The 57,671-nt window shown below is 67.2% G+C and carries 50 protein-coding genes and 1 pseudogene (1 of these 51 running past the window's edge); 20 read left to right on the plus strand and 31 right to left on the minus strand.

The genetic code is table 11. From position 1 onward, the window contains the following. From ACVBEQ_RS09520 to ACVBEQ_RS09530, 3 genes are all read left to right on the plus strand, one after another. Positions 1-960: hypothetical protein (locus tag ACVBEQ_RS09520; protein WP_447152895.1), on the plus strand; the 960-nt coding region annotated here is incomplete at its 5' end. A gap of 314 nt (positions 961-1,274) precedes the next feature. Further along, positions 1,275-1,982, plus strand: coding sequence for a response regulator (locus ACVBEQ_RS09525; protein WP_447152896.1), 708 nt, complete (start codon positions 1,275-1,277; stop codon positions 1,980-1,982). After that, the gene (locus ACVBEQ_RS09530) at positions 1,979-3,322 is read left to right on the plus strand and encodes a sensor histidine kinase (RefSeq protein ID WP_447152897.1); all 1,344 of its coding nucleotides are present in this window, start codon (positions 1,979-1,981) and stop codon (positions 3,320-3,322) included. The genes ACVBEQ_RS09525 and ACVBEQ_RS09530 overlap by 4 nt, the downstream gene beginning before the upstream one ends. A 41-nt stretch (positions 3,323-3,363) precedes the next feature. Here ACVBEQ_RS09530 and ACVBEQ_RS09535 read toward each other — a convergent pair whose 3' ends face one another. The 6 genes from ACVBEQ_RS09535 to ACVBEQ_RS09560 all read right to left on the minus strand — a co-directional run bounded on the left by ACVBEQ_RS09535 (position 3,364) and on the right by ACVBEQ_RS09560 (position 8,984). Then, entirely contained in the window at positions 3,364-4,386 is a 1,023-nt protein-coding gene (locus ACVBEQ_RS09535) for a copper resistance D family protein (RefSeq protein WP_447152898.1), read from the minus strand. Between the two features lie 38 nt (positions 4,387-4,424). Next, entirely contained in the window at positions 4,425-4,916 is a 492-nt protein-coding gene (gene lepB / locus ACVBEQ_RS09540) for a signal peptidase I (RefSeq protein ID WP_447152899.1), read from the minus strand. Positions 4,917-4,921: 5 nt separating this feature from the next. Next, positions 4,922-6,535, minus strand: coding sequence for a multicopper oxidase family protein (locus ACVBEQ_RS09545; protein WP_447152900.1), 1,614 nt, complete (start codon positions 6,533-6,535; stop codon positions 4,922-4,924). Between the two features lie 335 nt (positions 6,536-6,870). Further along, positions 6,871-7,074, minus strand: coding sequence for a cold-shock protein (locus tag ACVBEQ_RS09550; RefSeq protein ID WP_447152901.1), 204 nt, complete (start codon positions 7,072-7,074; stop codon positions 6,871-6,873). Positions 7,075-7,291: 217 nt separating this feature from the next. After that, a complete protein-coding gene (locus ACVBEQ_RS09555) occupies positions 7,292-8,323 on the minus strand; it encodes a LacI family DNA-binding transcriptional regulator (protein WP_447152902.1) in 1,032 nt (343 codons plus the stop codon). 97 nt (positions 8,324-8,420) lie between these two features. Continuing rightward, positions 8,421-8,984: an alpha/beta hydrolase family protein gene (locus ACVBEQ_RS09560; protein WP_447152903.1), complete on the minus strand. Its 564-nt coding sequence runs from the start codon at positions 8,982-8,984 to the stop codon at positions 8,421-8,423. Positions 8,985-9,234: 250 nt separating this feature from the next. Between ACVBEQ_RS09560 and ACVBEQ_RS09565 the strand changes: the two are divergent. The 6 genes and pseudogenes from ACVBEQ_RS09565 to ACVBEQ_RS09590 all read left to right on the plus strand — a co-directional run bounded on the left by ACVBEQ_RS09565 (position 9,235) and on the right by ACVBEQ_RS09590 (position 15,807). Next, positions 9,235-10,036, plus strand: a pseudogene (locus tag ACVBEQ_RS09565) (SDR family NAD(P)-dependent oxidoreductase). Then, a complete protein-coding gene (locus ACVBEQ_RS09570; RefSeq protein ID WP_447152904.1) occupies positions 10,011-11,879 on the plus strand; it encodes a glycoside hydrolase family 15 protein in 1,869 nt (622 codons plus the stop codon). Before ACVBEQ_RS09565 ends, ACVBEQ_RS09570 begins: the two are co-directional and overlap by 26 nt. 58 nt (positions 11,880-11,937) lie before the next feature. Next, positions 11,938-12,234 carry a hypothetical protein gene (locus ACVBEQ_RS09575; RefSeq protein WP_447152905.1) on the plus strand — a complete coding sequence of 99 codons (297 nt, stop codon included), beginning with the start codon at positions 11,938-11,940 and terminating at the stop codon, positions 12,232-12,234. Next, entirely contained in the window at positions 12,231-13,016 is a 786-nt protein-coding gene (locus ACVBEQ_RS09580) for a hypothetical protein (RefSeq protein ID WP_447152906.1), read from the plus strand. Before ACVBEQ_RS09575 ends, ACVBEQ_RS09580 begins: the two co-directional genes overlap by 4 nt. Positions 13,017-13,090: 74 nt before the next feature. Then, on the plus strand, positions 13,091-15,052 hold the full coding sequence (locus ACVBEQ_RS09585) for a fumarate reductase/succinate dehydrogenase flavoprotein subunit (RefSeq protein ID WP_447152907.1): 1,962 nt from the start codon (positions 13,091-13,093) through the stop codon (positions 15,050-15,052). After that, positions 15,049-15,807 (plus strand): succinate dehydrogenase/fumarate reductase iron-sulfur subunit, encoded by a 759-nt coding sequence (locus tag ACVBEQ_RS09590; protein ID WP_447152908.1) that lies wholly within the window; start codon positions 15,049-15,051, stop codon positions 15,805-15,807. Before ACVBEQ_RS09585 ends, ACVBEQ_RS09590 begins: the two co-directional genes overlap by 4 nt. 40 nt (positions 15,808-15,847) lie before the next feature. Here the strand turns inward: ACVBEQ_RS09590 and ACVBEQ_RS09595 are convergent, their stop codons facing one another. Next, positions 15,848-16,273: a hypothetical protein gene (locus ACVBEQ_RS09595; RefSeq protein ID WP_447152909.1), complete on the minus strand. Its 426-nt coding sequence runs from the start codon at positions 16,271-16,273 to the stop codon at positions 15,848-15,850. 33 nt (positions 16,274-16,306) lie between these two features. Beyond that, positions 16,307-16,981, minus strand: coding sequence for a hypothetical protein (locus ACVBEQ_RS09600; protein WP_447152910.1), 675 nt, complete (start codon positions 16,979-16,981; stop codon positions 16,307-16,309). 413 nt (positions 16,982-17,394) lie between these two features. On the opposite strand from ACVBEQ_RS09600, the gene ACVBEQ_RS09605 reads away from it, so the two are divergent. The 4 genes from ACVBEQ_RS09605 to ACVBEQ_RS09620 all read left to right on the plus strand — a co-directional run bounded on the left by ACVBEQ_RS09605 (position 17,395) and on the right by ACVBEQ_RS09620 (position 21,548). After that, a complete protein-coding gene (locus tag ACVBEQ_RS09605; RefSeq protein ID WP_447153082.1) occupies positions 17,395-17,700 on the plus strand; it encodes a type II toxin-antitoxin system Phd/YefM family antitoxin in 306 nt (101 codons plus the stop codon). A 362-nt stretch (positions 17,701-18,062) separates the two neighbouring features. Beyond that, on the plus strand, positions 18,063-18,893 hold the full coding sequence (locus ACVBEQ_RS09610; RefSeq protein ID WP_447152911.1) for a hypothetical protein: 831 nt from the start codon (positions 18,063-18,065) through the stop codon (positions 18,891-18,893). Between the two features lie 124 nt (positions 18,894-19,017). Next, positions 19,018-19,803 carry a hypothetical protein gene (locus ACVBEQ_RS09615; RefSeq protein WP_447152912.1) on the plus strand — a complete coding sequence of 262 codons (786 nt, stop codon included), beginning with the start codon at positions 19,018-19,020 and terminating at the stop codon, positions 19,801-19,803. Between the two features lie 893 nt (positions 19,804-20,696). Then, positions 20,697-21,548: a trypsin-like peptidase domain-containing protein gene (locus tag ACVBEQ_RS09620; RefSeq protein WP_447152913.1), complete on the plus strand. Its 852-nt coding sequence runs from the start codon at positions 20,697-20,699 to the stop codon at positions 21,546-21,548. A gap of 101 nt (positions 21,549-21,649) precedes the next feature. On the opposite strand, the gene ACVBEQ_RS09625 is transcribed toward ACVBEQ_RS09620, so the two are convergent. Next, a complete protein-coding gene (locus tag ACVBEQ_RS09625) occupies positions 21,650-22,231 on the minus strand; it encodes a hypothetical protein (RefSeq protein WP_447152914.1) in 582 nt (193 codons plus the stop codon). Between the two features lie 871 nt (positions 22,232-23,102). On the opposite strand from ACVBEQ_RS09625, the gene ACVBEQ_RS09630 reads away from it, so the two are divergent. Next, positions 23,103-25,262, plus strand: coding sequence for a hypothetical protein (locus tag ACVBEQ_RS09630; protein WP_447152915.1), 2,160 nt, complete (start codon positions 23,103-23,105; stop codon positions 25,260-25,262). A 711-nt stretch (positions 25,263-25,973) separates the two neighbouring features. Here the strand turns inward: ACVBEQ_RS09630 and mobF are convergent. Then, entirely contained in the window at positions 25,974-33,098 is a 7,125-nt protein-coding gene (gene mobF, locus ACVBEQ_RS09635; RefSeq protein ID WP_447153083.1) for a MobF family relaxase, read from the minus strand. 143 nt (positions 33,099-33,241) lie between these two features. Between mobF and ACVBEQ_RS09640 the strand changes: the two genes are divergently transcribed. Continuing rightward, positions 33,242-33,616, plus strand: a complete 375-nt coding sequence (locus tag ACVBEQ_RS09640) for a hypothetical protein (RefSeq protein WP_447152916.1) — start codon at positions 33,242-33,244, stop codon at positions 33,614-33,616. A 34-nt stretch (positions 33,617-33,650) separates the two neighbouring features. Here ACVBEQ_RS09640 and ACVBEQ_RS09645 read toward each other — a convergent pair whose 3' ends face one another. The 5 genes from ACVBEQ_RS09645 to ACVBEQ_RS09665 all read right to left on the minus strand — a co-directional run bounded on the left by ACVBEQ_RS09645 (position 33,651) and on the right by ACVBEQ_RS09665 (position 37,271). Next, complete coding sequence (locus ACVBEQ_RS09645; protein ID WP_447152917.1) at positions 33,651-33,926, minus strand: hypothetical protein; 276 nt, start codon at positions 33,924-33,926, stop codon at positions 33,651-33,653. 186 nt (positions 33,927-34,112) lie between these two features. Further along, on the minus strand, positions 34,113-34,628 hold the full coding sequence (locus tag ACVBEQ_RS09650; protein ID WP_447152918.1) for a hypothetical protein: 516 nt from the start codon (positions 34,626-34,628) through the stop codon (positions 34,113-34,115). Between the two features lie 472 nt (positions 34,629-35,100). Then, positions 35,101-35,853, minus strand: a complete 753-nt coding sequence (locus ACVBEQ_RS09655) for a hypothetical protein (RefSeq protein WP_447152919.1) — start codon at positions 35,851-35,853, stop codon at positions 35,101-35,103. A 66-nt stretch (positions 35,854-35,919) separates the two neighbouring features. After that, positions 35,920-36,180, minus strand: a complete 261-nt coding sequence (locus ACVBEQ_RS09660; RefSeq protein WP_447152920.1) for a hypothetical protein — start codon at positions 36,178-36,180, stop codon at positions 35,920-35,922. Positions 36,181-36,263: 83 nt separating this feature from the next. Next, positions 36,264-37,271, minus strand: coding sequence for a DUF932 domain-containing protein (locus tag ACVBEQ_RS09665; RefSeq protein ID WP_447152921.1), 1,008 nt, complete (start codon positions 37,269-37,271; stop codon positions 36,264-36,266). 119 nt (positions 37,272-37,390) lie between these two features. Here ACVBEQ_RS09665 and ACVBEQ_RS09670 point away from each other — a divergent pair, with 119 nt between their 5' ends. Beyond that, positions 37,391-37,648 carry a DNA-binding protein gene (locus ACVBEQ_RS09670; protein ID WP_447152922.1) on the plus strand — a complete coding sequence of 86 codons (258 nt, stop codon included), beginning with the start codon at positions 37,391-37,393 and terminating at the stop codon, positions 37,646-37,648. Between the two features lie 87 nt (positions 37,649-37,735). Here ACVBEQ_RS09670 and ACVBEQ_RS09675 read toward each other — a convergent pair whose 3' ends face one another. Further along, positions 37,736-38,656, minus strand: a complete 921-nt coding sequence (locus tag ACVBEQ_RS09675; protein WP_447152923.1) for a hypothetical protein — start codon at positions 38,654-38,656, stop codon at positions 37,736-37,738. Between the two features lie 456 nt (positions 38,657-39,112). Here ACVBEQ_RS09675 and ACVBEQ_RS09680 point away from each other — a divergent pair, with 456 nt between their 5' ends. Then, positions 39,113-39,796 carry an AbiV family abortive infection protein gene (locus ACVBEQ_RS09680; RefSeq protein ID WP_447152924.1) on the plus strand — a complete coding sequence of 228 codons (684 nt, stop codon included), beginning with the start codon at positions 39,113-39,115 and terminating at the stop codon, positions 39,794-39,796. A gap of 385 nt (positions 39,797-40,181) precedes the next feature. Here ACVBEQ_RS09680 and ACVBEQ_RS09685 read toward each other — a convergent pair whose 3' ends face one another. The 15 genes from ACVBEQ_RS09685 to ACVBEQ_RS09755 form a co-directional block, all read right to left on the minus strand. Beyond that, positions 40,182-40,979: a hypothetical protein gene (locus tag ACVBEQ_RS09685; RefSeq protein ID WP_447152925.1), complete on the minus strand. Its 798-nt coding sequence runs from the start codon at positions 40,977-40,979 to the stop codon at positions 40,182-40,184. A 105-nt stretch (positions 40,980-41,084) separates the two neighbouring features. Then, the gene (locus tag ACVBEQ_RS09690; RefSeq protein WP_447152926.1) at positions 41,085-41,726 is read right to left on the minus strand and encodes a prepilin peptidase; all 642 of its coding nucleotides are present in this window, start codon (positions 41,724-41,726) and stop codon (positions 41,085-41,087) included. Between the two features lie 28 nt (positions 41,727-41,754). After that, positions 41,755-45,294 carry a LysM peptidoglycan-binding domain-containing protein gene (locus ACVBEQ_RS09695; RefSeq protein ID WP_447152927.1) on the minus strand — a complete coding sequence of 1,180 codons (3,540 nt, stop codon included), beginning with the start codon at positions 45,292-45,294 and terminating at the stop codon, positions 41,755-41,757. Positions 45,295-45,333: 39 nt separating this feature from the next. Next, a complete protein-coding gene (locus tag ACVBEQ_RS09700; protein WP_447152928.1) occupies positions 45,334-45,756 on the minus strand; it encodes a pilus assembly protein TadG-related protein in 423 nt (140 codons plus the stop codon). A gap of 59 nt (positions 45,757-45,815) precedes the next feature. Beyond that, the gene (locus tag ACVBEQ_RS09705) at positions 45,816-46,220 is read right to left on the minus strand and encodes a TadE family protein (protein WP_447152929.1); all 405 of its coding nucleotides are present in this window, start codon (positions 46,218-46,220) and stop codon (positions 45,816-45,818) included. A gap of 50 nt (positions 46,221-46,270) precedes the next feature. Further along, positions 46,271-46,651: a TadE/TadG family type IV pilus assembly protein gene (locus ACVBEQ_RS09710; protein WP_473163172.1), complete on the minus strand. Its 381-nt coding sequence runs from the start codon at positions 46,649-46,651 to the stop codon at positions 46,271-46,273. A 74-nt stretch (positions 46,652-46,725) separates the two neighbouring features. Next, on the minus strand, positions 46,726-46,917 hold the full coding sequence (locus ACVBEQ_RS09715; protein WP_447152931.1) for a hypothetical protein: 192 nt from the start codon (positions 46,915-46,917) through the stop codon (positions 46,726-46,728). A gap of 85 nt (positions 46,918-47,002) precedes the next feature. After that, positions 47,003-47,923: a type II secretion system protein gene (locus ACVBEQ_RS09720; protein WP_447152932.1), complete on the minus strand. Its 921-nt coding sequence runs from the start codon at positions 47,921-47,923 to the stop codon at positions 47,003-47,005. After that, a complete protein-coding gene (locus ACVBEQ_RS09725; RefSeq protein WP_447152933.1) occupies positions 47,920-48,846 on the minus strand; it encodes a type II secretion system F family protein in 927 nt (308 codons plus the stop codon). The genes ACVBEQ_RS09720 and ACVBEQ_RS09725 overlap by 4 nt, the downstream gene beginning before the upstream one ends. Then, the gene (locus tag ACVBEQ_RS09730; RefSeq protein WP_447152934.1) at positions 48,846-50,183 is read right to left on the minus strand and encodes a CpaF family protein; all 1,338 of its coding nucleotides are present in this window, start codon (positions 50,181-50,183) and stop codon (positions 48,846-48,848) included. The genes ACVBEQ_RS09725 and ACVBEQ_RS09730 overlap by 1 nt, the downstream gene beginning before the upstream one ends. Then, positions 50,180-51,073: a hypothetical protein gene (locus ACVBEQ_RS09735; RefSeq protein ID WP_447152935.1), complete on the minus strand. Its 894-nt coding sequence runs from the start codon at positions 51,071-51,073 to the stop codon at positions 50,180-50,182. Before ACVBEQ_RS09735 ends, ACVBEQ_RS09730 begins: the two co-directional genes overlap by 4 nt. Then, a complete protein-coding gene (locus tag ACVBEQ_RS09740) occupies positions 51,070-51,771 on the minus strand; it encodes an SAF domain-containing protein (protein WP_447152936.1) in 702 nt (233 codons plus the stop codon). The genes ACVBEQ_RS09735 and ACVBEQ_RS09740 overlap by 4 nt, the downstream gene beginning before the upstream one ends. Then, on the minus strand, positions 51,768-52,361 hold the full coding sequence (locus ACVBEQ_RS09745; protein ID WP_447152937.1) for a hypothetical protein: 594 nt from the start codon (positions 52,359-52,361) through the stop codon (positions 51,768-51,770). The genes ACVBEQ_RS09740 and ACVBEQ_RS09745 overlap by 4 nt, the downstream gene beginning before the upstream one ends. A gap of 416 nt (positions 52,362-52,777) precedes the next feature. Next, positions 52,778-53,434: a hypothetical protein gene (locus ACVBEQ_RS09750; protein ID WP_447152938.1), complete on the minus strand. Its 657-nt coding sequence runs from the start codon at positions 53,432-53,434 to the stop codon at positions 52,778-52,780. Between the two features lie 310 nt (positions 53,435-53,744). Next, complete coding sequence (locus tag ACVBEQ_RS09755) at positions 53,745-53,951, minus strand: DNA-binding protein (protein WP_447152939.1); 207 nt, start codon at positions 53,949-53,951, stop codon at positions 53,745-53,747. Positions 53,952-54,467: 516 nt separating this feature from the next. On the opposite strand from ACVBEQ_RS09755, the gene ACVBEQ_RS09760 reads away from it, so the two are divergent. The 3 genes from ACVBEQ_RS09760 to ACVBEQ_RS09770 all read left to right on the plus strand — a co-directional run. Next, positions 54,468-54,704, plus strand: a complete 237-nt coding sequence (locus ACVBEQ_RS09760; protein WP_447152940.1) for a hypothetical protein — start codon at positions 54,468-54,470, stop codon at positions 54,702-54,704. A gap of 1,681 nt (positions 54,705-56,385) precedes the next feature. Further along, positions 56,386-56,688 carry an FAD-dependent oxidoreductase gene (locus ACVBEQ_RS09765; protein ID WP_447152941.1) on the plus strand — a complete coding sequence of 101 codons (303 nt, stop codon included), beginning with the start codon at positions 56,386-56,388 and terminating at the stop codon, positions 56,686-56,688. Continuing rightward, on the plus strand, positions 56,685-57,671 hold the 5' portion of the coding sequence (locus ACVBEQ_RS09770) for an NAD(P)/FAD-dependent oxidoreductase (RefSeq protein WP_447152942.1). Its footprint extends 186 nt past the window's final position; the window shows 987 of its 1,173 coding nt (coding positions 1-987); the start codon lies at positions 56,685-56,687; its stop codon lies beyond the right edge, outside the window. Before ACVBEQ_RS09765 ends, ACVBEQ_RS09770 begins: the two co-directional genes overlap by 4 nt.

A 57,671-nucleotide genomic window follows, 5' to 3' on the forward strand; every position in this document is an offset into this window, starting at 1 on the left:
CAACCCCCGCTGACCCAGCCGCTGGCTTCCATCACCCGGGACGCCGGCGGCAGACTCCGCGAAGCGTTCGAGAGCTGCCTTCCCCGGCGCGAATTCGACCGGGCGCGACGGCTCGCCGATGAGGTCCTGACGATGGACCCGCCGCCGGAACTCGCAGCCAGGGCGTTGGCTGTCAGTTCGCTGCCTGACATCCTGTTCGGCGGTGCCCGGGCAGGATCGACACCACTGGCCCGCGCGTGCACGCTGGCCTCCCGATCCGGGGACGACGTCCTGTACCGCCGCTTCGAGGTATTGCAGTGCCTTGTTTCTCATGATCTCTCCGACTCGGACTTTCCCCGGCGGTGGGCTCTTGCAGCCCACCGTTGCGAGAACGAGCCTGACGTCAACTGGGCTTGGCTGATGATGCGGATCGCGATCGAGCGGGGTGACCTACCCACGGCTGAACTCGCCGGCCGGCTTCCGCTGGCCAGCGGTGCCGGGGCACTTGCGGGGCAGCTTCATCAACTCGCCACTGCGTGCCTGCTGTCCGAAATGGGCGAGCGTGATGCGGCCATCCAGTCGCTGTCGAGTCTTGTCCGAGCCCTGGACCGAGCCGGATCCATCCTTTTGGTTCCTGAGGCGCTGGCCCGGCTCGTCGCACTCCAGGCGGCAGACGATGTCGACACGGCCGAGACGAGCCTGGCGAGACTGGACCAGGAGCTCGTTGGTTCCTCCTTTCCCCGGGAGGGGTACCTGCGACTGATCGGCGTCGCCGCGATCCATGCCGCGCGCGGACGCACAGCGGCCGCGGCTGCCGCCGCAGCGGGAGCGGCGGAAATCGCTGACTCTGCGGGGTTGGTCAATCTTGCCGCCGAAGCGCACCGGATCTGCGCCGATCACACCCTTCGCGCGCAGGCGGCGGCTCGTCATCGGCGTGATGCGGCGCCGCTTCAGCTCACTCTCCGGATGGTCGCTGTCTAAAACAGGATCGAGCGATCGGCAACGCGGCGTTAGTGCATTGGCACTGCAGACTCGTCCGGCCTTCGCTCCGCCGGGGCGGCCGGTCATCCAATTGTGGTCGCATCGACAGGACGACGCCCCTCCGACGCATAATTTTCGCCGACAACTACTCCCTTCGGGCAACCTCGTGACCCGGTCCGGCACAATTTGTCACGATCGGTGCGGTTCATAGACACAAAGACCGGACATCGCGCACAATTGATCGAGATCGTCGGGGCGATCGATTACGGTGCGTGAGTTTCGCGCCGACCGCAACAGGTCAATGGGGGTCTGTCATGACGGGTCAGCTGGCAATGCGGCCAGAAATAGATGGCGTCGGCAGCGGTCCAGGGAGTGCGCCCGGCACGACGAGGATTCTGGTGGTCGACGACCATCTGTCCTTCGCCGATCTGCTGTCGGCGGCCCTCGAGTCCGTCCCTGGGATGGCCTGCGTCGGAACAGCCTCGACCGCGCAGCAAGCAATCTCGATGGCGAGCCTGTTACGACCGGACATCGTCATCATGGACATCCAGATGCCACGCGAGGACGGCTTGGTGGCCACCCGCAAGATCCGGGAGTCACTGCCGGAGATCATCATCGTCGTCGTCACCGCCTATCGGGACCAGGCGTGGATCGCCAGGGCGGCGCAGGCCGGAGCCTCCGGTTTCATTCCGAAGAACGGTTCTTTGTCGGAGATGATCAGCGTCCTGGGCCGCGTCCGACAGGGCCAGATGCTGGTGGCGCCGTCGGCGTTTCGGGGCGGCGCGGAGCTGACGCCGCGGCCTCCCAGCGAACTACGGCCCAACCTCACCGCCCGGGAACTCGAGGTGCTGTCGTATCTGGGACAGGGCATGGCGACCCAGGGCATCTCCCGGGTGATGGGGATCAGCTTGCACACCTGCCGCGGCTACATGAAGTCGTTGCACTGCAAGTTGGGGGTCAGCACCCAGCTCGAGGCCGTCATCAAGGCAAAGAGCCTCGGCCTCATCGATGCACCGGTATGACGGTTCGGCCGGATAACGCAGTGCAGCGGTGGGGTGGTGTTCGCCGTGAACTCCAGGTCTTCTACGGGGCAGCCGCCTTGGCGCTGCTCGTCGTCGCCGTGGGAGCAGTCGCGGCGAGCCGTTCGGTGGCCCGTTCGCAGGCCCTGAGCGATGCGGAGCACACGACGGTCAGGCTCGCCGCACTGGTCATTGCGCCGCTCCTGGAGGACTCGCTGAACGGCGACGTCGAGCGGCAGGGAGAGTTGTCGCGGGCGATCGACAACCGCATGCGAGATGGCTATCTCCGGCAGGTCATCGTGTGGGACGGTGAGGGCCGGATCGTCTATGCCGACGACCCGGCGGACGTCGGAAAGCAGCTGGAGCGGCCGGACGAGGTGCGGCGGGCGATAGAGCAGGGCGTCATCAGCTCCGAGTTCGAACCGGAACCGGAGGCCAGCCATCTCGCCGCGCAGGACAAGGGCGTCGGGTTCGTCGAGGTGTATGTGCCCTTCTCGTTGCCGGGTCGAGCGCCGATGGCATTCGAGGCGTATTACGACTATGCGCGGGTCGACGAGACGGCCACATCGCTGCTGTGGCAGCTGATCCCGCTGGTCCTGGTGCCCTTGGTGGTGCTGATGGCCATTCAGGTGCCGATCGCCACCTCGATGGCCCGGCGGGTGCGCCGGCACGATGCGGAGCGCTCTGAATTGGCCGAGCGCAGCCTTGCCGTCTCCGACCGTGAACGGATCAGGATTGCCGCAGACCTGCATGACGGGCCGATTCAGGACCTCGCCGGGACCGGTTACGCCCTGGGCGCCGTCGCCGGCAGCGTCCCGGAACAGCATCGGGCACTCATGGCCACGCTGCAGCGCACCGTGCAGCGCTCCATCGAGTCGTTGCGCCAATTGATGGTGGACCTGTACCCACCCGATCTCGGCCCGGCGCAGCTGCCTGACTCCCTGTCCCAGCTGGCGGAGCCGCTGCGGCGCAACGGCACTGACGTCACCGTGTCGGTCGGCGATCTCCCACCGGCCTCTGACGAGTTGTTCACGACCCTCTACCGCGTGACCCAGGAAGCGCTGGCCAACATCGCCAAACACGCTGCGGCCAGGCATGTCGCGGTCTCGCTGCAGGTGGTCCGGGACGACGATGACGAGCCGTCACTGCTGCTGCGAATCGTCGACGACGGCGTCGGTTTCAATCCGGACAGGCTCGACCGGCGCGCCGAGGGCCATCTCGGGCTTCAGTTGCTGAGGTCGCGGGTCGAGGGCCTCGGCGGCCGCTTCGCCGTCTGCGCCGCGCCCGGCGGTGGGACGTCCATCACCGCTGACGTGCCGCTACCGAGCCCCCTGCTTGTCTGAGATCTTCTGCCGCTCGGGCCTCGTCGATCTCCGTGCTGCGGCTACGCCGTTCCGGACAACACGACTGCGATCCCGACGGTCGCGCCCATCACGACGAGTTCGACGCCGGCCAGCCGGATCAACGGCCACAGCCGACCCGCTGCCGCCGCACCCATGGTGCTGCTCCGGTGCCAGTACCCGATGCAGAGCAGAACTGCGAGCGCCACCACCTTGGCGATCATCAGGTGCCCCCGGTCGCTCTCGACAAGCTGGCCCCAGGTGTCGAGCATGATCGCACTTTCCGCGACGCCCGAGACGCCGACGCCGATCGCACACAGCAGGGCCGTCGAGCTGAACCTCGGCAGGCTGTCCCGCAGTGCGTCGGGAAACGCCCGGAGGTGCAGGGTCAGGGCAAGTAGACCACCGATCCAGACCGCCGCCGCGAGGACGTGTACCGCCAGGACTGTCATGGCCATCGTGGGCGAGTTGTGGTGCCCGGCATGCCCGGCCAGGGTGGCGGGAAGCAGAGCCGCGGCGACCACCACCAGGCCCGCGCCCGTGGCGGCCCGCCCGCTGGGTCGAGCTGCGAAAAGTGCCGCGCCACAGGCAACCCACAACGTGGTCAGCTGGCCGAGCATGGACGGGGATCCCAGCAACACCGCAACAACGTCGAGCCGCCCGGAAAGTTCGAGCAGCGGTACGCCCATCGCATCCGACATCGTCAGGACGAGGACCGCGAGCGAGCTCGCTGCCCACGCGGCAGCCCAGCGCGCCGTGATCACCGCCAGTCTCCGGTGAGCCGCCTCGTGGCACCGTGGAACGAGGACGCACCTCGCGAACAGCAGTCCCACGACGGCGACCGCGGCGAGTTCCTGGGCCGCCCCGGCCACCGGTAACGCGAGCGAAGTGAACGCGCCGGAATCCGGAAGGCCCTTGGGCGGCGGCTGATAGCCGGTGCCCGTCCACCACCGGGCGATCACGACGGCGCCCGCCGAGGCGAGCGCGACCGACGCCATCACCGCGCGTACCGACCGAATCGGTCGGTCGACAGCTTGTTCTGCACCGCGGTCGTCCAGTTGCACCATCAGTTCTGTCCTGTCAGGAGGTCGACGCCGTGTGGCGGTCAAGCGGTCGGGCACTCGGACCAGAGCGTGAACAGCAGTCGCCCGTTGATCGCCTCCGTCGGTAGCGGCCCGAAAATTCTTGAGTCGATTGACGTCTCGCGATGATCGCCCAGAACGAACACGTGGCCGGGCGGGACCGTGACGGTCGGGGTGTAGACCCCGTCGATGGCTGCGTGGTCGACGTAGCTCTCGGCGATCTCGCGCCCATCGACGAACAACCCGGCATCCTTGATCGCCACCGATTGCCCGGCGACCGCGACGACGCGTTTGATGGTCGGTTGACCGTCCGCCGGGCCGGTGAACGTCACGATGTCATCGACCTCGACGTCGTTGCCGCTGCCCAGCTTGCGCACCACGATCGTGTCTCCGCCGCACACCGTCGGCGCCATGCTGTCGGAGGCGACGGTGACGGTGTCGATGAACTGGGTTCTGACCACCACCACCGCGATGACGACGGCGGCCACCGAGGCAGCAGCTGCCGCCCATCGCATCTTGCTCAGGGCTCCGGATCCGGGTAGGGCGGATCGGACCAGATGGGATCGTTGACGTCCACGTCGCCGGGCTTCAGGCCGACGCTGAACTGGTGCATCATGTCGTGGTCCTCGTGTACCAGATTGTGGCAGTGGACCATGTACTTGCCGCGGTGCGGACCGAATTTCATGATGACCCGGACCTTTTCCTTCTCGCCGACGTAGACGACATCCTTCGGCCCGAGTTCGTAGGCGAATGGCGCCCTGCCGTTCCGGCTGAGGATCTTGAAGTCGATCAGGTGGATGTGCAGCGGGTGGAACCAGCCACCCGAGCTGTTCTCGAGTTCCCAGATTTCCGTGTCGCCCAGTGCGGGATTGGCCAGCACGGAGCTGAACCCGGATGCGACCACGTCCTCCCACGTCTGGTCGTTGAGACTCCACACATTCGTCACGTCATCATGTTTCAGCCGGATGTTCCTGACCTTCAGCCTCGGGTTGGCGGTCAGCTTCATCACCTCGTTACCAGGATTCAGTTCGTTCGGGATCCGGTTCCAGGTGGGATCGTTCGTGTCGAAGGAATCGGCGACGACGTCGAAAGCCATGATCTTGTTCGTGTTGTCGAAATCGCGGTTGTTCGGATTACTCAGGTTCCGCATCTCGATGCGTTGCCCGACCGCGAACTTCGAGAAGTCGATCAGGATCTCGTAGCGCTCCGCCGAGCCGTGCCGCCAGGAAGCGACCTGCTGTGTCCTGGGCATCAGGCCGCCGTCGGTCGCGACCATGTACACCGGTGTGGCCGGCGAGAGCGTCGGCCGGTACGACCGGGACGGCGACCCGTTCAGCACCCGGAAGCGGTATACCCGCTTCTTCACCTTCATCACCGGCCAGGCTCTGCCGTTCACCAGGATGACGTCGCCCCAGAGACCGGAGCGCGTGCGATCGTCGTACAACTGGGAGGCGTTGGCCTGGAACATGATGTCGGAGAGGGTGAGCCCGACGTCGAACTCCCCCTGCGGCAACAGGTCCAGCTCCATGTCGTCATGCAGGTGGTACTGGGAGGCGAGCCCCGAATAGACGTTCTGCGCCGTGTAATGGACACCGTGATCGTGATACCACAGTGTTCTGGCGGCCTGGAAATTCGGATACTGATAGCGCTTCAACTGTCCCGGCCACGTCACGTCACTGGCATAGCCGTCGTACTGCGGCAGCGACGCCGAGCCGTGCAGGTGGGTCGACAGCGCCGTGGGCGTGCCGAATGTCGGATGCGACGCCGGCAATCTGTTGTGGACCCGCAATTCGATCGGGGTGCCGACACGCACGTCGATCCGGCGCGCGGGGACGAGTCCCTCGTAGCCGATCACGGGGGTCTGCGGATAGCCCGGGACGATCCCCACCGAGCCGGTCTTGGCGGCGATGTCGTAGATCTCGACGGTCCGGCCCTGGTCATCGAGTCTGGTACCGATGGGTGGCAGCCTCGGCAACCGCCCGAAGGTGGTCCGATACGGCACCGGCATGCTGGCCTTCGGTAGCAGGCTGGCCGACTGGCCGCTGACCATGCGGCCCAATGGGACTGCCAGACCGGCAGCACCGAGTGCGCCGAGACCACCGAGTTTGAATGCATCTCTGCGGGACAATGACATGACCGCATCCCGTTCGTCGAAGGGCAAGCGGCGAACCGCTTGTCGGCTCGTCCCACCGCCGCGATGCTGTGCCCGGGCGGTGGGACGACCCGAGGGGAGACTGCAGAGGCAGCATCCGCCCGCGCCGCCGCGGCAGGCACCCCGCATTGGGGGGGCCGGTCATACCCAAAACAGGGGGGTCATCGAACCGTCTGGCCGGCGCGGGCGTAGCGGGCCGGCGCCATCAGGCGAATACGGGGTTCAGAAGGAATCGGGTGCACAAAGACCTCCGGCCCCGACACCACAGAAGCGGTGTCGGGGCCGGAGGCGACGATCAGGTGGCGCGGGGTGATCCGTCAGATGACGGTGACCGCCGTCGCCTGCGGGCCCTTGTTGCCCTGGGTCACGGTGTAGCTGACCTTCTGGTTCTCCTCGAGCGAGCGGTAGCCGCCCGCCTGGATCTCCGAGTAGTGGACGAAGACGTCCGGACCGGAGCCCTCGGGGGTGATGAACCCGAAGCCCTTCTCAGCGTTGAACCACTTGACGGTGCCCTGTGCCATGGTGCTCTCCTTGCGGGGTGAATCCGATACGGACCCGCGCACTGTGCGCTGATCCGGGTTAGTCGACGATTTCGACACCTTCGGATGCAAACACCCATGGAGCCAAGCCCGTGGCGACATCTTGGCGTCGCGTGGAACGGACTCAAGAACGGTAACCGAGTCAAGCCTCTCATGATTCGGTCGGAAAGACCACCCACCCGGGTGATCCCCCCTCAGTTCACCCGGACGTACGCAGCACGAGCGACGGCGGGAAGATGGTCGGCGGCCCCAGCGGGTCGTTGTCACAGATCCGGCCGAGCAGCACCTGACCGGCGGCGCGGGCCATCTCGGCAATCGGATTGACCACCGTGGTCAATGGCGGGTCGGTGGTCGCGGCGAACGCCGCGTTGTCGTAGCCGACCACGGCGACATCGGCCGGCACGGACCTGCCGGCCGCCCGGAGCACGTCCAGCACGCCCACCGCCATCAGGTCGTTGGCGACGAAGATCGCGTCCAGGTGGGCGTGCCGGTCCAGCAGCCGCCGAGCGGCGTCGGCCCCGCCGGCGGTGGTGAAGTCGCTGTGCTCCAGTGCCGTCGCGGGCAGCCCGGCGGCGCCCAGTGCGGCCCGCCAGCCGTGCACCCGATCGACCGCGGCGATCATGTCGGGCGGGCCGGCGACGGTGGCAATGGCCAGCCGGCCCTGCTCGATCAGGTGCCGGGTCGCAATCTCGGCCCCTAGCCGGTTGTCGGTGTCCACGTAACTGAGCTGATCCGGCAGGTACCACGGCCGGCCGACGAAGACGCTGGGCAGCGCTCCGGCGACGAGCGCACGCTCGATCAGGTCGGACTCGTGGTGCGACACGACCACCGACCCGTCGACGTGCCCGTGCCGCAGATACCGCATGGTCTTGTCGGCCGTGTCCCCCCGGCGGGCCAGCAGCAGCACCATGGCGAACTCCGTGTCGTCCAAGGCCTGACCGAGACCCTTGATGATCTGTCCGAAGAACGGGTCACCGGTCACCCTGTCGTCGGGCTCGGGGATGACCAGGGCGATGGAGTTCGCGCGGTCGGTGACCAGCGCGCGAGCCGCACGGTTCGGTGTGAAGCGCAGCGTCCGGACCGCGGCGTCGACGGCGGCCTGGGCGTCCGGACTGACCCGGTTACCCCCGTTGATCGCCCGCGAGGCGGTCGACCGGGAGACACCGGCGGCGGCCGCCACGTCCTCCAGGGTCGGTGAGCGACCTTTGCCCGGCGGCTCGGCTGACGTCACCGGGAGAGCATCAGCGCGAACCACAGAAATGTCCACCCCAGCCCGATCGGCATGACGACCCATTGCGCTCTGTCACCAGGGGACGGCCGAGCGAGGCTCACAGCGTCCCCAGCCACTCCAGCACCGCCGCGCCGATCGCGTCGTCGGCGCGGCGCGGGTCGTGCCCGCCGGCCAGCCAGACCTGGGTGACCGGGCCCGCGATGGCCGGAACGGCGGCGTCGAATTCGGCCGGCGAGCCGAATGGGTCGGAGCGACCGGAGATCATCAGCACCGGCACGGAGACGTTCGGGAAGTGCTCCACCCTGAGCTTCTCCGGCTTGCCCGGCGGGTGGAGCGGGTAGCTGAGCAGGACCAGACCAGCCGCGGGCAGCCCCTCGGCCACCGCCATCGAGCACATCCGGCCGCCGTAGGAGCGCCCACCCAGGACGAGGCGTTCCGCCGCGATGGCGTGGGCGGCGACGAATGCGCCGGCTTCCCTGACCAGATGCTCGATCGCCACCGCCGCCTTGTCGGGCACCCGCCGGCCCTGCTGCCGGTAAGGAAAGTCGATGCGCGCGCACGGCAACGGCGCAACGGCCGCCTCGAGTGCGACGAGGGTGTGCTGGTTGCGGTCCGCCCCGGCCCCCGGCGTCAGCAGCAGGCCACCCGGCGCACCGCTCATCGGTCGCATCCTCTCGTCGGGCCGCGCGGGAGCCACCGGGATCGGTGATGGACCACGCAGACTGCGAACAGCATGCCGCACGCGAACCGGCGCGTCGCTGTGCCGGAACGGAAAAGGCGAAGTACCCGGCGTGCCCAGGGTCGAAACAACTTCGGTTCCCCTCCCGCTGTCCCGAAAGGCGTTGCTGCGGGCGGGCTCCCGGCTGTGGAACCATGGTCGGACCGGCACCGGTCGCGGCGGAGGGACGAGCATGGATCTGGGCATCGCGGGGCGCATCGCACTCGTCACCGGCGCTGATTCCGGTATCGGTTTCCACACGGCGGCCGCCCTGCTCGCAGAGGGGGCCACTGTCGTCATCACCGACGTGCAGCAGCCGGAGCTGGACGAGGCCGCGATCCGGCTCGGCGCCGGACCCGACCGACTGCTGGCCGTCGCTGCGGATCTGACCAAGGACGCCGACGTCGCCGCACTCCGCGATCGGGTCGACGAGCGTTTCGGGGACCTGGACATCCTGGTCCAGTCGGCCGGGATCACCGGGGCGCAGGGCCTGTTCCACGAGATCGACCAGGAGGGTTGGAGCCGGACGATCGAGGTTGGACCTGCTGGCGCCGGTCCGGCTGCTGCGCGCCTTCCTGCCGGGACTGCGGCGGGGAGGATGGGGTCGGGTCGTGCTGCTGGCATCGGAGGACGCGGTCCAGCCCTACGACGACGAACTCCCGTACTGCGCGGCCAAGGCCGGGATACTCGCGCTCGCGAAGGGACTCTCCCGGTCGTACGCCACCGACGGCCTGCTGGTGAATGCGGTATCGCCCGCGTTCATCGCCACACCGATGACCGACGCCATGATGGAGAAGCGGGCCGGGCAGCTGGGCACCGGGATCGACGAGGCTATCGAGTCGTTCCTGTCCGAGGAGCGGCCATACCTGGAGTTGAAGCGGCGGGGCCGGCCGGAGGAGGTCGCCGACGTGATCGTCTTCCTCTGCTCGGACCGTGCCAGCTTCGTGAACGGGTCCAACTACCGGGTCGATGCGGGTTCCGTTGCGACGATCTGACGGCTATGCCCCGATCGAGTCCTACGCCTCGATCGGGGACGGCCGAACGGTCGCGTTGATCTCCGACGACGGCCGGATCGACTGGTTCCCGGTCCCCGACCTCGACTGCCCGCCGATCTTCGGGGCGCTGCTCGACGCCGAGGACGGCGGCCACCTCGCGCTCGCACCGGTCGGACCGGCCCGCCGGTCCCGTGAATATCTCACCGGCGCCAACGTCCTGGTCACCACGTACACGACGGACCGCGGAGCCGTGCGCGTCACCGATTCGCTCAACTCCGGGGTTGCCGGACGGTTGCCGTGGACGGAACTGGCCCGCCGGATCGAGGGCCTGCGGGGGCACGTCGAGATGCAATGGGCGGTGCGGCCGGGTTCGCGGCTCGGCGAGTCGTCGCCATGGGTGCAGGAGCGGCCAACCGGTCCGGTGCTCCGGTCCGGGGACGTCGCCGTCGCGGTGCACGGCATCGACCATCACCCGGTCACCTCCACCGAGGACATCCGCGGCTCGTTCACCACCGACCCCGGCTCCCGGCATCTGATCGGCCTGACCGGCACCAGGGGTGAGCCGCTCAACCTTCCCGACCCGGCCGACATCGACCGGCGCATCGATGGCACCGTTGGTTCGTGGCGGGCCTGGTCGGATTCGCTGGACTACGACGGCGAGTGGGCGCCCCAGGTTTTGCGGCACGCGCTCATCCTCAAACAGTTGATCTTCAGCCCGACGGGCGCTGTCGCAGCCGCAGCAACCACATCGCTGCCCGAGAGCCCCGCGGGCGGGAAGAACTGGGACTACCGCTACGCCTGGGTCCGGGACGCCGCGCACACCATCCGCGCACTGATCCGCATCGGTGCGAAGGAGGAGATCCACGCCGCCGTCTCCTGGCTGCTGCAAAGCCTGCGCCGGCACGGCGCGCACGTCTTCACCCACCTGTCCGGCGAGCCGCCCAGCGGTCGGCGAAAGGCACCGGGCGTGCCGGGATGGCGCGGTATCGGCCCGGTGCTCTCCGGGAACGGTGCCGCCGAGCAACTCCAGCTGGGAGCGTCCGGCGACATCTTCGACGTGGTGCGCAGCTACGTCGAAGCCGGGCATCTGCTCGATCCGGACGCGGGCGCGATGCTGGCCGACCTCGCCGACCAATGCTGCGATCAGTGGCGACGTCCGGACGCCGGAATCTGGGAGCTGCCCGACGAGCAGCACTACACGTCGTCCAAGATCGGGTGCTGGCAGGCGCTGACCTGCGCGATCGAACTTGCCGAGCGCGGGCAGATCCCGAGCCGCGGCGGCAGGTGGCGAGCGGAGCGGCAGGCCATTCGCGACTTCGTCGACCAGCACTGCTGGAACGACGAGATCGGCTGCTACGTCAAGCATCCGGAGACCGACGAGCTGGATGCGTCCATCCTGCTGGCCGGCGGATTCGATGACGGCGCCAGGATGTCATCGACCATCGACGCCGTGCGGGACGAGCTTGCCGACGGCCCGCTGGTCTACCGCTACAGCGGCATGCAGAACAGCGAGGGCGCCTTCGTCGCGTGTTCGTTCTGGATGGTCGGGGCGCTGGCCCGGGTCGGCCGATCGGCGGAGGCGCGGGAGCTGATGGACGAACTGCTCCCGCTCGCGAACGACGTCGGCATCTTCGCCGAGATGATCGTGCCGGCCGACGAGCCCGGCGGCCGGACGTTTCTCGGCAACCTGCCGCAGGGCCTTTCCCACCTGTCGCTGATCAACGCAGCACTCGCCGTCGACGACGCGGGCCGATCGATATCCGCCCCGGCGGAACGTCCCGACGGTCATTCGGTGATCAGCGGACGACTCGTATCTGCTGACAGCGCGACCGCGCGGGGTTAGGGTCATCGCGATCGCTCTGACAGGGCCGAGGCGCTCTGTTCGCCGACCGGGAGGTCTGATGACCGATTCCGCACTCCTCGCTCTGCAGCGCTCGATCGAGGAGTTGAAGACAGCAGTTTCCGTCCTGACACACATCCACGGAAAGACCTCGGTCGTCGCGCGCCTGTGCAACGACCTGGAACGGCTCCAGCTCGACGCCGCCGACGCCGAGATCCTGCGGACGCCTGACCTGCCCGTCAGCATCAAGGGCGCCGGGGCCGGGATGTACCAGGTCAGCGACGAACCGTACGACCAATCGATGTGGAAGGACTCGGATCAGGAGGGCGTCGGCGGCTACTCCGGGCACGACCGTTGAGCGGGGTCAACACCCCTGGACGTGCCCGGCTGGCCGTAAAGACCCTGCGGTCCGACACCTGGTGGCTGGCTCCGGCCGCCACCGCTGCCGGCCTGCTGCTGTTCGCGGTCTACGCCACCTTCCGCGCGTTCCAGTTCGACTATTACTACTCCGCGCCGTATCTCACGCCGTTCTACTCCCCGTGCTTGACGACCGGATGTGCCCCCGGGACGAGTGATCTGGGCCAGCCGATCAGCTGGTGGCCGCTGTCCCCCGCGCTGATCATCCTGATCTTCCCGCTCGGCTTCCGGCTGACCTGCTACTACTACCGCAAGGCGTACTACCGGGCATTCTGGTTCTCACCGCCGGCCTGCGCCGTCGCCGAACCGCACCGGCGGTACAGCGGCGAGACACGTTTCCCGTTGATCCTGCAGAACGTCCACCGGTACTTCTGGTACTTCGCGGTGCTGTTCGGGTTGATCCTGACCTACGACACCGCCCTGGCGTTCCGCAACCCGGACGGCGAATGGGGGCACATGGGCCTCGGCACGGTGATCATGCTGATCAACGTCGCCCTGATCTGGCTGTACACGCTGTCCTGCCATTCCTGCCGGCACATCATGGGCGGCAAGCTGAAGCACTTCTCCCGTCACCCGGTGAGATACTGGTCGTGGCAACAGATCTCGAAGCTCAACGGAAAGCACATGCAGCTCGCCTGGGCGTCGCTGGTGTCGCTCGTGGTCACCGACCTGTACATCTTCGGACTGGCCACCGGAACGATCACCGACCTGCGCTTCTTCTGACCCGCCTCCTCCTACCCCCCCGGACACCACCTTTTCGACGAGCCAGGAGACCATCCGTTGACCGGTTCCGCCGCATGAGCGAACACGAGGAGCACAGCTACGACGTGCTGATCGTCGGAGCGGGAGGTGCCGGTCTGCGTGCCGCCATCGCCGCCCGCGAGGCCGGGATGCGCACCGCCGTCATCTGCAAGTCGCTGTTCGGCAAGGCGCATACCGTGATGGCCGAAGGCGGCATCGCGGCGTCCATGGGCAACGTGAATTCGAAGGACAGCTGGCAGGTGCACTTCCGCGACACCATGCGCGGCGGCAAATTCCTGAACCATCCGCGGATGGCGGAACTGCACGCCATGGAAGCACCCGAGCGGGTGTGGGAACTGGAGACCTACGGCGCATTGTTCGACCGCACGCCCGACGGCCGGATCAGCCAGCGCAATTTCGGCGGTCACGAGTATCCGCGGCTCGCCCACGTCGGCGACCGCACCGGACTGGAATTGATCCGCACCCTCCAGCAGAAGGTCGTCTCGCTCCGGCAGGACGAGGACACCGCCGCCGACGACGCGGCCGGCACCAGGGGGCACGGTGTCGGGGACGTCGACGCTGGCCTCCGGGTGTTCGCGGAGGTCACCATCACCGACCTGCTGCAGGACGAGAACGGTTCCGTTGCAGGTGCTTTCGGCTATCGACGAGAGACCGGCACCTTCATCGTGTTCCGCGCACCGGCCGTCATCCTGGCGACCGGCGGGATCGGGAAATCGTTCAAGGTCACCAGCAATTCCTGGGAGTACACCGGCGACGGGCACGCACTGGCCCTGCGGGCCAGGTCGACCCTGGTCAACATGGAGTTCGTGCAGTTCCATCCCACCGGGATGATCTGGCCGCCGTCGGTCAAGGGCATCCTGGTCACCGAATCGGTCCGGGGCGACGGCGGGGTCCTACGCAATTCCGAGAACAAACGCTTCATGTTCGACTACGTCCCCGAGATCTTCCGGTCGAAGTACGCCGAATCCGAGGAGGAGGGCGACCGCTGGTACGACGACCCGGAGAACAACAGGCGGCCACCGGAACTCCTCCCCCGCGACGAGGTCGCAAGGGCGATCAACTCCGAGGTGAAGGAGGGCCGCGGGACCGAACACGGCGGCGTCTTCCTGGACGTCTCGACGAGGCTGCCGGCCGAGGTGATCATCAAGAAGCTGCCGTCCATGCACCATCAGTTCACCGAACTGGCCGACGTCGACATCACCAAGCAACCGATGGAGGTCGGGCCCACCTGCCACTACGTCATGGGCGGTGTGGAGGTCGATCCCGACACCGCGGCGGCCGCCAGGGTTCCGGGCCTGTTCGCCGCAGGTGAGGTGTCCGGCGGGATGCACGGCTCGAACCGGCTCGGCGGCAATTCGCTGTCCGATCTGCTGGTCTTCGGCCGGCGGGCGGGGGCAGCCGCCGCCGAGTACGTCCTCGGTCTCGGCGGGATGTGGCCGCAGGCTCGGCCCGGGTCGGTGACGGAGGCCGCCGAGCGCGCCCTCGCGCCGTTCCAGCCGCCCGCCGACGGCGGGCTGGGCGAGAACCCGTACACGCTGCACCGCGAGCTCCAGCAGTTGATGAACGACCTGGTCGGGATCATCCGCAAGGAGGAAGAGGTACAGCGGGCGCTGGACGCGATCGATGCCCTCAAGCCGCGGGTTGCCGCGGTCTCGGTGGAGGGTCACCGGCAGTTCAATCCCGGCTGGCACCTTGCACTGGACCTGATGAACATGGTGATGGTGAGCGAATGCGTCGCCAGGGCAGCGCTGGCCCGGCGGGAGAGCCGCGGCGGGCACACCCGGGACGATTACCCGGAGATGAGCTCGGAGTGGCGCCGCAAGTTGCTGATCTGCTCGGTCGAGGGCGACGGCATCGCCGTCACCGAACAGCCGATCACCCCGATCCGGCCGGAGCTGCTCGCGCTGTTCGAGCGCTCCGAACTGGAGAAGTACCTGATGTCGGACGAGTTGCCAGCCGCCCCAGCACAGACCCCACAGCAGGAAGGCACCGGATGAGCCGGAATGCGACGTTCATGGTCTGGCGGGGCGACGCCGGCGGTGGGGCACTACAGGAGTACACCGTCGAGGTGAACGAGGGCGAGGTGGTGCTCGACATCATCCACCGGCTGCAGGCAACGCAGGCCGGCGATCTCGCCGTCCGGTGGAACTGTAAGGCCGGCAAGTGCGGTTCGTGCAGTGCCGAGATCAACGGCCGGCCGAGACTGCTGTGCATGACGAGGATGTCGACCTTCACCGACGACGAGGTGATCACCGTGACGCCCCTGCGCGCTTTCCCGGTGATCCGCGACCTGGTCACCGACGTCTCGTTCAACTACGAGAAGGCCCGCCAGCTTCCGTCCTTCGCCCCACCGCCCGGCCTGGCATCGGGCGAGTACCGGATGGCCCAGGTCGACGTCCAGCGCTCGCAGGAGTTCCGCAAGTGCATCGAGTGTTTCCTCTGCCAGGACGTCTGCCACGTCGTCCGCGACCACGAGGAGAACAAGAAGGCGTTCTCGGGGCCGCGGTTCTTCATCAGGGCCGCAGAACTGGACATGCACCCGCTGGACGCCCGCACCGACCGACGCGAGTTTGCCCAGGCCGAGCAGGGCATCGGGATGTGCAACATCACCAAGTGCTGCAGCGAGGTCTGCCCCGAGCACATCAAGATCACCGACAACGCGATCATCCCGATGAAGGAAAGGGTCGCCGACCGTCGGTACGACCCGCTGGTCTGGCTGGGCGACAAGCTGTTCCGCCGGCGGCGCGACTGATTCCGACGGCACAGCCGCTTCCGTCAGAACTGGCGCCTACTCAGCCCGAGCCGGTCAGCCGCTGCCACAGCCCCTTCTTGGCGGGTGCCGATTCCGCCGCCCCTCGCTCCATATCCGCCTCGCTGGGTTCGGATCGCTCGGGCGGTTCGGGGGCGATGACCCCGATCAGCCGACCATTGTCCTCGACCGGCGTTCCCGGAGCCGCCGTCGCGGCGGCACTCTTCTGCACCGCGTGCTGCGGTTCCCGGCCGGCCAGATCGAGCACTTCGGCAACGGTCGTGCCGGAGAGCGCGCCGACGAACGCGGACTGCAACGAGGCGACGTCGAAGACGTGGTACTGGCATTGCGGTGCGGCGCCCACGATCACCACCACGGGCAACTTCACGCTGCCGGCGGTCAGCAGTTCCAGCCGGGTCGGTCCGACGGCGTCCTGCGCCCTGATCGCGATCACGGTTTCGATGCGCACGACAGGCAACCTACAAGAGCACCGCCCAGGCCGTCAGCCCCGCTCGACGGTCAATCCGTCGGGCCCGTCGGTGTGCGAGAGTTGCTTGGCGAGGCAGTCGTCGATCGCGAAGCCCTCGGCGTCGCACCAGGCGTTGGCTTCGCCGGCGGTCAGGAAGACCTCCGGCATCAGGATGACGTAGTAGCCGGAATTGCGGAAACTCGTGAAATCCGCCGAATCGACCATGAAGATCTCGCCGTACCCGGGGCCACGCCCCTGGAGTGTGCGGAACTTCGTCATCGCCGAATCGCTGTCCGTATTGGATGAAAGTTGTGGAATCCACCAGCCGACCATCAGTTCGGCAGTGTAAGAATCCGCGGCCACCTGCTGATCGGCCTCCGAACTGCTGGGCTGCGGGACGTACACGGTGGACGGGGCCCGGGTGACGGTGACCACCGGCGGCGGCACCACCACAGGCGGAGGGGTCGACGTGACCGTCGCCGGTGCGGCGGCCGTGACCGTTTCGGTCGCTGTGCTGGTCGAAGCCGGCGCAGTGGTGGTGACAGGTCCTGCCGACCGGGGCGGCGGGGTGGCACGTTGGCTGCTCGTGGTGGGAGCGGAAACCACCTGTCCCACAGCGGATGTCCCGGCCACGGTGCTGCCGCAGCCGGACAGCACTGTCACCGCCGCGGCCATCAAGGCAATTGCGGTCGCTCGCGTCTTCATCATTTCCCCCACCACACACGTCCCCACCCACACACGCCCGGTCCGCCGCCACACGGCGACGTCAGTCCTGATCACGACAATCGTGAGCCCCGATCGGCGTCACGACATCACGCGGGACCGAGGTTTTCGGCATCCCCCGACACCGATATGAGGAAACGATATCCCATTTGCCGCATCCAGCTCACAACAGGTGGCTCTTGGTGACATTGTCGATATGCGCGACGGCCCTTGCTCGTGTTCGTGCGCGGTGCTCTCGTCGGGTGCGGCCCGCTCAACTGCAGCTGGAGCGAGGCGCAGTCGCCTCGAGCGGAGCCGGTCCGCTACCTCGGCCCGCCGACAGAGGCCGCACCCCCACACGTTGGGCACTGACGCCCACCCGGGATGGCGGAGATTTGTACGCTTCCTGCGTGACCGAGATGGTGCCGCTGGCCGAGGCTCGCAACCGGTTGTCCGAGCGTGCCGGCCGGGTCGTGACCGCCCATGAGCGCATCATCGTCTCCAGGAACGGACGCCCCGCGTTCGTCCTGGTCGCCCTCGACGACATCGAGTCCCTCGAAGAGACGCTGTTACTGCGGACCGACCCCGAGGCCATGGCCGGCATCCGTGAATCCGAGGCTGAACACGCTGCAGGGCTGGGCGTCGTCATGTCGGAAGAGGGATCTTTCGTCCGGCTGCGCGAGGTGCACGCATCCCGTCCGTGCGGCGAAGACGTTCGGAGCTGAGTTCACGCAACAGACCGAATCGCGACCTCGGCACTTCCACGGGTTACGGGACAGATTTCGTGCAACCGTGTGGGCCGACGGCACCGTCCTGAAGTCAGCTGAACCTCGGGACGGGGTGCTGAGATGACGACCTGTGCAGACGTGGTTCGCACGACGGTCGGTGTTCTGCCGGTCGGCGCTGCAGTCACCGGCTGCGCCGGTGACTTCAATGTCCTGGAGGCGCTGTGATTCGTCGGGGCCTGTTGCGCGGTGGAATCACGCTGGTTGTTGCCGGCCTGCTGGTTTCCGGTTGCGCCCGGGGGTTCGGTACCAGCGGAGGATTCCGGGCCGTTGACCAGCAGCAGTCGGAGCAATGTGACGGCGTGCCACCGCCCGCGACGCTGGCATTGCTGGAAGAGACAGCCGCGTTGGTCTCGGCCGTCATCTGCGTGACCGGCGAGGAGTGCTTCCCGGGTGAAGGATCCTGGGCTGTTACGACCGTGCGTGAGCTGCCACCCGATCGCATCCCGGAGTTGACGACCGGTCTTCGCCTGCCCGACCTACGTCGAGCCGGGAACGCGTGCGATCTGTCAATGGGCGTGCTGCCCGACTTCGTCGTCACCCTGGCCGATGGCAGCCGGACCCGGCCCGCCGTCGCGGGAGACGGCTGCCACGCCCGCAGCGACGCTCTGACCGCCTTCAACGACGTGGCCGCAATGCCGGTTGTCGCTACAACGAGAACTACACAAGTGCGCACTGACATCGACGTGGTCGCCGGGTGCGGAACGGGCAAGAGCCCGGCCGTGTGGCTGGGATCCTCCGCCGACGGTGCAGCACGGGTCACGCTGCCCACCGCAGGCAAGGTGAGCGTGTGCCGCTACCGCCCCACCGCGGACCAGGAAGGAGAACTGGCGGCCGCCGGAACCGTTCCTGCAGCAGACTTCGCACGGTCATGGCCGGCTGTGTCGTCGACAGAACCGGAAGGCTGCGCACAGCCCACCGACTCCATGCAGACCACACCCACCGATTGGGTCCTGCTGCTGCAGACCCCTGAACCGCCGTATCGGCTGGATCAACCCGCCGAGGAGCCGATCGCCTTGATCGAACTCGGCGGCTGCCACCGCGTCGTGGACCCACACGAAGGCCTGGTCGGCTTCGTCGATCCATCCGCCGCAACGGAGATCGCCGCGCTGGCAGACCAATCCGCGCGGTAGACGTCTCCGATGCATCGCCTCGCGTCAGTCCTGCGCAGCACCGGGCCAACAACTAGATTTCGTGCGGGCGTTGGGTGCGGTCACGATTTCAATGGCAGCAGAGTCTGCAGGAAGGTGCGCCGACATGGTTCGTTGTGCGGGCGCGGTTCTCAGGGCGGCGATCGGTGTTCTCCTGGTTGGCGTTGCGCTGACCAGCTGCGGCGGTAATGCAGCGCTGAATGGTGAGCAGTCCACACCGACGAGCTCTTCGGAGCGGTCCTCGCGGACGACGGGACCTGCTGCGCCGCCAACACAGTCATCGGCCGAGGGGACGCCGGCGCCGTCGCTCACCGAGACCTCTACGGATGCGAGGCTTACGTTCGCCGAGACGCCAGTCGTCAGCATGGCGGGCTCCTGCGAGCCGTACAGCAGCACGCTCGGTGGGCTGGCCGACGCCAGCGACTCCATTGTGCTCGGAGTCGTTGTCGCAGAGCGACCGTTCATCGAGGGCACATATGGGCCCGCGGCATTTTCGAATCAACGTGCGGAGCTCCCGCCGCGGCGAGGGGACTTCCTGAACCGCCTGCTGCAGGTGGACATCGAACAGACACTGAGCGGAGAACCCTTGCAGACCGTGGAGGTGATTGTCGAAGGCTGGATATCGGATACACCTGAGGACGTATGGGTGCCGATCGCGTTCGACGGCAATCACCGATTGGCGCCGGGCGACCGCGCCGTGCTGCCATTGAGACAATCGATGGAAGGAGACCCAGTTTCTACGCCTGATTCTTACTCAATTGCCTGCACCGGTCCTTTTGTGATTGTCGACGGTTTAGTGGCGCCGAAGCCCGATTCGACAAACTTTCGCGAAGAGGGCGCATATTCCATGTCCGAGAAGCAATTAATCGAGGCACTTCGAAGTGCCGGCTGAGGCGTCGTCTTCCAGGGCAGAATCCAGCTTGACTGCCACGCTCAACAGCTCGCGCTGGTGAGGCAGCGTTCTGGAGCCTTCAACCCCTGCGAGCGGGCAATGCGCTCCTGTGATCCACGACCCTCGCGGCGCAGTGATCACCACGGCCAGGCTCCGGCGGGCGACCAACTCGGATGACCTCGGCGTCACGCCCACCATGACGGGCCGCGCCGGCATGGCCCGCGGCACCCAGGAGCGACGTGCCCTCCGGTCGGTGCAAAGACAGCAAAAGCCCCTCACCTGCGGAAACTGGTGAGGGGCTGCTTGTCGGGATGACAGGATTTGAACCTGCGACCCCTTGACCCCCAGGTGATGGGTAGATGCAGATCCACTATGCTGCAACCTATTTGACAAATGCCCGGAGTGTTGCATATGCGTCATGCGAATCAGGAGGATGGGGTTTGGTCACTGCCGTGGTCACTGGATGGAGGACCGGCTCTCGATGGCCCCCGCCAATCAGCCAAGAAGTCCCCTTGCGGGATCGAGCGGGCAGTGCCGCCTGACCTCTGCCGAGATGCGTGATGATCACGATCATGACCCGTCACCAGTCGCTCGACATGCCTTACTTGAGACTTCGATGAGAGTGCTCCAGACGGTTGCTGCCCCGGTCGGTCGAATCAGCGACCGAGTCGCCCAATGAATCGGCCGCGCAGAATACCTGTTACCCCTTGACCACCCGGTAGAGCTAGACCAGCCGTTTCGCAGCCCAAATACTCGTGTGGCAATGCAAGATATGGGACTGTTGTGCGTAACACGCACGGGCGGAGTGAGAATTAGTCCCGTCCGTACTGGAATCGCCGCCATACACGGCGTGGCTGCACGGCACCCGCAGAACCTGGTCCTAGCGTCGAGCCGTGCCTCGAATCAACGACGAGATGCCCGGCTGCGTCGCCTACCTGTTCACGAACCGAGCGGATGCAGAGGGTGCCGCCGTGAGCGGCGCGACGGGTTTCATCGTGAGCTACGAGTTGGCGGGCACCGCGTACTCGGTCCGCTACCTGATCACCAATTCACACGTGATCGCGCAGGGTTGCCGCTTCGCCAGACTCAACACCAGGAGCGGCACCGTGCGGATTTACGAGATCCCACCGGACGAATGGACGCACGCCGCCGGGCCGGACGACGTGGCGGTCGCGCTGCTGCGGTTACCGGAGGAGGACGACCTTCAGTTCCTCGCTCTGCCCCGGCAGGCATGGTCGTTGACCCCGACGGACGCCACCGAGTTCCTGCTCAACGTGGGCGACGAGGTGATCATGCTCGGGCGACTGAACTACTACCGCAGCGACGGCAGCCAGAATCGGCCGGTCGCTCGCTTCGGCACCATAGCGCTCATGCCGGGCGAACCCGTCCGCGACGGAAGGAAAATCGAGGTCGAGTCCTTTCTGATCGAGATGCGCTCGCTTTCAGGCTTCAGCGGGTCGCCGGTGTTCTGCATCATCCCGCCCGGCGCGTTTCGCGGACCGGGAGTCGGCCTCGACCTTGGTACCGGCCATCAGTTCCTGCTGGGCCTGGACTGCGGGCACATCGAAATGACGACGCCGGTCCGCACCAACACCGGAGCACGGCATCCCGACGGTCACTTCGTCAGAGAACACTCAGGGATGTCGATCGTGGTACCCGCGTGGCGAATCGATGCAGTCCTGAAACAGGCCGACCTGGTTGACCAGCGAGATGAAATCCTGCGAGACATTCCCAAGCCGACCTGATGACTCTGCAAATGCTCAACAAAACAGTGCGGCAACGACCATGCGCCCTACCCATTCAACCAAACCAAGTGGGCAGCAACCTGCCCGCGACTTCAGGGCTGCTACGCGACCGCTTCGATGCCTTGCAGCACGATCCCCAGCAGGACCAGGCCAACGCCCACCAACTCCTTCCGGAGTCCGTCACCGGCAGTGTCGTGGGTCAGCTCTTCCTGAGCCCTATCCCCGGCCTCGATCGCGGCTTGCAGCTCCTCGCCGACCTGCATTCGTGCCGACTCTTCGGCCGAGACCCGCTGATCCAGGGCTCCGAGTGTGCGACTCAGACCGTCGACCCTTTCGGTCAGAACGCGCACGAGACCGTCCAGATCACTGCTCACGCCGGGCGGATGAGCCTGGCCGTGCGCCGACGACGTCACGGCGGGCAGAACACTGTCAATGACTCCGATGCTCTCGGCGATGTTGACCTCCAGACGCCGCGGCGGCGTCCGGGTGAACCAACGCACGACGATCTGGGCCTGAGCGCGTACCGCGTCAGAGAGCAGCTTCCGCCGACCGCGCCAGTGATCGTCGTAGGTGTCTTTCAACCCCCAGCACGTCAACCCGAACCCGAGCACCTGTACGGCCAGCCCGCCCCACCTCAGCCATTCCACCGGGTAATAATGGTCGAGCCCGGCACTGCCGGCCACCGGACGTCAAGCAGAACCGAGCGACTTGACCTTGAACTTCGACGTCTGGGCGCCATGTTGACCAGGTAGGCAAGTAGATCGGTCTCGCTCGGGAGGGTGCGAAACGTGTGGAGCGCGTCCGCCAAAGCCGGTGGAATTCCACCTGCCATGAGTTCCTGAAATTGATGTCCGTGACCGAAGTCCATCGCCAGGTGTCGTCGAATGCCTGGATCTGTGCGCTCAGGAGGGGCAAAGTCGATGGCTCGCCGGGACGGGGTGGGGGTACTAGAACCAAAGGTCAGCGCCTCCCCGACGCGCCCCTGCGGCCTCGCCCGACTTGGAAGTAACCAACACACTTTCCAAGTCCGCCAACGCATGTTCGCCGATGGCCGCAATGGTCCGTGACCAGGGAGAATGCTTACGGATGGACACCTAGGGATGGCCGCGAAGGCAGGCAAATGAGACTAGAACTGAGACGATGAGCTGCTCGTCGGCGAGACGGAGGTCGCCGACCGGATGATCACGCACAGCCTGGACGGCCATCGACTTGCGGCGTCACTCATCCGACTCGGCACCGCACACCATCGGGCCGTGGACGGGCTGACATCATTGTTCGAATGAACCCTCGGGGCAAGGAAGTGGTCCGGCTGCTGATCGCGACTGCGGCGGCCGCCGTACCTGCTTGGCGTGGGTCTACAAAGTCCAGTCGCTGGAGCCTTCTTGGCCGTCGCTCATCCAGCCGCCATGGTCCTCGCTGGGCACGGGTTGAATCGAGTAGAGGCGGGTACGCTGCGCGAAAGGCAAGTGTGGCAACCACCAACGCCCCGCTCACCTTGACCGCTCATGGACAATATCGGAATTGAGTTATTGATCAGGAAAGACGGGGGCTGTTGTGGTGGCTTACTCGAATGATGAACTCGATCGATTCCAAGAGGCGATTCAGTCGCTCAAGCTATATCGCCGGGCGGAGTTAGAAAGCCCGCAGGGAGAAGATCTCATTGAGAAGCTTTACGTCGATCCGCTACCTCATGACCACGTTCACAAGCTCCTGCGGCAGCCGAACACAACCTTCCTGATCGGCAGAAAAGGTACGGGAAAGTCTACCGTCTTCCTACGGGCACAGAAGAGCCTTCTGAAGGAGAATTCCGTTCTCTCTACCTATGTGGACATTAAGACGGTGTTCGAGTCCGCGCACGTCGAACCAGCGTTAGCTGGAAACTTATCGAAGATTGACGGCGCATTACCAGAGAAATCATTGGCTCAACTGCTGTTGATGACAAGCTTCTTGCGCGCTGTTGTATCAGGGATCAGGGATGACTTGGCTAAGCAGCTAAGTTCCTCGTGGAAACTCCGGTTAAAGGAAGCGTTTACTGGCAACTATGGGCTGCTCAGCCGCGGCCTCGATGACTTCATCGACGGCCTTGACAAGCCAGACTTTGTTAACGTGCAGGGCATTAGGACTGCACGGGTGAGAGGACTTCAACGTCAAGAACAGACGAGCTCAGTGGGCGCGACCTTCAAGCTAGACACTTCGGGACCAAGTCTAGGCGGCGACCTGCAGGCGTCCGACGGCCGTCTTTCGGAGGCTGAGGAGGACTATTCAGAAATACTGCTGCGTGCAATCGACATTCGCAAGCTAATCTCTGGGCTCAAAGAGCTCCTCGAACCTCTTGGTGTTAAGCATCTGTACGTGTTTCTTGACGACTTCTCTGAATTACCCCTAAATGCGATGCAAACAGTTGTCGATGTACTTGTTGCGCCTCTGAACAACCGATCCGACGAGCTTGTCAAATTTAAGGTTGCAGCATATCCTGGGCGCATCTACTACGGGGCCTTAGACAAGTCCAAAATTGATGAGGTCAACCTCGACTTGTACAGTCTCTACGGCCAAGCATCGGTCGCAGACATGGAGGTCAAGGGCGTCGAGTTTACTCGGCGACTGGTGGAGCGACGTTTAGAGCACTTCGACCTCGACCTGCAACTCTACGTGGATCAGCGCAATTCGCATGCCGTCTGGACTGCACTCTTCCAGGCTTCACTCGGCAATCCTCGTGCTCTCGGCTACATACTCTTCTTCGTCTACGAAAGCCAGCTCCTCTACGGCCGGAGGATAAGCGTAACAGGCGTCCGAGACGCTGCGAAGAAATACTACGAGGACAAGCTTGAGCCGTATTTTTCAATGGGCCGCTTCCTGCACGAATCGTTCGAGGAGCGGTCAACGATTTTCAGCCTTAAGGAGCTGCTCGAACGAATCGTTTCCCGTGCGCGATCTCTGCGATCAAAGGAAGCGGCAAGCATCTTCGGAACGATTGAGGGACAGCATCCGACGAGCCATTTCAACACCAGCCAAGGTTTCGATCCCTTGCTATCTACGCTTGAACTCAATTTCTTTTTGACCAAGTATTATGTGATGAGCAATCGCGATGGGCATCGGGTCTCGGTATACGCGCTCAATTATGGATTGTGTGAGAAGTACTCAATTACGTTTGGTCGACCAACAGGGGCAAGGGAAAATCGGCTCTACTTTGTCGAGCGGGTATTTGACTACAACGCATTAATTCAAGATTATCTGACCAGCAATCAGGAGATCAAGTGCGATAGCTGCTCAACAGTTTTCGAGACAGCAGACTTGGATGCACTGAAGCGGTTCCACATGCTTTGCCCGAGTTGCCGCGCGGGAACCTGCACGGTGACCAATATTTCGCGAAAATATGAGGACCTAATTCGCAGCGTCAACGCCGATCAGCTATTGCCGGCGACGGAACTTGGCATCCTCCAGACTCTTAGCTCGGAATCGAAGCCTCTGTACGCGGGCGACATCGCAGGAGAACTGGACGTTTCTTATCAGCTTATCGGTAAACGTGCGAAGCGATTGGACGAACAGGACCTGGTCAATCGAGATATGGTGCGTGGTCGACGAGAGTATCACCTGAGCGACTCGGCGAAGAGAATCTATTTCGACTCCGAAGCGCCTTCGGGTTTGGTGTTGTCAGTCGACGACGTGCATCGAGGTGGTCACTCGGCACGTGCCGCTGGGACCGATCGCCGTTAGTACGCAAAGTGCGCGAAGATGAGCGCGATAACACGGCAGTGCGGGTTCAATGCGTACAAACCTTACACCGCCAGCGACAGCGGCAGTGTCGGTGATGTAGCGTAAATTCTGCGAAGTAGATCGCATCCGACGCCGCGGGCACAGACCAGCACCCCGTCCTTGAATGAGTAGGGGAAAATTCTCACGGAGAGGATTGCAGACATGCTCCTGGCGCTGTCGGATGACCCGGGCCGAGCCAAGGCTGGGGTTCATGCTGGTCGATTCGTAGGAGCCGGGTCTGGCCCGCTGCACCCCCCGGTGGACGTCTGCAATGTCGCGGGCGTGGTTTCCGCGCTGGTCGCGGCGGGGCCAGTCGGCGCTAAACCAGCTGCAAGAGGCTGGATGGCTGCACCGGACGCCGAGCCGCCTTGGTTGGTCTGCACTTCGAAGCTATGCGAGAGGCCGGAACGGTTTGCGCAGGATTCACTTCGAACTGGAGCGAGTCCGCGGTCCACGTGGGCAACTACTTCCGGAATCTTCTTGCCCGGTGGCACTTGTTGTCATCCCCCCGAACACCGCCGTCCAGCGGCGGTGCAGGTCAGGAGTTTGGTAGTGCAGCTCCGGTATCGGTCGGTCGGTGTGGTGTGCGGCTCCGAGAGCGCGCGGCATTCGAGACGTGCGGAAGTCCGCCAGCCTCGTCCGTCGGTTGCCGCCAGCCGCGTTGCGTCCGGGTCATAGGGTCTGCTGAATCGCCGGTGGAGTTAGAGGCGGGTCGGTGGGTGTCGGCGGGACGTAGTGAAGTTGATGTTGGGCTTCCGGAATCCCACGGACACCGGTGAAGCTTTCTGAGGCCGCTGCTGGCTCGTGACGCCCAAGGCTTTCTTGTTGTCGGCGATGGGGGCTGAGTTGGGCGCGAGCCCGAATTTCGGCGTCGAGTTTGTCGACATGGATCCGCTCGGGGTTCTGACCGGCGACTCGTTCAGCGAGGCTGTGTGCCGACTGGATGTCTCTGGCTAGAGCGACTTCTCGGTTGTGCTTGTGTTGATTGTCAGCGGTGGTGATGCGTTCAGCGACCTGTTCTCGTTCGATTGGATCGATGGGCACACGCGTCAATGCCTTGGCGAGGTCCGCGGCGGTGGCAGCGGCTTCGATCGCCTTCGCCTCTTGTTGGCGTAGGTCATTCATGTGCGCGTCGAGTTCGGCGCGATGCCGCCGGGCGCGAGGGTGCAATTGATTGCGGTCCTGCTCGGCGAGCGCGGCCCCGTTAGCTGCAGCGCGGGCGGCTTGGATGGCGTGGCGCCATTCGCCCTCGAGGGCGCTGTGTTTGGCGAGATCTGCACCGATGCTGCGCAGATCCGCGAGTTCGTGTTCGACCCGCGTGACGGCGGGTCCGCGGCCCGCTGCGGCTTCTTCGGCCAGTCTCGTGGCCTCCTGGACTGCTGCGGCGTGTTCGGCGATGTCGGTTTCGAGTCGCAGGCGGGCAAGGGCGAGTTCGTCAGCGAGGGTTTCGTCGGTGAAGTGGCCATATTCGCGGTCCGTCCAGGCCGGGATCTGGGCTTCTGCGGCGGCCCGGGTGAGCGCGGCGGCGGTGATCCCCGCGGATGAGGGCACGTCGGCTGCGGCAATCTTGTCGGGGTCGATGGTTTCCAGCAGGGCACCGGCGTCGAGCCCGGCCTGTTGGGCGTGGGCCATCCGGTCGGCGAGGACGTCGAATCCCTGGCCGGTGATGAGCTTCTCGGCCACGTCCCGGTGCCCCCGCCAGGCGTTGCGCAGGACGTCGGCCGCGCCGTCGAGATGCCATGTCGGATTGTCGGTTGCGTGGGGTTCCGCGCCCGGATCGGGCCGTGCGCGGTCGGCAGCGGCGACGCGAATGGCGTGGGCCGCGTATCTGGCCTTCTCCTGTACCGCTGCGACGGTGTGGCGTGGAACCTCCGCCAGGAGGTGCGTGATGTCCATGCCCTGGTTCTCGGCGGCGGTGACCGCGAGGACGGTCGGAGGGAACCGGGGGTCCTCGATGATCTGTCGGGCCAGATCGGCTGTGTCATGCCAGTTCTGGGTGATCAGGTCGGCGACCCGGCTCAGGTCCCGCTCGTCAATATCCTGAGCGGTCCGCGTCTCGGCTGGATCAAACAGGTCTGCGGCATACGCCGCGGGGTCGTCGACGACCTCCAGGTCCGCCACCGGGAGGTCAGCAAGAACCTGACGCAGGTCCACGCCGTCCTGCCGCAGTTGTTCGATGCGGAAGGCGAGGTCCGCCATCGCGGCGGCGTTCGCCACTCGATGGGCGAGGTCGGCGTGATCGGCCCAGGCGTCCACGAGCATCGCCGCGACGGTGTTGCTCCGGGCTTGGCGGGTCTGCTCCTCCCGCCACCGATCGGCGGCCTCGGAACGGTTACGACCGAGTTCGGGCCAGGGTTGCGGATCGGTCGACAGGGTTGGCCGCTTGGGCAGTCCGAGGGGGTCGGTGGGGTCGGGTGCGGCGGCTTCGGGGTCGGGTGGGGTGTTGTCGAGGATGGCGTCGATGACGGTGAGGTAGTCCAGGTGGAGGTGTTCGGCGAGGCGGCTGGCCTGTCGGGTCTGCTCCGCCGGGGGCACGGTGCCGAGCAGGTGGGCGGCCTCGCGGAGAGCGTTGATGCGGTGTTCGACGAAGTCGTTGCCGTCGGTCCATCGGTGGGTGATCTCGTCGACGACGAGGTCGGTCAGCGGATAGCGCCTGTCGAGAGCGGCGGCGAGGGTGTCGGGTCCGCGGGTGGCGAGTAATTCCGCGGGATCCTTTCCCTCGCCGAGGGTGATCATCTCGGCATCGGCGACGCCCGCGTCGACCAAGGCCCGCCACGCTCTGACACTTGCTGCCTGGCCGGCCTTGTCGTCGTCCAGCAAAAGCAGGACGCGGCGGTCGGTGAGCGGGGAGACCCGGTCCAGGGTAGCGAGCTGGCCGGCGGTGAGCGCGGTGCCGAGTGGCGCGACGGCGACCATGTCCGGCCGCGCGACATTGACGGCGATCGCGTCCATCGGTCCTTCGACGATCACCAGGTCCGCGCCCGCCCGCAACAGGTCGACCTGCCGCGGGGTGAGCCCGAAGGGCAGATCGGACTTCCGGAAGAGCATGGTGGTGGGGCTGTTCAGGTATTTCGGGTTTCGGTCGTTGGTGTCATCGGGGTGTTTGCGGCCGATGAACGCGACCACCGCACCGTCTTCTGGTCGGGTGATGGGCACGACGGCTCGGTTGTGGAAGAAGTCGATGAGGCCGCCTCCGCTGGAGTGCCGGGCCAGCCCGGCGGCGAGGATCTCCGGGTCCGTGTACCCGGCATGACGCAGGTGGTCGACAAGGGCGGTCCACGTTGCGGGCGCAAAGCCAGCGGCCGTGGCCGGTAGGCCCCGACCGGCGAGGTATTCAGGGACCCATGACCGGGGCCCCGAGGCAGCGTAGAACGCGGCCGCCGCGGAAAGGGCTGCTAGAACCCTGTTTTCGTCGACTGCCGGTTCGGCACCCTCGCCTGCGGCACTCTCATCGAGGGAGTCCGGTGGCACCGCATCGGTCTCGGCCGGAGCCTCGAGATCAGTCGCAGGGGCCAGGTCCTCGTCAACTGCGAGATGCACATCGGGACCCGGGGCTTCAGTCGCGGCCGTCGATTGCCTGTGGAGGTCGGTGGGTGGTTGCCAGTCGGCGTCGGCCGGGTCCGGGTGCGCCGCGTCGTCGTCTTCGACGGGGGCGAGGTCGGTGAGGATGGCGAGGTGCCAGAGCAGCACGGTGGCCCACTGGTGTTCGGGCACCGTGTCGAGCGTGGCGGCGAACATCCTTGCGGCGTCGGCGACGAGTTTCGCGGGGTCGTGCCCGGCGCGGACTGCGGCGTCGACCCGGGCGACCAGGGTGGGCCAGAGCCGGTCGGTGACGATCCGTTCCGCCACCCGCTCCCCCAGAATGTCGGTGAGGGTCATGGTCCAGGTGGGCCGCAACGTCGGACCCGCGCCGGCGGCCTCGTCGGTGGTGACGGAGCCGAGGTGCGGGGCGAGCCGCCACCACAGCGCGGCGGCGGTTTGCTCCACCGGCAGCGGACCACGCCGAGCGGCCGCCCCCAGGAGGTTCCGGACCGGCAGCCCGGCGGTTTCGGCGAGGTTGAGCCGCCCGACGAGCACCGGCCAAAATTCGTCCTCGGTGACGGCGTCAATGTCCGCGCCGTGCCCGGCCAGAACGTCCAGCCAACGGTCGGCGCCGTCGTCCCGGCCCCCGGCCACCGTCAGGCACCATTCGACCAGGTCGTCGTGGTACTGCCGCAGCGCGATCCGCCGGGGCCGCTCCCCCGCCGGCCGCAGATCTTCCACGCTGACCGAGTTGACTGCCCGCCACACCGCCAGGTCCACCAGCAGGTCCCGGTGCAGGAGGTACGGGACCGCCCACCCGGGGGCGTCCAACCGGGTCCACCCACGCACCTGCCCGGCGAGTTCCGTGACAAGGTCGGTCACCAGTTGGGCGCGGGCGGCGAGATACGTTGCCCACACCGGGGTCTGCGTCAACGCCTCCGGAACATCCGGGACCCACGGGAGCGGCCCGGAACGTTGCGAGTGATTCCCGGTGAGATCGAGCCGGTAGTCCAGCACCGCGGCCAGATCCATTGCGGTGTCCAGTTCCCGCTCCGCCGCGGCGGCCGCCAGCCTCGCGGTGGGGTCGTGCCCGTCGAGGGCGAGAACGGCGAGGTGCCCGAGCAGCGTCTCCCACGCCGGCGCGCCGGTGACCCCCGGCACCGCCGCCTCCGCCCCGGCGGTGATGGCCTGAACCCGGTCCTTCCCCAGAACGGTCATCGCACCCACGGTGAGGGCGTGCACGTAGGCGGCCGCGGCGTGTCCGACCCGCAGGCCCGGATCTTGAGCGTCGCGGATCTCGGTGGTCGCCGAACGGGCCGCGCCATCCCGCCCGATCACCGCGGTGAGGACCTCGATCGCGGTGGGGGGTTGGATGGCGTCGGGTGTGATGACCTCGTGCGGGTCGCCTTCGCCGCCGAGGATGACGTAGGCGTGGGTGCCGTCCGTCGCCCTGGTGAGAGTCGGGTAGAGGTCCTGCCGGGTCATCCGGTCGGTGACAACGGTGTGCGCGGTGCCCTTCTGGGAGTGGGCGGTGCCGACGGTCATGCCCTGAACGGAGGCGTGGGTGTAGGCGTACCCGAGCCGCAGGAACCCGCCCGTGACGTACCAGGATGGGAGCACCCGGGTCACCCCGCGGGTGATCTCGGTGGCCAGCAACGACCCGTCCGCGTTGACCTGCCGGACGGTCCACCGATAGTTGTTCCGGACGAAGTCGGTGCCGCCCATTGACAGCGTCCGCTTGTTCCGTTTCGTGATCACGGTGTCCCCGGCGCTGACCCGTTCCCCGTTCGGCAGCACCAGCTCCGGCCCGGTCACCCCACCCGCCGCTGCGATGCGGTCGGTGCGGGCGCGCGCGTTGAGGTCGGCGACCATCTCCAGGGTCGGGGCGATCATCACCGAGTCGACACCGTCCGCGGTGTCGGCCGCCCAGCCTTGGTAGACGGCGTCGGCGGCAGTGTCGGTGGTGACCGCGTGCACCCTTGACCGGTCGGCGTAGAGCCCGATTGCGGAGGGGTCACCGGCACGGAGCGCGAGGCTGGCCTGTCCCTCGGTGGGGTCGGTGAACCGCATCACCTCGGTCAATGTCACTGCGCCATGAGTGGTTTCGATGTCCCGCAGCAACCCGCCCGCCCCGGACGCGGCGCGTTGCCGGTCGTCCCCCACCAAAAGCACCCGCCCACCCCGGCCGAGGACGAACGCGATGGCGGTGTCCAGTTTCGGGGTGGACGCCAACCCGGCCTCGTCGACGATCACCAAGCTGGTGTTGTCGATGGCGGTCATCCACGGCTGCCACCGGTCGGGGGTGAGGGTGGTGAGGTCGTGGACGAGTTTGTCGAGGGTGTCAGCCGGCACCCCGGGGATGGCGGCGCTGAGTTCCTGCGCGGCGCTGGCCTGCGGCGCCAAACCGACGACGGTGCCGCCGCCGTTGCGCCAGGCGGCGGCGAGGACCCCCATCACGGTGGTCTTCCCGGTTCCGGCGGGTGCCAACGCCAGCTGCACCCGGCGGCCGCTGGTGGCGATGTCCCTCACCATCGCGGCCTGACCGGTGTTCAACACTCGGCCGCCGGTGTTGGCGGACCATTCCAGCTCCGCCAACTCGACATCCGCGGCCCGGACCCGGCGTCCGTCGGTGCGGCCGGCGGCGGTGACGATCCTCGCCTCCGCGGCCAACACCGCCGGTGAGGTGTAGAGCTGGGCCTTCGCCACCCGGTACACGGACTGACCATCCGCCCGGGAGAGCTCGGTAGGCCGGGTCGCGGTGATCTCGGTGTCCATCCCGATCGGCACAGCGTGGTCCCCTGCGACGGACCGGCGGGTGATCGCCTCCGCGACCCGCAGCGCCTGACCGGGGTCGGTGAACCGGCCGCGGACCACCCGCAGCGCCTCGGCGTGCACGTTGGATTCCCGCCACTGCGCCCGATGCGCAGCCACCGTCTGCACGGTCCGGGTGGTGAGGTCCTCCAACAACGACCCATCCACCACCGCAGCCGGTTTCGCGTCCGCGGTGAGGACGGTGGCGATCATGTCGTTCAGTGCACGGTCACCACCGAGGACGTGGACGGCTTGGTCGTGCCAGGTGGCGCGTTGCTCGTTCAGCGAGCGGGGTTCGTGTTTCGCCTGCCGGGTGGACAGGTTGGCCCGCTGCCGCAGCGAGATCATCTCCACGGTGGTTGGGACCCGGCCGTGGTCAGCCAGGAACCGGTTTTGGAGTTCGCTGGTGGACCTGGTGATCGCGGCCGCCCGGCTGGACCACTCTTGGTTGAGTCGGGGGTCGACGCCGGTGATCTCCCGCACCGGCCGCTTCCCGGAGTCGTCAGGCCGTTCGCTGAAGGTGACGCCGAGGGCGGTGGTGAGTTCCGCTTCCAGGGCGGTGTTGTAGTACTCGGAGCCGGCGACGTTGAACCGGTACAGCATGCGGGCGTCCAGGGCGAGCCACCGCCCGTCCAGGGTCTGGACCTTGTTCGACACCGCAACGTGGGTGTGCAGGTCGGGGTCACCGGCCCGGGAATCCCGGTGGGTGAACCGGGCCATCACCAGGCCGCGGGTGTCCACCTGCGCGGGGCCGCCCGTGCCGACCCTGGTGTACCCGACCTCCTTCTCCAACCAAGCCAGCGTCGCCGAGACGGCAGCGGTGTGCGCGGCCGCGATCCGTTCCGAGATCTCACGGGGGGCGACCGCCCACAGCGTGGACACCGACTTCACCGGGGAGAACGTCAGGTCGAACCCGGCCACCGCCGACCGCGCCGGCCGAGAGATCCGGCGGAGGAACCCGGTCAGTTCCTGGTCGGTGTCCGGGTCCCGGTGGTGCTTCTCGACGAACACCGCCCGGGCGAGGTAGGTGCGGATCCGAGCCCGGTCCTCCTCGGCGATCCGCGCTCGCTCCGGCAGCCCGCGTTGGGTGTTCCATTCCGCGTAGGCCTGGGCGAGCCATTGGTGCCATTCGACGGGGCCGTCGTAGACGGGGAACGCCGCGCCCAATCGGGCGGCGGCGGCGGCCGCGGGGACCGACCACCCCTCGGCGACGAGACCGGCCTGGATCCGCTGGGCGTCCGGGTGTATGCCCATCCCGAACAGGTTCCGCATCTGCTGCTCGGTGACCACCCCAGCGGTACCAAGGGATTCCAAACCCCGCCCGTCCCACCGCCCCGGTGACTCGCCTTTCGCGGCGTAATAGTCACCGAGCGAGGAGTAGCCGCGTTCGGTGGAATCCGCTGCCGCGACCTGCCGGGTCAGGTACGTGTACCCGTCCCCAGCGCTCAGCTTGTGCAGCGTCATCACCTGACAGATCGTACCCCTCGTGATCACATCGTTACCTCAGTGCATGAGGTGTGAGCAGGCTGACGGCACGGGCTCACATTGCTGTGGCGCGGTAGGGTCGGCCCTGACCGGATCGGGGGCCGACGGACCGGAGGTGCGGGGTGGGCAAGGCGGCAAGCGCGGCCCTGGCAGGACGGGTACGGACGCGGCAACGTGCGGTCGAGGCGGGCGCCGAGCAGGCTGCCCGGGACTTGCGGTTGACTGCGGCGGCGGCTGACGTACACCGGGCGCAAGAGGCCATCGACGCGGCGCGGGAACGCGCAGCGCTGGCCGTCGCAGCCGCGCGGGCCGTGGAACACGACGAGGTCTCGACCGCGGTGACTGTGCGGGACGCAGCGGTGCGGCGGGCGGCCGCCGAAGGACTGACAGTGGTCAAGGTCGCCGAACTCGTCGGGCTGCCGGCGACCGAGGTCCGGCGGATCCTCCGCACGAGTCATACCGGACAGCCGCCGGCGCGGCCGGCGGGTGGGCCATGAGCTGATCGGATCTGGCGCGCAACGACTTCCGCTGTTAGTGACGCGCGGCGTGTGGTCCGCCGTCGCCGGATCGGTGCAGTTGGCTGTAGAGGTCGTCGAGGAGTTCATCGACGGCGCTGGTGAGCAGATCCAGCCGGCCGTTGAGTGTGTTGCAGCCGCGATGGTCGGTGCCGGTCGGGTCGGTGATCTTCCAGGCGACCGGACCATGGGGCAGTTGGGCAGTGAGTTGAGCGGCCAGCGCGGCGAGGGCAGCCGGTATCCCGTCGGCGGTATCGACCTCGCCGTCGGGGGTGGTGGTGACGGTGTACATGGGCTGGGGTCCTGTCGTCGGGCGTCGCGGGGTGTCGTTTCTGACGGTGGCCCCTTCGTCCTGGCGCGGTCGAGCCTGCCGCCACGATGTGGATGGATTTCTTGATGTGGACAGCCCGTCTCGGCGCTAAAGGTTGCGGTGGGCCGCCGACCCCCACAACGGGGGCCGGCGGGTACGGGCGCCTGGTCAGCGGCGGCTGGGGCGGTTCCGGCGGGTGCGGGCGGGTGCCTGCCGGTCCAGGATCAGCGGGGCCAGCTCGGCGATGTACTGCCACGCCTCGCGCATCGAGTCGGCCGCTGCCCGGTCCTGGACGGTCCATGTCATTGACCCGACCCGGACGATCGCGGTGCGTGACACCGAGTCGTACCGGGCTTTGCGGTCGTCGTCGCCGTGCGCGCGGACGCTGAGCGCCGGTCCCATGCTGCCGTGCCCGTGGATGGTCGGGATCTCGGCCGGGAGGCCGTTGAAGATCCACTGGTGCTCGTCGGCGAGCCAGGCCTGGCTGTAGACGGTCGCGGCTGCCATGTCGTACAGGGTGATCATCAGCTGCTGCCCGAAGGTGGCGGTCAGGTGGCTGCCCTCGGCGCCGGTGCCGCCGCCGTGCGAATCGATCGCGATGGGTTGCTTGCCGGCGATGATGACTCCGGCCAGGATGTGCTGCCGGTATACGCCGGGGATGAACTGTTCTCGCTTGGCGGTCATGGTGAGTCGCCCTCTCTGCCTCTGCGCGTTCGGCTGAGGCGTGGGGGCAGCGCGGGGGTGCGGGTGGCCGGTCAAGGGCTTGAGCGGTGCCGGGGTGCTGGTCCGGGTGGTGTCGACCTCGGGGTCCCCTGTGGGGTGGGGTCGGCCCAGGCGGATCGGCGGCCCGGCAGCGCGTCCCTTGACGGGCCGGGGCCCCCACCCCCGCACCATTGCCACCACTCAGACGGACGCTCCCCAAGGTGACCACTCCCACCTCGGGAACCACGGCCGCCGGCGCATAGCGACCCCTGCCTTCCTGGGCGGTCGGCGGTCAGCGTGGTCGCGGGCCCTGCGTTGACCACAGGCCTGCGGGCGGGTGCTACTCCCCGGGGGGTCGCTTTCGCCAGCGCAATCGCAATGCCACGGTGGTCTTCCCGGGTGCGGCGGTGGGAGAGGCGCTGGCGGTCAACACCTCTCCCACCGCGGGAGTGGGTCAGGCCGGGTTGGGTTCGCAGGCGAAGGGCAACCGGAGAGCTCGTAGGTGGTACCGGCCGGCCTCGTCGGGCCTCAGCGTGACCGTCGAGCCGTCTGTGCAGAAGACGTGCAGGTCCTCGTCCAACCCGGGGCTGACGTCGCTCACGCAGAGCCCGGCAATTTGAGTGACGGCGGCCAGGACGGCGTCCAGGGTGTCGGCGGTGACCACGGGATGAACCCGCCCCTGCGGGTCGTGATCGAACGCTGCCGCCGGCCAACGGATCTCGGCGGTGTCGGGGAGGTGGAACCGGCCGGCGATCGGGGCGGGGTGATGGCCGATGGTGGCGACGGTTTCCCCGTGGTCGCCCTGGTGGATGCTGATCTGCAGGGTGAGCCGGGTGGTGCGGGTGACCGGCCCGGTCGGTGGCACCCGGTGCACCGTGAACGGAATGTCATGTGACCCGGTCGGGCAGGTGGACACCGCTTGCCGGGCCGCCCACAACACCTCGGTGATCCGGCCCGCCTCAGTCTCCCCCGTCGGCCTGGGCTTGCCGCGCTCCGCGGCGTGATCCCAGTGCACGGCGTCGAACCAGGCTTGCGCGGTCACGGCGACCGGGTAGGTGAACCGGAACAGTCGGGACAGCCGGGCCGGGACCTCGAACAGCAGGGCGTCGGTGATCGCGTCGGCCCGGGTGTAGGGCAGCACACCAGCTGGCCGGGAGGCGCCGTTACGGCACGACGGGGGACGCGGATCCGGGTGGTGGGTGGGCATGGCGATGACTCCTTCTCTCGCGGGTGACGGGCTGCTGTGGCGTTCGGAGTGCCTGTCGCGCAGGTGTTATCGGCCGGCCGGGGCCTCGCTGTTGTCGATCAGGTGGTTGGTCAGCGCGACCCGCAGCGCCTTGCTGACCTGCGCGGCGCTCGCACCGGCGGGCACGGTGGCCTCGACCTTGTGCTGTTGCGGGCAGTACACGTAGGGCGCGGTCGCCGCGTTGATCGGCCGGAAGTAGCCGTAACGCAGGCGGGCCTCGGCGATCCGCCGGGCGGTGGCCAGCACGGCACGGGGTGCTGCGGGCGGGACCGGGTGGGGGGTGGGCATGGCCGTCGCTGCTTCCTTGAGGTTTGAGGACTTGCCGCCCGGGCGGGCCGGAGGGTGCGATCCCCCGGCCCGCCAGCTTGGGTTCAGAGCGCTGCGATGAGGTCGAACGCGCGGGTCTTGAGCTGCTGCACACCGGTGCTGGTGACGACCCGTTCGGCGCGGGCCAGCGCCGGGTTCCGCTTGTCACCGATGGGCGCGACGTGGTCGGTGTATTCGGTGATCGCCTGGTAGGCGGCCCATTGGGTCCCCCGGATCGCGGTGTTCGTCTCCGAGGAGTGCAGCAGGCCGGTCAGCGCGGCCTGCCTGTTCCGGGTGATCGTCTTCGACCGCTCCGACGTGCTGTCGGTGGCCCACAGTTGGGTGACTATGCCGCGGAACTGTTCGTCGGTGATGGCCTGTTCGATCATCCGGTCGGCCTCGGCCTGGAACGCCTCGGCGAATTTGAACGTCAACCCGAGGGCTTCCCGGGCCTGCCCGATGTAGCCGCGGGCGCCGGAGGTGTGCCGTATCGAGAATGAGGACTGCGCCGACCGGATCGCAAGGGCCTGGGTGTTCGCGCACACCACCCGCACCGGTGAGATCAGCAACCGGAACGCACTCGTTCCGTCGTGGGAGTTGCACGCCACGATGTACAGGTCGACCGCGTCGATGCCGCCGATCAGCATGGTGTCCGGCAGCTTCATGGTCAGGAAGACTTGACGGCCGCCCTTGATGGAGCCGGCGGTCTCGAAATGCGCCCCGGACTCGTCCACCAGGGCGTCGAGCAAGTCGGCGTGTTCTTCGTTCTGGATCGGGGTGTATCCGCGACCGACCACGCCGAGCACATCCGGCCGCCCCGTCACCGGGTTCGTCCGCACCGTCGCGAAATGCTCCGGCACCGACAGCACATCCACTCCGTCGGCGGACAGCATCGGCGTCGTTTGCAACGGCTGGGTCCGGACATTCCAGCCGCCCAGCTTCGCGTGCCGCATCGCGTCCGCCGCGGTGAACTCCGCCGGCAACACCGTGCCCAACCGGTGCCATGCGTGCTGGCGGGCTGACACGAACGACGCAGACCGTCCGGCGCCCCAGGTTTCCAGATCGTGAGCCATGACAACCCCTTCCCGCTTGACCAGACCGCCTGGCCTCTGTGCGTAGATACAGTGTATTTGTAGACACTGTATTTGTCGACAGTGCATAGGGAGAAAGGTTGTCCGAATACAGTGTTGGCATGGACACTGCACGGATGACTCGGCTTCGACTGGTTGGCCGCGGCGAACTACGCCGGCTGTTCGGAGTGAGCGCGACGCGCACAATTCAGATCGCCGAACGCCCCGACTTCCCAGCGCCGCTCGACGAGCTGAGCGTCGGCAAGATCTGGGCGCTCGACGATGTCATCGCCTGGGCCGAGAAGACAGGTCGGACGCTCAATCTCGCCGAGCTCGGTGGTTCTTCCGTCGATGCCGACGGTGACAAGTCACGGCCGTAATGCATGAAGAGTCCGGTTGAGCGGCTGTTCCAGACGACGTGGGTAACAACCGATGCGAGCTCGGAACACCTGGCGCCGGGCGGGTTGTCACCCGGGTTCGTCGAACCGCCGGTTGACGTCACCCACCACGGTGGCGGCATGGCGTTGACCCTCGATCGCATCCTCGAGCCGTTTGGCGGCCTCCCGGAGACGCTCCACGGCAGGCTCTCTCACCGTGGAGCGGTCGGCCGGCGGTGCGACCCGGACAGTGCTGGCCCGCTGGACCTGTTCGCGGGCGTCCAGCAGCTGCAGGACCAGCCGGGCGTAATCGGTCATCGCGGCGATCGTGCCGGGCGGGTCATCAGCCCGACCTGTCGCCAGGGCCCACAGCGCATGGTGGAGTTCGTCGATGGCTTCACCGAACTCCGGCGGACAGCCGGCCGACTTCGCTCCATCCACTGTTGCCTGTTGAGGGAGCGCGGCCTCATGGATGCGGATCTGATCGGTAGCCCAAGTCAGAACCTTTGCTCCAGCGAACACATCGACGACCGCGCTGTCCCGCTCGGTCAGGATCCGGAAGGCCGGCCGTCTCGACGCCGTCCAGGAGTGCCACAACGCCGTCATGCCAGCGGCTCCCGCCGCGACGGCCACCGCCAGGACGAGCGTTAGCACTTGCACGCCCCACCACCAGACGCCCGCGACTCCGCCACCGATCAGACCCGCCATCGCACCCCAGGTGCTGGTCGTAACCGGATCAGCGGTGCCCGCTGGCCAGGGCCTTCCCACCCGTGAATCGGGGTCACGGACGGCGACGGCGACCAATACCGGCGGCGGTATCCGCCCGGCCAGCCGGGCCACCTGTGCGGTTTCAGGATCTGCTGCCGCCCATTCCAGCCATCCCCAACTGGTCCGCAGAATCATCTGTGACGCCGAGGGCGTACCGACGAACAGGGCAGACCACCGTGCGAAGCCTTGTTCGCGGGTCAGCCCGGCCAGGCTCCACTCATCGAGATCCTGTGGTGTCCTCACGTCCATCCCCGCACTCTGGGACAGGTCGCTCCTGAGCGATACCAACCACGCGGCGGTCGACCGATGCCTCCGATGGCCGCGTTCGGGCAGCGCAGCAGACCGACTTGACCGCGCCGCCGGACGACGACCTCGGAGCCAACTGGCATACATGCAATTCTGCCCGGGAGCACCGACACCGAACCCTCAGAACACGCCAAGACGGCAACAAACCGGCCGGCTGCGCACAGCGTGCGAGCAATTATTCACGACCGGGGGCGATCACAGATTGCCCTTGACCAATTCCCCCTTGACAGAGAGTCCAGTCACTGCCTTTGCGACCGTGGTTCGCATGTCGGACCCTGAACATGACCAGGCGGCCGGTTGCGAAGTATAATTGGATGGTTGTAACAGGCCTTGGGAGACGATTCGCCAAGGCCAACAATGGGCCGTACTGAACCGGTTGTGTAGGGTATGGCGATGGTGAAGGCGAAGAACCCGCAAGCAGAAACCATAAGCGCGACCGCCGCCCGAAAATACTGGCGCGCGCTGATGACCAACGTCGTATCCCTCGTAGACAGTGCAGACACGCTTGCAGAGGAGTCGCCATCACTTTCGCGCTCGCTGCTCATCCTCGCCCAAGAGGAGGCTGGAAAGGCGAATGAGCTGTACATACGGTCGCAACGCGCCTGGTCGGACGGTCTAGACGTTATTGAGCTCGATGAGCAATTCCTCAAGATGGAGCGGTGGCACCATCCCAAGATAATCGCTTCGCTTCAGGCCGATGCGGAACTGGACCCGTTCTGGGGTGACTGTACCTCGTACGACTTCGACCCTAACACCATGGACATGCAGCAGTATGTATCCGATAGAATTGATGCTGAAGACACCTATGCAAAGGGACTTAATAGACGCAAGCAGGCAGGCTTCTATGTCGACCGGGACGGTGAAAGCGTTAACCCACCACAGGACGTAACCATTGAGGATATCAGGGCAGAGATAGTCCGCACAGCTGGGGTTGCAGAGATGCTGCTTATTACCGACAACTCGCGCATGCAGCGCCTCCCAGAGAATAAGTTCGACTCGACGCACGACCTCCAGATGGCACTAATGCCGTACTCGCATCCTCAAGAGTTCGCCGACTGGCTCAACAGGCAGGGCTAACATAGCTAATGTGTGACTAGGTTTTAGGCCTAAATTGCCAAGCTATCCACTAACGTCCGGGTCGGTTTGGAGGGTTGCTCGCGATGGAGTCGTCTACTATCCAAATTACCGCGGCGCGCGACTCAGCTTTGCCGCCTTCCTACCGGTCTTTAAAACTCCGGATAGCCAGCTAGGGCCACTTTTGCCCGGGATGAGCGTCGCAAGCAATGACACAAAAGGCGCCTTACTAGTGGGCTCGGTAACGGAAACCCTGAGTGCTCGGTGCGCCTTCTGCCTCGGCGGAAGGTGCCACGAAGAGCGTCCTTGATGACCTGCTGCTACTTGCACCGATCCCAAGCAACATCTCGTCAGAGCTGGTAAGGACTCAGCACAGCCCACGTTGCATTCAGGCGACCGAGGCCAGGTACGTGGGTGCGGCCTGACGGAGTGCGGCGATTGCGCGGTCGCGGCGGCGGCGGACGGTCCGTTCGTTGATGCCGAGGTCGTCGGCGACGCGGTGGCGGGTCGCGGTGCCGTAGCCGCGGCGGCGTTCCAGGTCGAGGAGCATGAGGAGGTCCTGGAGCGGTGCGACGCCGTGGCCACCGGCCCATAGCAGCATGTCGACGACGTCCAGATCGTCGTCTTGCTGTTCGGTCGCGTCGAGGTGCCGCCAGGCGGGGTCGTGGGGGTCGACCGAGATTACCTGCGGTCGGCCGGGGAGGCCGGCTCGCAGTTCGCCGCGGAGCAGTACTTGTTTGGTATCCAGCAGCAGGTTTCTGGCGTAGGCCCGGTTCCGACGCCGCCAGGGGTAGCGCCGGATCCGGCAGGTGAGCTCGCCGGCCACAAGGGGCAGGATGTTGTCGGCGAGGTGCGCGAGTTTTGCGGCCAGGGCGTGGATTCCGCCGCTGAGCAGGTGGAGCAGCACCACCAACGCGTCGGGGTCGTCCGCGCCGTCGGCGGCGGCCAGCGAGACCATTGCTCCGATGATTTCGTCCGCGCGGGCCGCGGGCGCGTGTTCCGCGACCAGGGCGGGTAAATCGCCGACGCTGCGCAGGCCGGTCAGGGCTGGGGCTTGGATTGCCCAAATGGCGGGGCGGCCGGAGCGGTCGAGTCGTTCGACAAGGATGGGCCAGCTTCCGGCGATGGCGGGATCGTTGAACACGGCATTGCCTTTCGGGGTGTCGGGATCTGTTGGTGCCGACACTCCGGGGCGTTGTCCTACTTACTGTCCTTCGTTACGTCACCCGCCCCTTGGGTGACAACAGATCCGGGTCCTTTCGCGGTTGTCACCCACGCGAATCTCCGATGACTACAGCCAGGTGACGAGGATCGCGCCGATGATCAGCGCGGGCCCCATCGGGATCTGCATCGCCCGATAAGGCACGCGGCGATCGGCGATCGCGAGGATTCCGGCGGTGACGACGGCGAGGCCGAATGCGGCCAGTTGTCCGGTGAGGACGCCCGACCAGCTCGTCCAGCCGAGCAGCCCGGCGGCGAGGGCGGCGACCCGCACATCACCTAATCCCAGCGCAGACGGGGCAAGGAAGGCGACGGCGAACCACCCGGCGCCGACGGCGGCCGCGGCGAGGAGCGCGCGCACCAGGTGGTCCGGTTGCCCCGTGACGGCCGCGGTGAGCGTCAGCATCGCCAAGACGGCGACGGCCAACGGATACACCAGTCGGGCCGGGAGCAAGTGCTGCTGGGCGTCGGTGACACAGCAAACGGCGCCGCCGGTGGCGAAGAGCCACCACGCGAGGATTGGGTCACCCCCTGCGGCAGCAGCGGCCAGGACCGCAACGACCAGCGCGACAGTGGCCAACCGCGCCGCGCTCACCGATCTGGGCCGCCACCACGGTCCCCGAGCCAGGTCCGGGTCGATGGTGAGGCCGACGGTCCAGGCCGCGAGCAGTGGGCTGACCAGAATCGCGGCGACCACGGGCACCGGAGCCATGCCCCATGACATTGCGGTGAACCGCTGGTCAGGCGGCGGGTGGAAGCCAGCGGCGACGTCGCAGGATCTCGGCGGTCCTGGGTGGCAGGTCTTCTTCGACTTCGGCGTCGTGGTTGGCCATGATCCGTTTCACGTAGGCGTCGGCTTCCGCGGTGTTGCCGAGGGCTTCGCTGGCGGCGACCAGGTCGAGCAGGACAGTGTCGGCGGTGCTGCCGGCGGTGAGCGCGACGTTTGCGGCGGTCTGGGCGAGTGCTGGTTCTCCGGTGGCGAGGTGGTGGGTGGCGAGGAGGTGCGCGACGTCGGCGATGCCCGCCAGGTATTCGTGGTCGAGGGGTGGATCGATCAGCCATCCGTAGCCGCCGGGGCGTTGCCGGTCGAACGGCGGCCCGGTGACAAGGTCGAGCGCGGCCCGTAGGTCCGGGATGCCGCTGGTGCCGCGGCTTACGCCGCGGAGCCGGAGTCTGCGGAACAGTTCGGCGTCCAGCAGGCCGCCGACGATGCGGTAGGTGCCGCCGCCGGTGCGGGTGTTGGACGGCAGGTATTCCTGTCCGGTGGTCGGGTCGGTGCCGAGCCATTTGCGGGCGACATAGATGGAGTTCCGAAGCTTGGGCCGGTCGACGATGTCGGGGTCGTCCGGCCAGAGCGCGGTGCCGAAGGCTTCGACGGTGGCGCCGCGGGGTCGGGTGGCCAGGTAGGTGACGACCTCGGTGTGCCAGGCGAGCCGTGGGTGCCCGGCCGGTAGTTCGCCTTGTGCACGTACCTGGATCGGTCCTAGCACGGTGATCCTGGGTCGGGTGGTGGTGTCGTCGTACCAGTCGGCCAGGTCGACACCGAGGTCGGTGTCGCTGTACTCGATCCGTTCCCGCACGTTGTGGGGTACCGGTGGGGCGAGGGTGTCCAGGTCGGCCTGGTCGGCGGCGGTGCGGTCCAGGTAGGCGCGAGGCGGCAGCGGCAACGCCGATTCCGGAGGCGGCGTTCGGTCCAGAGCCTCAGGGCCATTGGCAACGTCGGTGCGTACCGGGTCCGGGCGGGTCAGCTGCGGTAGGGGGTTGCCGGCGGCGTCGGCGTACTCGTCCCATGGCTGGTCCCCTCTGGAGGTGGGCATGGGGTGGTCGTCGGTCGCCGCAGCGAGCGCGAGCAGCGCGGCCAGGTCGGCGGCTTCCCGCTCCGGCAATTGTTGCGCCATGATCCGCAGTTGTAAGGCCGGGATACCGAGGGTGCCGTCCGGATGGACGTGCAGCGTCCACCTGCGGTCGGTGCGGGAATCGGTGTCTGCGTCGTCGCTCGGCCCGGTCGCCTCACCCGTGGCGTCGACGACGGCGACGGCCGTGCGTTGGGCGTGGCTGAGTTCGTCGACCAGCACCCACAAGGCGCTGGATGACACTGCGCGGGCGGCGGTCGGTGAGATCAGGATAACCAGCGGTGTCGGCACGTCACCGCCGGCCGGGTGCGTCCGTGAGTCGAGGACGGACCGCTTGCTGCCACCCGAGTCGTGCAAAGTGTCGGCGAGGGCTCGGGTCGCCGCGGCGGTTGCCGTCGGGAGATCGTCGGAGTGGGTGAGCCGTTCCGGGTTCAGCGCGGTCATCTCGGCGCCGAATCCGACGAGGGTGACGTCGACCATGTCCGACCACGCGTTGTGGGCCAATTCCGCCGCGATGAACCGGGCCAGGTCCATGCCCCGGTCCTGATCCCCGGTCAGCGCCAGATACCCGACCTGTTCCAGGTCCAGCAACCACTGTTCCCCTGCCTCGGTGTGCCCGACCGAGACCAGTGTCGGGTACGGCGCATAGACATCCTCTCCGCGGCCGCGAGCTTCAGCCTCGTGCTCGTGGTCGTCGCGGTTGAGCGTCCAGGTGGTGCCGGTGTCGTCGGACCGCCATGGGGCGGGTGGTGTGTGGTTCGGCGCGGCGAGGATGAGGTCAATCGATTGGTTGCCCAGTCGGGCCGCGACGACGTCGGGGAGGTCGCCGTGGCCGGCGGCGGCGGCGCGGGTGAGGCCGCGCAGTGCCCGGTCCAGGAAGTTCACGTCGCCCATCCCGGTGGCGCCGGCGGTGAGCAGGGCACGCTCGGTGTCCTGCAGCTCGGCGGGTGTCTGGGTGATGCTGCGCCCCGGTGAGCGGTACCGGAACTGCCGGCGACGGTGCCGGATCAATGCCAGCAGGGCGCCCCCGGCGAGCAGAGCGCCGCCGGTGAACCATCGCGCCGCGGCACCCTGCTCGACCCCAGGATCGCCCGTGTCGGTGGCCGGCGTGCCGGAGTTGTTGCCGCTGTCGACCGGCGATTGCGCGGGCGGTGTGGTCTCCGACTGAGCTGGCCCGGGTGACGCCGAGAGGGCTGCGTCGGCGGGTGACAACCCGGTCGGGTGGCGTGGTGACAACGGCGTGGTCGGCTGGGGTGTCGCGACTGGCGGAGTCGAGGGCGGTGTGACAGGTTCCGGCACCGCGGCAGGTGGCTCACTCGTACTCGGTTCTGGGTGGGTGACATCCGGTGGGATCAGGATTTGCCAGCCGGGCCGGATGTCGTCCGGGTCGGAAAGCGTGGATCCGTCGGGTTGGATCCGGCCCAGGTTCGCGGCAATGAGATCGTCGAGCGGGAAGTGGTTGTCCACCGCGAGTTGGGACAAGGTGTCCCCCGCCGTCACCGGGATGGTGTTGTCACCCGCGCCGTCACCGCCCTGCGCGGCGGTGGGGATGGTGACGGTCCAGCCCGGTTCGATGTAGTCGGGGTCGGTGAACCGGTCGCCGTCGGGTTCTTCCCGTCCGGCGTTGGCCGGCCACACGGTGGTCCAGTCCGTGATGCCGTGGCTGGCGGCGAGTCCCGACAGGGTGTCCCCGGGCTGGACCATCACATCGACACGTGGGCTGGCGTGGTCACCCTTCGCACCAGCCGCCGCTGCCGGGTTGTCACCCGTGGTGGTGTCGGGGATGACAACGGTCCAGCCGGGTTGCAGAACCGTTCGCTCGGTGGCCAGCACGGTGCCGTCCGGTTGGGCGCGAGACTGGTTGAGTTCCCACAGTTCGCGCCAGGCAGTGCCGTCGCCGAGATGCGTGGCGGCGAGGTCCCACCAGGTGCGGGGACCGTCTCCGGTGAGGACGACTTCCCGTGTCGGTGCTGGGGCGGACCCGACCGTGCCGCCGGCCGTCCCGTGGGCGGGTTCGGTCACCGGTTCGGTCACCGCCGGGACCGGGTGGTGCGCGGGGCTCATTGCGATCGCCTGCGCGGTCGGGACGACGGTGGACGCGGTGATCGGGAGCAGCAGCAGGGCACCGCTGACCAACGCCCGCGCCAAACCCTGTTGGCCGGCGAAGACGCCGGGGATGCGCTGCGGCATCGGTGTTCGGCGGCCCGCGGAGATCAGCTCGACCGCGAATGCGACGGCGAACTGCGCCCACGCCACGTACAGGGCGGCCGCGAGCGCGGCGAGCACGACGTGGTCGTTGACGTCGCCGGCGAGCAGGTCCGGCACCCGGGTCAGCGGGTTCCCGATGGTGCGCGACAGCAGCCAGGGCACCCCGAACAGCAGAGCGAGGGAGGCGACCACCGATGCGCCGGCGCGGAAGGCTCGCATCACACGGCACCCCAATTCTTGAAAGGTTGATCTGTCATTTCAGGGCGCTCCGGTGGTGGTGCCATGCAGGGGCGTCGCGGTGGCAGTGGCGGCGCCGCCGACCTGGGTGATGCCGACGATGGCCAGCATCGCGGTGGGTGCGGTGGCGCGGGCGGTGACGGTGACGGCCGATCCGGTCACGGTGACCTCGCCGGTGACGTCGGCGGCGGCGAGGACCGCGGCCGCAGCGGCCCGCGCGGCGCCCGGGTCTGCGGTCAGCCCACCGGGGCTGGTCGCCCGGAGCGATTGCTCGTCAAGTGCGTCTGCGCCGGCCCGGGCCGCCTGTTGTGCGGTGTCGGCGGCCCGGCCGTGGGCCGCCAGGGCCGCCCCACCGTCCAGGACCAGCCCGGCGAGCAGGATCAGCGCGACGGTCATGATCAGCAGGTAGGCGGTGACTGATCCCCGGTTCCCTTCGCGTTGCATCCGGATCCACCGGCGAGAGGCCGCAGCGCACAGCCACCGCCGAAGATCCCTGCGTGGCATCAGTTGTCGCTCCCTGGTGTTGGGAATTGGCGGTGAGCTTCTAGGGGTGCCCGGCCGGTGGATGACATGGTGGCCGTGCCTGGGAGGCCGCTGAGCGCGAGCTCGGAGAGGTCTGCGGTGCAGGTGATGGTCACGGTGACGACTCCGCCGGGCTGGAACGCGGCGGTGTCGACGACGGCGGTCATCGCGGTGCAGGACATGCCGGCGTCGGCGAGGGATGCCGCGGCGGCCCGTTGGGCCCGGGATTCGGCCTGCCCGGCGGTGCCGGTCAGCGATGCTGACCGTGCGGCGGCGGCCGCGGCCTGTTCGACGAGTTGTTTGCCATGCGCGTACCGGCCGAGCCCCACCACCAGCAGCACGATCGCTATGACGATGGGCGCAAGGATGACGAACTCGGTTGTCATCGACCCGCGGTCCCGATCCTCGCCGACGCGATTGAGGCACCGCGGCCGGTTCATGCTGTGCTCACAAAGATCTCGAGCGGAGCGGTGGCCTGTTCTTGGATGGAAAAGTCACCGAAGGGGAGAACCGTCAGCACATCGGCAGTGACGACGGCGGTCGCACCGCCCGGGTCCCGGTTGATGGTGACTGTGCGGCGGGGGAGCAGGTTGGGGGCCACCGCGGCGAGGTAGGCGTCGCCGGCGGCCTGCCCTGCCGCCGGTTGCGCCTGGTAGGCGGCGGCGGACCGGGCGGCGGTCTGCGCGGCGGCCTGGGCGACGTGTCGGCCGTGCCAGACGAGAGCGAATTGCACGACCAGCAGCGTGAGCACGACGATGACCGGGACGATGATCACCGCCTCGATCGTTGCGTCGCCGCGGTCTGCGTCTGGGCGCATTCGCCGCCAGCGATCGGTCAGCAATGACCGACCACGGGCGGACACGGCGTTGCGGCGGGGCGTCATTGGCGCTGCTATTGCAGGGTGATGCTGTTGGCCTTGTTCATCACGAGGGTGGTGATGACCGCGCCGGCGGCGATCGCGAGGGCGACGATGACGCCCATCCACACCAGTTGGGCGGGGATCTCACCGCGATCGCCTTGGGCGCGGAGCAGCGTGATTCGCGCTGTGACCCAGTCGCGGACCGCGTCGAGTGTGGTGATCATGTCGTTTCCTTTCGTCGGTGGTGCGGCGGTCAATGCGTAGCGAACGGTTCCAAGTGGATTGCGAGGCAATGGTTAGGGAGGTGGGTCAGAAGTTGAGGACGGCGATCATCGCTGGGTATCCGATGAACAGCAGGTAGCCCAGGCCGATCAGCACTTGCGCCATTTGCATGCTTTGGTCGGCCTTCCCGGCCGCGCCTTGGAGGTTCGCCAGTTCCCGCCGGCGCATGGTTTGCGCGCGGGCGGTGAGGGTGGATCGGACCCTGGCGCCGTCGTTGGCGACCAGGGCGATGAGTTGACCGAGATCGCTGAGTTCGGTGACGCCGATCCGCTGGCCCAGTTCCCCCAGCGCGGCCCAGGGGTCCCGGCCTCCGCGGGTGGCGCGGTACAGGGTGTCCCGGATCAGTACCAGTGGCCACCCGGTGCCGACCTTCGCCGCCGCGGGGAGCGCCTCGGCGGGAGCGGCCCGGGCGGCCATCTCCAAGGCGACCAGGTCCAGGTAGGCGCCAAGGGCGTGCCGGAACTCGGCCCGCCGGCTGGTGGCCTCTCCCCTGGCTTCAAGGTCGGGCAGGAAGAACAACGCACCGGCCAGCAGCACGGCCACGATCAGCGGCGCCCCGGCCGGTAGGGCGGCACCGGCAGCTGCGGGCACGACGACCAGCAGTGCCAGGGACAGCAGCAGGCCACCGGCGGCGAAGAGCACCTTGCGGGTCATGGCCTGCTCGTAGCTGCGGCCGGTCAACGCGAGGTCCTGCCGCAGGCTGCTGTTCGTGACCCCGCGCAGGGTCAGTTGCCGGGCCACCCAGGACCCGACAGCGGTGGGCAGCCCTGGAGGTGTCGACGCCGAGGGCTCCGTCGGAACCGCTTGTGCCGTACCGGCTGCGGCTGTGTGGGCGGCGTCGAAGCGGGCCAGTTCCACCAGTGGTGCCGGTCGTGGGCGGGCCAGGTGCAGGATCAGCAGGAAGATCACCGCCCCGGCGACTGCGCCGAGCCCAACCGCCGCGGTCACCGCTGCACCGCCCCGGACTGCCCACGAACCGACGCCAATACAAGGGTGTCGGCTGGGTCGGTGTGCTGCCAGGGTCTGGCAAGGAACGGCGCCACTGGTTGTTGCGTGGACAGTTTCCGCATCCAGAGGAATGCTGCGGCGAAGATGCCGACCACGACCGCGAGGGCGACCTGCCCGGCCGGGGTGCCGTAGGGGGCGATGTAGGCGCCGCTGAACACCACGAGGAACACCCCGATCACGACGGTCACCCCGACCACGATCTGCACCCCGCGGCGCAGTTCCACCCGTCCGGCGGAGATCTTCCGCCGCATCTCCAACTCCTCCCTGGCCGCGGTCGTCAACCCGGTCAGCACCTCACCGAGCCGGTCACCACGCCGGGTCGCGGACAGCATGAGAGCGGCGATCACGAGATCCGCCGACGGATCATCGAGGTCGGCCGCGAATGCCGATAATGCCTGGTCCATCGGCACTCTCGCTCGCAGCCGCCCCACCAGAGCGACCAACGCCGGCCGGATCAACGTCGGGGCGTTCACCGCCGACGCCGGGATGGCCTGTTCGAGGCTGGCGTGCGCGGCGATGGTGTCCCGCAGCGTCTCGGTCCAGGTGACCAGCGCCTCCAGCGAGGCGATCTGCCGCTGCTCGGCGTGGGTGCCACCGAACAGCGCCGGCCACCACAGCACCAGGGCACCCAACCCGACGGCGGCCACCGGCCACCGGGTGAGCGTCAGGGTGAGCGCCGCGACCACGACCGCGCCCAGGATGCGCCCGGACAGCCCCGGCGACCGCACTGCCGCGGCAAGCCGCGCCGTGCGGGTCGGCGGCCGGGCGGGATCGGTAACCGTGCCGTACAGGCCGACGGCCGTCAACCAGAGCGCGGCACCCATGCCCGCGCCGAGCAGCACGGCCACCCAGACCGACCCCATCACCGGCCGCCGAACGCGAAGGCGTGGGCGGTGTCGTCGTACCCGGCGGCGTGCAGCGCCCGGTTCCGCTCGAACGTCAGCCCGTAGTCGTCAGCGCGGATCGCCCGCCCGTCCACCGGGGACGGCGCGAAGATCAGCCCGCTGGCCACCCGGCCATCCGGGGAGCCGACGACCTCCCGGACCTCGGTCACGCACCTGCGGCCCCCCAGCAACGGGTTCTTCTCGACAAAGACGACGAAGTCGACGGCGTTCGCGATGAGCGAGTGGGCGACCGCGAAATCCAGCTTTTCGTACTGGGCAGCGTAGGTCGCGAGTTTGGCGAACACGTCGGTGGCGGACCGGGCATGGATGGTGGACAGCGAACCGTTGTTGCCCTGGCTCATGGCGCTGAGCATCTCGACCACCTCCGGGCCCAGCACCTCGCCGACCACGCACCTGTCCGGGTTGTGTCTTCTGGTGCGGCGCACCAGGTCCCGGATGCTCAACCCGCCGTTGCCGTCGGCGTCGGGCAGCACCTCCTCGAGTTCGACCACGTCCGGGTGCAGGTCCGGGTGCCGCCGCAGACCCAGTTCCAGGGACCGTTCCACGGTGATCAGCCGCTCCGCGGGCGGGATCGCGTTGATGAGCGATCTCAGCAGGGTGGTCTTCCCGGCGTCGGTGGCGCCGCCGATGACGATGTTCATCCGGGCGGTCACCGCGGCCTGCAGGAAACACGCCAGGTGATCGTCGACGGTGCCGAGTTCGACCAGGGTGGACAGGAACATCTGCGGGTACCGGGACGGGCGGATCGACACCACGGGCCGTTCCGCTGCGGACATCACCGCGGACAGCCGGGACCCGTCGGGGAGCCGCAGATCGAGCTCTGGGTTTGCTCGGCTGAACGGCCGCGCGTTCATCGACGCCCGGGACGCCAGGTTCTGCACGATCCGGATGAGTTCGTCGTCGGTGTCGGCGATCGGCCTTCCCCGGACCTTGCCGCGGGCGTCGGCGTAGGTGATGAAAACCTCGTCGCAGCCATTGATGTCGACGTTTTCCACGTCCGGATCGGTGATCAGATCCTGAAGTTGCGCCGCCTCAAAGATCGCGGCGTCCACGGCCATGATCAGTTTCAGGTCGTACCCGGCGTCCGCCGGGAGTTCCCCGCCCGCGGCCAGCACCGACGCCAGGTGCCGCTGCACTTCCTGGGTGATCAGGCTGAACGCCAGCTGCCGCTCGTCGGAGTCGGACAGTTCCCGCTGCCCCCGCGCCTCCCGGTGCTGCTTCGCCCGGGTCATCTCGTCGGCGACCCGCCCCTGCAGGGTCGTCACCAGCCGGTAGTCCAACGGGGTGTCGGTCATGACCTTGTCCCTTCCATCACCGTGCCCACCGACGCTGCAACGTCCCCGGGCGCACCGGCGCGATCCATGCCGCCCTTGCCGTCTCCTTCGTCGCCCGGCGCCGGGAGGGCAGCGAGTTCGGGCCAGCCGGCCAGCACGGCTTCCGCGGTGGAACGGACGGACCGGACCAGGTCACTGCCGGCGAACCGGCGGGTCAGCTCTCCCGCCCACAAGCCGCGCGCGCCGACGGGGTCGTGCGCGACGAACCCGATGACGGAGGCCGGCGATCCGATGGACGCCAACAACTGTCGCACCTGCTCCACGGCGGAGCGGCGGTCCCGCAGCTCCCCCTTCACCACGACCGCCAGGGTGGAGCGGGTCCTCGTCGGGTCCCCCAGGGTGCCGGACAATTCCGCGACCCGGTCCCGGACGTGGTACAGCCCTTCCAAGGTGGCCGGGGTGAGCAGCAGCACGACCGTGGACGCGCGCGCTAGCGGCAACGCCGCATGGTCGGAGGTCAGCCGGCCCATGTCGGCGATTGCCGTTCCGTGCCACGCCGAGAGGCCGCCCGCGACCTGCGGCCACAGTGACCGCAGCGCCCGGAACCGTTCCGCGGACAGCACCCCGGGCACCACCGGAACCCCGAGCGAGGTGTCCTGCGCGTAGGGCAGTGGACCCGCCTCGGTCAGTCCCATCCGGGCAGCGGTCGCCAATCCCGCGACCGACGGGTCGGGCGCCAACCGGCCACCCAACGAACCCCTACCGGGCGCGGGACGAAGCCGGAAAGACAAGTCACTGCCGGCGGTGTCGGCCTCGAGCACCACCCGCGGGCCCGGCCACACCAGGCCCAGCACCGCCGCCAGGGTGGTCGCCCCGGGCGAGCCCTTGTCCGCGCACACCGAAACGATCACGACGACGGCACCTTCAGCACCGCGGCCCCGCCGGCGGCGCTGGCCGCCGCTACTTGCGGGGCAGTCTTCGCCGGGACCACCAGGGTGAGCAGGGTGGTGCCGGGTTGCACCGGATCCGAGTGAGCGGCGAACACCGTCGCGGCGTCGACCAGGACGGTCGGGGCTCGGGGATCTGCGGCGACGGTGGCCTGTGCTGGCAGCCGGAGCACCTGGACCCGATCACCAGGGATGAGCCCGTCCGCGGGGAGCTGCCCGCCCTTCACCGCAACCCCGACCTGGACCATGCCCGTGGGGATCGGGTCCGCGTCGGTGACCATCGAGCGTTGCAGCAGCGTCCCCGGCAGCAACGCCACCGCGGCTCGCTCGCCGACCACCGAGTTCAGGTTCGCCCCGGCGATGGCTGTCAGATCCCCCGCGACGTCCACCGTCGACAGGTCGGATCGGTCGATCACCTCGCCCACCGCGACGGGCGCGGTGACGACCACGACCGGCTCCTTCGACCCGGCGCTGGAGTACAGGTATCCGAACGCGGCGCCAATCCCGATCACCAGCACCGCACCCAGAGCCGTCCACCCCGTTCGCCGCTGCCGGGTCGGTAACGGTGTGCGGGCCAACGGTGGGCCGGACGATATCGGCGCACTGTTCGCCGACACCGGTTGCCGGTCAACACCGTTGACTGTCGTGGTTGGGCTTTTCATCTGATCACCACCTGAATCTGTTCCACCAGAAAGGACGACGTCGACTCCGTCGTCAGCACCGGGAAGGTGCCGCCCGCGCCGACGGTGCTGGTCCAGGTCACCGACCAGCGGATCGAGGTGGCCGCCGTCAGGGGACCATCCGGCGTCACCGCCCGGTACATGTAGCCGCAACCACCGGCGGACGGCGGGTCGCTGCCGTCCGCGGTCGTCCAGGGCCGCCCCGGACCCTCACATGTCACCGGCGCGGCGCCGTCACCCGGATCGAACACCAACGCCGTCGGCGTCGCGGTCACCGTCGCAGACACCCCACGCAACTCGACCGTGCGGGCGCGGGACTGCCAGTCGTCGCTCCAAATCCACGTCCACAAGTTGACCCAGGTGTACGGCAGGCCGCCGTACTGCGGATCCGAGTTGCCCTCGTCAGGCGATCGTTCTGCGGCCGGCTTCGGCAACGTCAACTCGCCGTACGCCTGCTGCGCCAGAACCGCCGGGTCCGGCGGCGGAGGGGGCGGGGGCGGGGCGGCCGGAGCGGCACCCGGCGCGGGGTCCGGTACGTACAAATACTGGGCCGGTCCATTGCAGGTGTTCACCAGCAACGATCCGGCGGCCGGGTCGTTACCGCCCCAAGCCGCCGACGCTGGCGGCAACCCCGATGCGTCACGCCACGCACACTCAGCAGAAGATCCGGCCGACCCACTAACCCCTGCGGAAGACCCTGACCTTGCCCCGTCACTTACTTCGCGTCCCGCAGCAGCCTCCGCAGCATCGGCCTTGGCGGCCACCTGGGCCGCCGCCTTAATGGCTCCCGGTTCAAGACCGCCTGAACGGCCAGCAGATTCGAGGGTGAGTGTCAGCGTGGTGTCATCTGATGGGAGAAACGTGCCTCCCGGGGTGATCTCAACTGGTGGATCGTCCTGGGGGCCGGCGGCAGCGTAAGCCGGATTGACACTCGTCAGCCCCCCGGCGAGCACTAGGAGGACCGCAGACCGCATGGTCCAGCGGCCGCTCAGCATGGTTCGTCCTTCAGGTAGTACACCTGATCAACGCGCCAAACACCGTCCTGTCCCCGCACTAAAGTCCCCTGCAGCGGGTTGCGCTCCACGCCAACGGTGGTCTTCTTGCGGGTGCTGGTGTCCAATGATCCGGCCTGACTCGCGTCCTGGCAATCGGCGATGACGGCTGTCTTCTTGCCGTTGACGGGTTGTGGCCAAGAGATCCGCGACTTGACCTCACCGTAGGTGTCCCAACCCTTGCTATTCATCGTGCTTGCGTCGGTGAGGAGGTTGGACAGCGCGGGGTCAACCGCGACCTGAGCGGCGAGTGCCTTGCGCTCACCCTCGGGCGTATGCGGAAGCGCGGCATAGATCTCCCACAGCCTGTTCCATTGGCCCTCAATCGCTTTTCGGTCCGCAGACTCTTGTCCCGAGAGCCCATTGGTGCCAGATATTGCCGGCGTCGACGAGGCGGCCGCCGGCCCTCGCGTGGAGGGTGACCCTGCCGAGGGTGAGGAAGTCGAGACAACCGACGACGCCGCAGTTGAAACCGTTGCCGAGCCCGTCACCGCGGTCGGGTCCTCGGTGTTGACACCCGACGCGCCGGTGCACCCAGCAACGCAAACGATGACAGCCACAAACCCCGTGGCGACTATCGCTCGTACCCGCATCAGAGCTCCTAGGGTGACGAAGGCGACACTCTCTGTCACCTATTCGTACCCAAACGAGGACGATTCCGGAAGGCAGCCCCCAGAGTCAACAGATCTGGCCCATCTCGCAGCAGAAACAGGCATGTGAGCAGGGCACGACTCAACTGGCTCATCCACAGCCCGCCACCGAAGACGGCCCAGTCACCAGAGCAGAAGTTGTCCACATTCTGCAGACGTCATGCGCTTGGTCCTGATGATCAGTGATAGCAACTCACCGTGGGAGAGGCAGTTGTTGTATCAGCGCCGTGCCAGGTTGATCTATCTCCGTGCATCATGCGTCAGGGAGTGGGTGAACCTTCCGTCCGGTGCGCTCGCAGTACTCGACAACTGCGTCGTAGGACCAGATCCGGCCAACGCTCAGCACTGCAATCGGCGGTGGGAACTCCGCCCGCTCGATCAACTTCATCGCCCTGACCCGACTGACGCCGAGAACTTTCGCCAACTCCGCCAACGCCACGACCGGAGGCTGGAACGACATGCCCGCACCTTAAGGGTTACTCAGTCGACAAGTTGTACATTTGACAACCTCGAATGCTGCCGGACGCCGTGAGTGCAACGGAGGGTGGACATGGAGACTGTGACCAGGGCCGTCTTCCGGCCCGAACGCGATGGCGCCGCTCGTGACCGCCGGGACTGCGAGCATGCCGGCACACCTCATCGGCACGGCACTCGAGTCGCCTACGTGACGGACCAGTGCCGGTGCATCGCATGCCGGGCGGCGAACCGAGCTGAGGAGCGTGAACGCACAATTGCCCGTCGCAATGGGTGCTGGCAACCCTTTGTCGACGCCGAGCCAGCTCGCACTCACTTGAACATCCTCAGGCAACACGGAGTCGGTCTCGATCAGATCGTACGGATTACCCAAACACCAAGAGCTACGGTTCGCCGTGTGCTTGGGCAATCCCCTACCGCGCCGCAACGCATTCGTGCGACAACCGCGGAACGACTGCTGGCAATCGAAATCTCCACCGAACACGTTGCGCCGCGGAGCCAAGTGGACGCCACCGAAACTCACGCGCGGATCCAGTCGTTGATTGATGCCGGCCATCCGATTCCCGAACTGGCCCGCGCAATGGGCAAGAGCGCCGTCAGCCTGCGCCGAACACTAAGCCGGCAGACCGTCACCGCCCAGACCGCCGCGTCGGTGAGCAGTCTGTACGACCGAATGTTGAGTAATACGCGCGCTGCCGATCAGCGCAATATCCGTAGCACCGCACCGTTCCGTGTGTGACCGCATCGACGTGCTTCTCATCGCGATCGCAATATCGGAGCCTCGCGTTAGATACAGATCCCAAATCCTCGATCAGGCGTGGCGCCTGTCGACATCCCCCTCAAAGAGGTCAACGTCATGACAGTTACCCACCAGCCACGGAGGGCCACCCAGACGCATGACGCCGACCCCTGGATGAGCATCGATCAACTACTCGAAAAATACCCATTCCTTCAAGGCAGGCAAAACCAACCGAGGCGCCGCATCTACCGACTACGGGATCTCGGACACTTTCCACTGCACGACGGCAGGGCGGGACGGCTACTGCTCTGGCGGCAATCCACGATTGAGGCATGGCTGGCCGACGGCACGACAGGGCGCGAGTATCTGAAAAAATAGTTTTTGGCGCGCTAGCTGCCTCCAAGCGCATCAAAGAAGGGGAGCTGAGTTCGCGAGCAGGAGCCAGGAATCCACCAAAGCTGCCGCTACCGGCGGACCGCATCTTCTGGTCAGCGTGCCGACTCCTGCGTTCCCATATTGATTGCATCGATTTTCGTATCTACGCGTTGAAGGCCTAGACCCAATCCCTTTATCCCACGACGATTTCTCTGAGTTACGGATTTTGTGAGGGCGGTCTGCTACGAGACTTTGCGGGCGGCAAAGCTGGGCGCAGCCCGCATTCGATTCACTCCCTAAAGAGCCGTTCGCACAGGAAGGCAGGCACCTTTCATGACTCACCGCGCGCGGACCGTGGCCGCAGTCGATCTGCGTCTGGGCGATGTTGTCATCCCCGATCACGGTCCCCGACGCCGCGTCACCCTGCGGCGACTCGAGGGCGCGCACCCGGTCGTTGTTGTCCAATTCGAAGGCATTCCCGGGGCAAGTACCTACTACCCACCGTCGATGCCACTGCTGATCGAGGAAGCCGAACTACCCCCGGGGTCAACGCCAGAGGGAGACTGAAGTGGCCGAATCGTCGATCAACGTGGCGGACGACCTGCGCCGCTGGGCCAAAGGTATGCCCGGGTCGACTTCCCAGCCATAGCAAGAAACCCCGACCCGCTGTCCGCCGGCCACCAACGGCTACTGCGCATCGCCCCCTCCATTGGCTGCGACGACGCGCCCCCTGTGCGGCTGGGCGAGGTCCTAGGCGCAGGACCGGACTGGGTGCCCGGGATCACCTACGTCTCGATGGACACCGGCGCCACCTATGCCGCCCGAGCCGCCAAGCTGGCCTTGCCGCTCGCAACCTTCATCCTGGGCCGCTTCCACCTCATCGCCCTGGCCAACCGGGGCCGGTCACCGAGTATCGGCGGGAACTGCCCTGGGCGAGGCGCGGCCGGCGGGCCGCAAGTGCGACCCGGAATGGACCTAACGCAACCGACTGTTCCGCGCCGCGGAGACCCTCACCGGCCGACGAGCTCAGCAGAATGAAGGTCCGGCCCGCGTCCCGTCGGTCCAGCTGCCATCGAACTTGCGGGTCGCCACCCGTGAGCGATCGCGGTCCGCTGACCGGCGCTGCTCCTATCCCTGATCGGTGTCGACGGCAACCTAATACTGAAGATTGCCCGGTCCGCTCCCGGCCACCGTCCGCACCAGGTGGCCAACCCGGTCCCGACCGACGATTCTTGCGGGAGCTGATCGGGATTGTGAGCGGCGCGTGCCGCCGACCACACGTCCCGGCTGATCGAGAGGGGCCGGGGTGCAGACGCTCAGCCGGGCGGCCCGGGTGGCCGTGATCGGTGCCGGCCCGGGTGGTTTGGTGTCGGCGAAGCACGCCATCGAGGCCGGTTTCGAGGTGAGCGTGTTCGAGGCGTCCGATCAACTGGGCGGGCAGTGGAATACTGCCGCAGCGCACAGCGGCATCTGGCCGGGCATGCGCACGAATACCAGCCGGGCAATGACCGCCTTTTCCGATTACCCCCAGCACCTTCACTCGATCTGCATCCCGCCGCCGAACAGATCCACGATTATCCGCGCGCCTACTCCGACGCTTTCGGGGTGACCGACCGCATCCGATTCAATACCCAGGTCGGCGACATCCGGCCGACCTGGTGGGTGGACGGCGAGCCGTTCGATGCGGTGATCGTCGCATCCGGGCGGTTCCGCGCTCCGGTGCTACCGGTCGGCCTGGACGGCTTCACCGGCGAGCTGTTGCACGCCTTCGATTATCCCGGTGCCGATCATTTCCGCGATCGGCGAGTGCTCGTCTACGGCAACGGCGTGAGCGGACATGAGATCGCCTCCGACATCGCGACCGTCACGGATGTTGTGTCCGCGTATCGCAAACCGCGGTACGTCCTGCAGAAGAACGTCGCCGGAGTGTCGTCGGACTGGCAGTGGTACACCCACATCGGTGCGCTGCGGCGCGCCGCCATGCCACCATCCGACTACGGATCCCTGCTGCGGCAGCGGGTACTCCGCGTCGCCGGAAATCCTGCCGACTTCGGCGCTCCCGGGCCGAGCGCCGAATTTCTCCTCGCCGGACACTCGCTCTGCCAGGACTACCTCGAACAGGTACAAGCCGGGACAATCCTCTGCCGGCCGGCCATTGTGGAGGCCCGCGGGAATCAGGTCACCTTCGCCGACGGCACGGTCGAACCCGTCGACGCAATTGTCTGCGCAACCGGCTACCGCCTCGACATCCCCTACCTGTCCCCGGATGTCTGGTCGGTCCTCGGACCCGACCTGAGGCTGCACCACCGCACGATGCATCCGGCCCTGCCGCACTTCGGCGTTGTCGGACAGTTCGCCCTGCAGGGGCCGTACTTCCCTCTGCTCGAACTGCAGGCCCGGTGGATCGTCGGGGCATGGTCAGGGGACGGTCCGGCGCTGGACGAGCGGGCAGCGAATGCCGGCGTTGACTCGCCTCCGCCCGCCGTCGACTCACACAACGTCCTGGCACTGACGCTGGCCGAAGCGGCGGGAGTGGCGCCGGACGTGCGGGGACGTCCTGACCTCGCCGAGCCACTGCTGTTCGGGCCGATG

It is taken from the genome of Nakamurella sp. GG22 (genome assembly GCF_052976845.2).

Bases quoted from the DNA above. Each gene is read 5' to 3' on its own strand.
- ACVBEQ_RS09655 (WP_447152919.1), bottom strand. From the start codon at position 35,853: ATGCCCACCCACCACCCGGATCCGCGTCCCCCGTCGTGCCGTAACGGC.
- ACVBEQ_RS09570 (WP_447152904.1), top strand. From the start codon at position 10,011: ATGCGGGTTCCGTTGCGACGATCTGACGGCTATGCCCCGATCGAGTCC.
- ACVBEQ_RS09605 (WP_447153082.1), top strand. From the start codon at position 17,395: ATGGTGCCGCTGGCCGAGGCTCGCAACCGGTTGTCCGAGCGTGCCGGC.
- ACVBEQ_RS09645 (WP_447152917.1), bottom strand. From the start codon at position 33,926: ATGTACACCGTCACCACCACCCCCGACGGCGAGGTCGATACCGCCGAC.
- ACVBEQ_RS09585 (WP_447152907.1), top strand. From the start codon at position 13,091: ATGAGCGAACACGAGGAGCACAGCTACGACGTGCTGATCGTCGGAGCG.
- ACVBEQ_RS09600 (WP_447152910.1), bottom strand. From the start codon at position 16,981: ATGATGAAGACGCGAGCGACCGCAATTGCCTTGATGGCCGCGGCGGTG.
- ACVBEQ_RS09695 (WP_447152927.1), bottom strand. From the start codon at position 45,294: ATGCGAGCCTTCCGCGCCGGCGCATCGGTGGTCGCCTCCCTCGCTCTG.
- ACVBEQ_RS09545 (WP_447152900.1), bottom strand. From the start codon at position 6,535: ATGTCATTGTCCCGCAGAGATGCATTCAAACTCGGTGGTCTCGGCGCA.
- ACVBEQ_RS09710 (WP_473163172.1), bottom strand. From the start codon at position 46,651: ATGCGCCCAGACGCAGACCGCGGCGACGCAACGATCGAGGCGGTGATC.
- ACVBEQ_RS09690 (WP_447152926.1), bottom strand. From the start codon at position 41,726: ATGGCTCCGGTGCCCGTGGTCGCCGCGATTCTGGTCAGCCCACTGCTC.
- ACVBEQ_RS09575 (WP_447152905.1), top strand. From the start codon at position 11,938: ATGACCGATTCCGCACTCCTCGCTCTGCAGCGCTCGATCGAGGAGTTG.
- ACVBEQ_RS09615 (WP_447152912.1), top strand. From the start codon at position 19,018: ATGGTTCGTTGTGCGGGCGCGGTTCTCAGGGCGGCGATCGGTGTTCTC.
- ACVBEQ_RS09715 (WP_447152931.1), bottom strand. From the start codon at position 46,917: ATGATCACCACACTCGACGCGGTCCGCGACTGGGTCACAGCGCGAATC.
- ACVBEQ_RS09670 (WP_447152922.1), top strand. From the start codon at position 37,391: ATGGACACTGCACGGATGACTCGGCTTCGACTGGTTGGCCGCGGCGAA.
- ACVBEQ_RS09530 (WP_447152897.1), top strand. From the start codon at position 1,979: ATGACGGTTCGGCCGGATAACGCAGTGCAGCGGTGGGGTGGTGTTCGC.
- ACVBEQ_RS09535 (WP_447152898.1), bottom strand. From the start codon at position 4,386: ATGGTGCAACTGGACGACCGCGGTGCAGAACAAGCTGTCGACCGACCG.
- ACVBEQ_RS09750 (WP_447152938.1), bottom strand. From the start codon at position 53,434: ATGCGGGTACGAGCGATAGTCGCCACGGGGTTTGTGGCTGTCATCGTT.
- mobF (WP_447153083.1), bottom strand. From the start codon at position 33,098: ATGACGCTGCACAAGCTGAGCGCTGGGGACGGGTACACGTACCTGACC.
- ACVBEQ_RS09660 (WP_447152920.1), bottom strand. From the start codon at position 36,180: ATGCCCACCCCCCACCCGGTCCCGCCCGCAGCACCCCGTGCCGTGCTG.
- lepB (WP_447152899.1), bottom strand. From the start codon at position 4,916: ATGCGATGGGCGGCAGCTGCTGCCTCGGTGGCCGCCGTCGTCATCGCG.
- ACVBEQ_RS09705 (WP_447152929.1), bottom strand. From the start codon at position 46,220: ATGACAACCGAGTTCGTCATCCTTGCGCCCATCGTCATAGCGATCGTG.
- ACVBEQ_RS09560 (WP_447152903.1), bottom strand. From the start codon at position 8,984: ATGAGCGGTGCGCCGGGTGGCCTGCTGCTGACGCCGGGGGCCGGGGCG.
- ACVBEQ_RS09700 (WP_447152928.1), bottom strand. From the start codon at position 45,756: ATGCAACGCGAAGGGAACCGGGGATCAGTCACCGCCTACCTGCTGATC.
- ACVBEQ_RS09525 (WP_447152896.1), top strand. From the start codon at position 1,275: ATGACGGGTCAGCTGGCAATGCGGCCAGAAATAGATGGCGTCGGCAGC.
- ACVBEQ_RS09725 (WP_447152933.1), bottom strand. From the start codon at position 48,846: ATGGGGTCGGTCTGGGTGGCCGTGCTGCTCGGCGCGGGCATGGGTGCC.
- ACVBEQ_RS09550 (WP_447152901.1), bottom strand. From the start codon at position 7,074: ATGGCACAGGGCACCGTCAAGTGGTTCAACGCTGAGAAGGGCTTCGGG.
- ACVBEQ_RS09740 (WP_447152936.1), bottom strand. From the start codon at position 51,771: ATGAAAAGCCCAACCACGACAGTCAACGGTGTTGACCGGCAACCGGTG.
- ACVBEQ_RS09755 (WP_447152939.1), bottom strand. From the start codon at position 53,951: ATGTCGTTCCAGCCTCCGGTCGTGGCGTTGGCGGAGTTGGCGAAAGTT.
- ACVBEQ_RS09680 (WP_447152924.1), top strand. From the start codon at position 39,113: ATGGTGAAGGCGAAGAACCCGCAAGCAGAAACCATAAGCGCGACCGCC.
- ACVBEQ_RS09650 (WP_447152918.1), bottom strand. From the start codon at position 34,628: ATGACCGCCAAGCGAGAACAGTTCATCCCCGGCGTATACCGGCAGCAC.
- ACVBEQ_RS09665 (WP_447152921.1), bottom strand. From the start codon at position 37,271: ATGGCTCACGATCTGGAAACCTGGGGCGCCGGACGGTCTGCGTCGTTC.
- ACVBEQ_RS09590 (WP_447152908.1), top strand. From the start codon at position 15,049: ATGAGCCGGAATGCGACGTTCATGGTCTGGCGGGGCGACGCCGGCGGT.
- ACVBEQ_RS09730 (WP_447152934.1), bottom strand. From the start codon at position 50,183: ATGACCGACACCCCGTTGGACTACCGGCTGGTGACGACCCTGCAGGGG.